The organism is Kitasatospora sp. NPDC008050 (assembly GCF_042957465.1).
Classification (GTDB): Bacteria; Actinomycetota; Actinomycetes; order Streptomycetales; family Streptomycetaceae; genus Kitasatospora.
Genome location: NZ_JBIBIJ010000011.1, coordinates 115344 through 169064, shown reverse-complemented (window position 1 = coordinate 169064; position 53721 = coordinate 115344). Strand labels below are relative to the sequence as shown.

Sequence of the window (53721 nt, the reverse complement as noted above, 5' to 3'; positions counted from 1 at the left end):
CCACGGGTCGTCCGGACCGCGCAGCAGAAGGGACCGCTCCTGCGCGGTCAGGCGGGGCAGGCGCTCGGCGAGAGCGCCGGCGTTCGTCAGGAGCGCCTTCACGAGGTCACCGGGTACCAGCCGCGGCCACAACTCCTCGACCGCTCGGTCGACGCCGGCGTCGTCGAGGAGATCGGCTCGGATGGCGTCCAGGTCCAGCTCGTGGACCGGACCCGAGTCGGCCGCACCTTCGGCACGGCGCTGGGCGGCTCCCGTGAACCGGTCGAGGTCCATGCCCGTCATCCTGGTGGCATCGGCGTCGATCTGCTCCAGGAGGTCGCCCATGTCCCGTTGCATCGCGTCGGTGACGGCGTCGACCAAGAGCTCCCTGAACACCTGGCGCGCGGGGTTGTGCGCCGGTGCGGCTGCCACGGCGGCGGCGCGTGCCGTGGCGACTTCCTCGCCGGACAGGTGAACCAGTTCCCGTCCGACCCGCACGGTGAAGTCACCGGCGGGGGCTTGGTGGACGCGCAGCAGGCCGGCCAGGGCGTCGGCGAGGTCGGAGCTGCCCTTGAGACGCGCCGTATCGAACGGGTCCACCGTGTCCGTGGACACTCCGGCCAGTTCCCGGCAGGTCGCCAGGACGACGTCGTTCTCTCCCAGCGAGGGAAGCACCTGGGAGATGTAGTCGAGGAACCGGGCGTTCGGGCCCACCACCAGGACACCCTCCTCCGCGGCGCGCGGGAACGCGTACAGGACGTAGGCCGCCCGGTGCAGGGCGACCACCGTCTTGCCGGTGCCGGGCCCGCCCTGCACCACGGTCACCCCGCGGTGGGCGGAGCGGACGATCTCGTCCTGCTCGGCCTGCAGCGTCGCGACGGCCGCGTGCATCCTGCCCGTACGCCGTGCCGACAGAGCCTCGGTCAACGGGCCGTCCCCCACGACGTCCTCGTCGGTCGGGGCGGTCCCGTCCAGCAGTTCGTCGCTCACCGCGATGACCGTGCGCTCCTCGAGGCGCAGGTGCCGGCGCCGCCGCAGGTCCATCGGGTGGACCGGTGTCGCCTCGTAGAAGGGCCGCGCCGCGTTCGCGCGCCAGTCCACGAGCAGAGGCAGGTCATCCTCCTCCCTGTGCAGTCCGATCCGCCCGATGCGCAGGGCCGTGCCATCCGTCCAGTCGATGCGCCCGAAGACCAGCCCCTTTTCGGCTCCCTCCAGCCGGCCGATTTCCTTGGCCAGACGCTCGGCGGCGATTTCTCTCTCGTATGCCTCACCGGCGCTTTCCGCCGGGGCCTTCAGCACGCTCGCTCGGAGTACTCGCGCCTCGGAAAGCCGCTCGGTGAGCAACTCGTACAAGGAGGACACATAATCCCGCTCCGATTCAACCGCACGCACAGCGGGATCATTCATTTTCGACAACAGGGGGCTCCTTCGATTCGAGCCACACCATACGGTCAAAGCTCCCTGAAGATAAGTCTTGACTTACTTGGTGAAGCTATGGCCCTACGACTGCATCCATGAAGGCTGACCGTACGGCGCATCATGCATTCCGCCGTTCCGTATATCGCCACTTGCGCTCCCGATGCCTGCCTGCCTGCCTGCCTGCCTCATGGACGATCCCGCCGTTGGATACCTGCGATGTCTTGCCGCGCTCGGGAAAAGGGGGAGGATCCGGCGAGGCGACCGGCGCCATCGAGCTCACTGCCAGGGGGCATCTGGTCGCTTCGTCCGGCGACCCGGCCGAGGAGACGAGCAGAGAGTGGGTTAAGCCCTCGACCGGTCCACCACTGCCCGACCCGTGCCGACGGCCCCGTCTCAGGACCGCAGCCTGGCGATCAACCGGCTCCGCGCGGCCGGCCACACCGACGTGGTCGCCGCCATCCGCGAGATGTCCTACCACTCTTTCACCCGGCCATTGGGCATCCTGCGCATCGGCTGACCAGCAGCGATCCATAGCGACCCTGACCATTGCAACAGCCCTGGATAAAGATCCGGTTCCGACCCGACCTGCTCAACGGCTACCTCACCGAGACCGGGCCGGCGATCAAACCTCCGACTTTACGAGTCCAACCGGTTCCGGTCAGTGAAACTCCCGCGCGAACCCTTGGTCGTACAGGTCTTGACAGTCAACACCTTCTGGCCAAAGCTGGTGTTCTCTTTCGGGGACGGACCGAGTTCCGCATTGGAAGGTGATCCCGGCGACGCGGGCGGAGCGGATCGAACCGTTCACGGGCTTGTCGACGGTCAGGTCACACTAAATGGAGTTGGTCGTGGCTGTCGAGGTGCACCAGGAAGATGTGGTCCGGCCGACTCCGGAAGACAATACCGCGTCCGGTGCGGCGACCACCGAAGGCATGTATTTCAGCACGTCGCTGAAATGCTGGATCGTCGAAGGGTACGCAGAGGCTGTCGCGGCCATGCGAGAGACCGCGTTGGAGATTCCCAGGCTGGCGCTGCCGACCGAGGGGCTCGGTGAGGGAGAACGAACGGCGCTCCAGGGGCTGTGGGAGCAGGCTCAGCACCTGCCGCTGTATTCGACCGGCAGGGCCCATCAGCGGCTTCGTAGGCACTTGCGCGCCCCGTTCACCCGGGATGCGGTAGTGGACTGGCGCGGCCTGACCCGCGAGATCGCACGAGAACTGATGGAGGAGCGCCTTGCGGTTGGGCGCGTGGAAGTGGTCAGCGAGATCGGGAGCCCGCTGGTGCGGTGGGTGATGGCTGATGTGATCGGTATCCCGGTCTCGAAGCGAGCTGATTTTGAGCGCTGGACGGAGGCGACCACCAGGGTCGGATCGCTTGCGACCCCGCATTGGTCCGGGGACGTGGCCGCTGAGGCGGCCGAAGCCGCCGAGTGCATCCATGAGCTGGTCCGCGATGTGTTGGCCAACCCCAACGAGGTCTGTGCTGGAAGCCTGTTGGGCCGTGCCGCGCACGGACCGGGGCCGGGAGAGCACAGTGGCCTGTCAGTAGCGGAGTTGGCTGCCAACGCTCGGTCGCTCTACACAGCGGGCGTGCAGACCACGATCTTCCTGATCGCGTCTGCGGCGTGTCTGATCTTCAACGATGAGGACCTTGTCCGGCGTGTTCGGGAGGACGCGCGGACCGTGAAGGCCATGGTGCAGGAGACGTTGAGGTTCGCCTGCCCTGCGGTGGAGGTCAATGTCCGACGTGCCGGCCGGGATGTGACCATCGGTGCACATCACATTCTGCGTGGGCAGTTCGTGCGTATCGTGGCACTGCGCGCCAATCGGGATTCCCGCCGGTTCCGTGACCCGGATGTCTTCAACTACCGGCGCGGTGACCGGGGTAAGGCCTTGGCGTTCGGAACAGGGCCACACGTATGCCTTGGTAACCACCTGGCGACGGCGGTGACCGAAGAAATATGCGCTGTGCTCGCCGAACCGCGCTACGACGCCCGCACCATATCCCCTTACCCGCAATTCCGGCGTCGCGCTGCGGCGCCCGTGATGTGGGGTCCCGAGTGGGTACATCTGGGACTTGGCACAGCTCACTCGAAGACCGTCGGATGATTGACCGGTGTGACCATCCGATACGAAACCGAGTGCACACATCAGGACCCTCCTTGGGTCAACTCTGAAGAAAGAAGGAGACATGTCCCCCACTGTCAACATTGTCGACCTGCCCACCAGCGAGGAGTTGCTGGCTGAGGACGAGCACACGTCCCCGAACGCTCAGATCTCCCAGGAGCCGCTTCAGGGCGCTGCCTTCCGCCTGATCAACGCTCAGTAGGCGCCATCCGGCCCAGCTCGGCTGAGCCGCCGGAGGGCCGGCACGCTGTGTCGGTCCTCCGGTCCACAGGCATACTGCAAAAGTCCCTGCCACCACCGGATTTGAGCAGGCGAACAAGAGGTGGATCAGTGCCGGTTCTCTACGTGAGCCCCATCAGGTATGGCGATAACACTTCCATGGACGCCATGTGCCATTCCCTCGACCATACGCTTCGACAAGCCGGCACCGAGCTCCGCGTCGCATACGCGGATTTCCGTGACGAAACATGGCTTGAGAAGACCAACGAGATCATACAGCAGGGCATCGCGGCGAACGTGGACGCGATCGTGTTCTACGTGATTGATCCACGTGAACCGGCCGATGCCGTTGCCGACGCCAGGGAACATGGAATACCTGTCGTCAGTATCGAACGGCCACGCTTCGACGTCGACGCCTCGTTGGTGTACCCGAACTTCAACCAAGGCGTGTACATGGCGGAGTATCTTTCTCGGTTACTGCCACCACATGCTCGCGTAGGAATAGTGGGCGGTCCGGGCACCACCGACGACGAAGAGCTGGTGCTCGGCATAGTCCACGGACTGAGGCGATTCGGGCTGGTCGGCATCAACGATCCGCACGACCCTCGATACAGAAACCTTACGGACGTTCGTGCTGGAGGCAAGGAGAAGACGAGCAACCTCCTCGCTGACTTCGCCGAACTCGACGGACTCGTCCCCTACAACGATGAAACAGCTCTCGGTGCGATCGATGCGCTGAAAGAGTCGGGCCGGCTCGGAGAGGCCAAGATGGTCTCCCGCAACGGTACTCCCAAACTTGTACAGCTGGTCAGGGACGGCGTGCATCACGGAACATGGGATCTGGAGACACTCAGCATAGGCCGAATCACCGGTGAGCTGGTGGTCAGACTTGCCGTCAACAAGGAGAAACTGGACGGCCTGTGCGTCGCAAGCCCTATCGGGCACATGATAACCGCCGAGCGGGCACCCACCTGGGTGCCCTGGGAACAACGAATCGAATACCGCCCGCTACAGCTCTGGCACAACACGTGACCGCGGTCGCCCGTCCGGAAGTTGTTGGGCTGCCAATCGTGGGAGCTTGCGCAGCAGGGCCGGGGTGAGGCGGCGGTAGGCTGCCGGGTTGATCGGGTTGAGCCAGTGCGAGGCGCGCACCAGGACGTTGATGTTGAGACCGAGGTCGCCCAGCACCTCGTCGACGTTGTGCATCGAGAACGGGATGATCTTCGTGCCCTTGCAGTGGTGCCCGTCGGTCGCGGTGTCCAGGAACGCCAACTGGTCGATGACCGCCTGGCGCACGTTCTCCGGACTCGGCAGCGGTATCGCTCGCGCGATCGCCGCCGCGATCCACAGGGCCGCCATCTCCGCGTTGAGCGGGCTGAAGAACGAGGAGTTGTAGCCGTTGAAGTACAGCCCGGGGATGTCCGGGGGCATGATCTGGCGGTAGAGCATGAAGTTCCCGCGCTCGTCCAGCAACCGCCCCTGCAACTCCGGGGAGAGGAACGGCACGGCCTGGGTGAAGCCGGTCGCGCACACGACGAGGTCGGCCGGGAGCGTCGTTCCGTCTGCGAGCTGGGCGAACGGCCTGCCGTTGCGGGCGAGCAGCCGGGTGATCGTCTGGTCCCGGCGCACCCCGATGCGGCCGTCGGCGACCGCTTCGAAGAAGCCTTCGGTCGCGAGCCCGATGGCGCCTCGGACGATGCCCTCCATGCTGCCGCGGGGGACCAGAGCCAGTCGCCGGAGGCCGAACTGACGCACCGAGACGGACCCGATCGAGTCGACCATCCTGCGGCGTAGACCGTTGCCCGGGCCGTGCAGGAACTTCTCGAACCCGCGCAGCCGCAGATAGCGGAAGAGTCCCTCCCCCATACGGGTCAGCAGCAGCATCTTGAAGTTGAGGAAGCCGCCGATCCTGCGCGGCACTTTCCACAGCAGTTGCCGCGCGATCACATCGGTACTCTCGGCCACCTCGCTGATCGCCACCGCGACGTCGCACGCGGACTTTCCGTAGCCGACGACCAGGACGTGCCTGCCCCGGGCCTCCTGGGCATCGTGGAAGTCGGTGGCCGCGCACAACCGCCCGCCCGCCGCGGTGAAGTCCGCCACGCCCGGGTACGAGGGGATGGCCGGTTCGCAGAACACGCCGTTCGCCACGACGAGTTGGTCGAAGTCCTCGGTGGAGTGAGTGCCCGCGCTGTCCGTTGTCTCGATCGTCCAACCGCTGCTGCTACCGCTTGCGACGATGTCGGTACCCGCGTCGGCGCGCGGGCGCGCGGCGGTCACCTCGGTGCTCAGCCGCAGCCTGCGGTCGAGGCCGAACGCCGTGGCGTATGCCGCCAGGTACGCCTGCACCTGCTCGCCGCTGGGCCACTCGGGGCATTCCTTGGGCATCGGGAAGTCGGAGAACGAGTACTGGGCCTTCGGGCTCTGCGTCGTCAGTCCTGGGTAGCGTCGTGTCCGGCTCCACACGCCTCCGACGTCGGGCGTCCGGTCGAACACCTGGATCTCGTGTCCGGCTTGGGTGAGCACTTTCGCGGTGACGAGGCCGGCGATGCCGGCGCCGATGATGGCGATGCGCATGGTCAGCTGACCTCGGGCGGGAGTTGGAGCTCGATGCCGAACTCGGCCATGATCTTCTTCATCAGCGAGATGTCCTTCGGCCCCGGGGGCATGTCCGCCAGCGCCTGGTAGTACTTCTCCAGGCCGGCGGGCGAGACGACCGATATGACGCGCGACTCCTCGCCGTACGGGTTGCGGAACGCGTGCACCACGTCGCGGGGCAGGAAGAGGTAGTCGCCGTGCTCCAGCACGAACTCCTCGTCGCCGAGGCGGACATCGAGCCGCCCGGCCAGGCAGATGAAGGATTCGTCCTCGCGGGTGTGCAGGTGCGGAGGTGGGCCGTCGACCCGGGCCGGAATCGTGTACTCGAACATCGAGTAGGCGTCATGGGTGGACGTGCCGTCCGTCTTCATCGTGATGCCGAGCCCGATCGCTGCGATCGCGTGTCCCTCACGCGAGGGCAGCAGGTAGCCACCACCGAGAGTCATCGTCGTCTCCTCAGGTCACCGCACCGACAAGTCGTTGTCGGTATGCCGGAGATCACAGCATTCGGTGTCGCGAGCGCGCGGCGCAAGCAGATGTCCCGCTCAGTGGGACTGTGCGTGTCCGGTGCGCCTTGGAGCGACCGCTCTCAGCGACGCTGCGAGTAGGCCCTGGAGGCGGCCGCTGCGGCGAGCCGGACCGCGGGCCCGATCCGGTCCGCGCGCACCAGGCTGGTGGGGCCGGTCACCGACAGGGCCGCCACCACCTCGCCGAGCGGTCCGAAGACCGGGGCGCCCACGCAGCTCACTCCGATGTTGCCCTCCTCGCGTTCGATCGCCCAGCCCCGGGACGGGATCGCGGTCAGTTCGCGCAGGATCGCGACCGGGCTGGTGAGGGTGCGCGGCGTCCTGGCGGGCAGGTCCGCGGCGAGGACCGCCTCGATGGTCGCGGTGTCGCTGTAGGCGAGGATCGCACGGCCCAGGGCCGAGCAGTAGGCCGGGACCCTGCCGCCGACTTGGGAGAGCATCGGCATGGGCCGGTGCCCGGTGATCTTCTCGACGACCAGGACCTGTGTTCCGTCGAGGACGCCGAGTTGCACCGTCGTCTTTGCCGCGTTGTACAGGTCGTGCAGGAACGGCAGGACGGACTCGCGCAGTTCGTGCCGGATCGGCGCCAGGCCGGAGAGCTCGAACAGGCGGTTGCCGACGCGGTAGCGGCCCTGGGGCTTGTCCAGCCAGCCGAGGCGGATCATCCGCTCGGCGGTGCGGTGCGTGGTCGAGCGCGGCAGGCCGCACCGGGACACCAGGGCCGCGAGGGTCAACTCCCGGTGTTCGGCGTCGAAAGCGCCCAGGATGGCCGCCGCGCGGTCCAGCCCGCCGAGGCTGCCCTTGTCGCGGCTGGTGTCCCGCTCAGCGGGACTCATCGTTGGCTCCGGGGTCCATAGGGGCCAGGCTAGACCCGTCGCGGACCACCACGCGAGGCCCGGAACCATACGGAGGCAGACATCAGCAAGCGAACCGCTCTCGTCGGCGGCGGCAGTGCGGGCATCGGCTACGCCGCGGCCGAGCACCTGGCGCGCTCGGGACACCGGGTGATCGTCACCGGTCGCCGGGCCGAACCGCTCCAAGAAGCCGCGTCCGCACTGCGGGAAAGCACCGGATCCGTGGTCGAGGCGCTGGTCAACGACGTGTCAGATCCGGACGGCGCCGCGGCAGCGGTCACCTGGGTCGAGGAGCGACACGGCGCGCTCGACGTCCTGGTGCTCAATGCGGGCGGACCGCCGCCCGGCCGGATCCTGGACGTCGGCGACGACCAGTGGCAGCAGGCGTACGAACTTCTGCTCCTCGGACCCCTGCGGCTGGCACGACTGGTGCTGCCCCGGATGGCCGCGCAGGGCTTCGGCCGCGTCCTGTTCGTGACCTCCTCGGCCGTGCGCCAGCCACAGCCCGACCTCGCGACCTCCGTCGTCCTCAGATCCGCGGTCACCGCGGCGGCCAAGCTTCTCTCACGGGAGTTCGCGGCCCAGGGCGTGACGGTCAACTGTGTGGCACCCGGTGCGACCGCCACCGAGCGCCGCAGGCAGGTCCTGGACAACCGCGCCCGGCTGGACGGCAGGAGCTACGCCGAGTTGGACGCCGCGGATGCCGCGGCCGTTCCGGCCGGCCGGGCCGGGCGTCCCGAGGAGATCGCGGCCGTGGTGGCGTTCCTGGCCTCCGAAGCCGCAGGCTACGTCAACGGCACAGTGTTCACGGTAGACGGCGGACGAACGGAGACCATCTGATGGCGCAATCCGGACAAGACTTCTCCATGGCCGAGTTCCTCGGCGCGATATCCGAGACCGTGCGGCCGAGCAGCGCACGCCCGATCGTCGTGACAGCCGCAGAGTTGGAGACCCTCCCGGCAGGGCAGGTGCACAACCCGACCACGTTGTCCATCGCGGGCAAACTGCCAACTGCTACGTTCGAGATCTTCCGGCAGACGATCCCGCCGGGCCTCAGCTCCGACATGCAGCGCCACCACCACGAGACCGTCCACTTCGTCATCTCGGGCGAGGGCCACAGCGAGGTCGAGGACGAGACCTGTTCCTGGTCCGCCGGCGACTTCGTCTACACCCCGCCGTGGACCTGGCACCGCCACTACAACGACTCCCCCGAGCACCCGGTGGAGTTCCTGACCATCGAGAACTCGCGCCTGCTCGGCCTGTTGGGGGTCGGCCGTCGCCAGAGCGCCGGCCTGGTGACCATCAAGGAGGCCCGTGACCGCTTCCGTGAGGACACCCGGCAGGACCACCCGCGGCCCCAGGGGCCGACCGCTGAGGAGAACACGCCATGAGCGATCTGCCGGCGCACATCAGCGTCTGGGGCGAGCTCGCGGACGTCGAGCACGAACTGCGCCACGTCGACGTCGGCGGGGTCCGCACCCGCGTCCTGCGGGCCGGGTCGTCCGGCCCGGACCTGGTCCTGCTGCACGGCACCGGCGGGCACCTCGAGGCCTATGCCCGCGATGTCGCCGCTCTGGCCGAGGACTTCCGCGTCACCGCCTACGACATGGTCGGCCACGGCTGGTCCGACCTGCCCGACCGGCCCTACACCACCGACGTGCTGTCCGACCACCTGGTCGGGCTGATGGACGCCCTGGACATCGACGCCGCGCACCTGTCGGGCGAGTCACTCGGCGGCTGGGTGGCCGCCTGGACGGCGGCACACCACCAGGACCGGGTGAACCGGCTGGTGCTCAACACCCCGGGGAACATCGCCAACAAGCCCGAGGTCATGGTGCGGCTGCGTGAGAGCACCATGGCCGCCGTCCTGGACCCCAGCGACGACGTGGTGCGCCGCCGCGTCGAATTCCTGTTCCACCACAAGGAGATGGTGACCGACGAACTGGTCGCCCTGCGCCGCGCGGTCTACAGCCGCCCCGGCTTCGTCCAGGCCATCACCAACACACTCGTCCTGCAGGATCCCGAGGTCCGCAAGGACTTCGCCTGGGATCCGGCCTGGGTCGCCAGGATCGCCGCGCCCACGCTGCTGCTGTGGACCGATCACGACCCGACCGGCGGGCTCGACGAGGCCGCGCTGCTCCTGACCTGGCTGCCCCGTGCCCACCTGCACGTGATCGAGGACGCCGGCCACTGGCCGCAGTGGGAGAAGCCCGAGGAGTACCTGCGCGTCCACCGGGACTTCCTGCTCAGCGAGGCGGGACCGGCATGAGCGAGATCATCGGCCTGGTCGGCATGTCCCACTCCCCGTTCGCCACCATGACGCCGCCACACGGGCCCGAGGAACCGGGCGGCCGGTTCATGGCCGACGCCGCCAAGGTCGCCCGGGCCGTCTCCCGGCTGGCTCCGGACGCCGTCGTCGTCATCGGCCCCGACCACTTCCACGCGAACTTCTACGACGCGATGCCGCCGTTCGTCCTCGGCGTCGAACGGGCGGCCGGCTTCGGTGACTTCGGCAGCAGATCCGGTCCGCTGCCGGTCGCCACGGAGCTGGCCTGGTCGGTCCGCGACGCACTCGCCCAGGCCGGATTCGACCTGTCGCTCTCCTACGCGCTGACCGCCGACCACGGCCTGGTGCAGAGCTACGACATGGTCTGCGGCACGGCGGGTATCCCGCTCGTGCCACTGATCGTCAACACCGCCGCACCGCCACTGCCGAGCATGGAGCGCTGCGTCCACCTGGGCAAGGCCCTCGGCGAAGCCCTGCGCGCCTCGCAGTTCGCCGGGCGGGTCCTGGTCATCGCCAGCGGCGGACTGTCGCACTGGCTGCCCCCGAACGATCCGCGTGACCCCTCGGTGCCCGACGAACGGCGCACCGCGGTGATCCACGGGCGCAAGGACCCACACGCCTACGACGCGGTGCGCGTGCCCAGGATCCGCGCGATGGGCGGCGACCCCAACGCCCACGTCAACCTCCGCTGGGACACCTGGTTCCTCAAGCAGCTCGGCACCGCCGACCCGGGACCGATCGTCGCACTGGGCGACCCCGGTCTCGAAGAACAGGCAGGCAGCGGCGGACACGAGATCAGGACCTGGCTGATCGCACTGGCCGCCGTAGCCCGGCCACTGGTCTGGACCAGCTATGAGCCGGTGCCGGAATGGATCACCGGCATGGGCATCGGCACGACCTTCGAGGTGAACTGACATGTCGCCGGCTTCCAGAACACTCCGCCCGGGCACCGCCGAGGCGCTGCGGCAGCTCACCGAAGCCCGGGCCCGGCACCGACCCCACCCTCCGGTGCGCGACCTGCTGCCCGCCGGCGACATCGACGCGGCCTACGCGGTCCAGGCGGCGTGGGTCGAGCAGTGCGAGGCAGCCGGAGCCCGGGTCGTCGGCCGCAAGATCGGTCTGACCAACCCGGCGGTGCGCGCCCAACTGGGCGTTGACCAGCCCGACTTCGGCGTGCTCCTGGACAGCATGGAAAGCCCGGACGGCGGGTCCGTCGACATCGCCCGCACGCTGCAGCCCAGGATCGAGGCCGAGATCGCCTTCGTCCTGGCGCGGGACCTGTCCGGCGCGACCATCGGGGAGGCCGAGGTCGCCGCCGCCACCGCGTTCGTCGTGGCGGCGCTGGAGATCGTCGACAGCCGGGTCGCCGACTGGGACATCGACATCGTGGACACCGTGGCGGACAACGCCTCCTCGGGGCTGTTCGTCCTCGGCGCGCACGGCCAGGAACTCGGCACCCTCGACCTGGCCGACTGCGCCATGACGATGTGGCACGGGCGACAGGTCGTCTCGAACGGGACAGGCGCGGCCTGCCTGGGCAACCCCCTGACCGCCGTCGCCTGGCTGGCCAGGACCGCACGCCACTACGGCCGGCCGCTGCGAGCTGGGGAGATCGTGCTCTCCGGCGCGCTGGGCCCGATGGTGCCCGTCGCTCCCGGCGACGGCTTCCGCGCCGAGATCAGCGGCATCGGCAAGGTCAGCACGACATTCACGGAGGCACCGCAATGAACCCGACCGCGCAGACCAGGGCCAAGGCCGCCGTGATCGGCTCGGGCAACATCGGCACCGACCTGATGATCAAAATACTGCGGCTGAGCGAGCACCTGGAGGTCGCGGCGCTGGTCGGCATCGACCCCGAGTCCGACGGCCTGGCCCGGGCCGGACGGCTCGGCGTGCCGACGACCGCGGCCGGCGTCGCGGGGCTCATCGCCATGCCAGGCTTCGACGACATCCACGTCGTCTTCGACGCCACCTCGGCCAAGGCCCACCAGGCCAACGCCCGCGCCCTCGCACCGCACGCCAAGCGGCTGATCGACCTCACCCCGGCAGCACTGGGCCCGTTCGTCGTCCCGGCGGTGAACCTGGAAGACCACCTGGACGCTCCGGACGTCAACATGGTCACCTGCGGCGGCCAGGCCACGATCCCGGTGGTTGCGGCGATCGCACAGGTGGCACCCGTGCCGTACGCGGAGATCGTCGCCTCGATCGCCTCACGATCCGCCGGGCCCGGCACCCGCGCCAACATCGACGAGTTCACCCAGACCACGGCCGCCGCGATCGAATCGGTCGGCGGCGCGCGCCGCGGCAAAGCGATCATCGTGCTCAACCCCGCCGAGCCACCGCTGATCATGCGCGACACGGTCCTGTGCCTCGTCGACGCCCCCGATCCGGGCGTCCGCGACCGGATCGCCACGTCGGTCGAGCACATGGTCGCGCAAGTCGCGACCTACGTCCCCGGCTACCGACTCAACCAGCCGGTACAGATCACACCCGTCACCGACCATCCGCACACCCTCATCGGCGGGACCCCGGCAACTCATCAGGTCACCGTCCTGCTCGAAGTGGAAGGCGCAGGCCACTACCTCCCGCCCTACGCGGGCAACCTCGACATCATGACCTCGGCGGCCCTGCGCGTCGGCGAACGGATCGCCGCACGCCTGTTGGAGGCGAAGGAATGACCAGGCGGCTCTTCATCCAGGACGTCACCCTGCGGGACGGCATGCACGCCGTCCGCCACCGCCTGCGGCCCGGGACCGCTGCCCGGATCGCGGCCGCACTCGACGCGGCGGGCGTCGACGCCATCGAGGTCGCGCACGGTGACGGGCTCGCCGGCACAAGCCTCACCTACGGCCCCGGAAGCAACACCGACTGGGAGTGGATCGAGGCCGTCGCCGCGAGCCTCACCCATGCCCGGCTGACCACACTCCTGCTGCCCGGCATCGGCACCGTCAAGGAACTCAGGCACGCGTTCCGGCTGGGCGTGCGCTCGGTGCGAATCGCCACCCACTGCACGGAGGCGGACGTCGCCGCGCAGCACATCGCCACCGCGCGCGAACTGGGCATGGACGTGTCGGGGTTCCTGATGATGAGCCACCTGGCCCCGGCCCCCGAACTCGCGCGACAGGCCGCACTGATGCAGTCCTACGGAGCGCACTGCGTCTACGTCACCGACTCGGCCGGCCACCTCACCATGAACGGAGTGCGTGAGCGGGTCCGCGCCTACCGCGAAGTCCTCGACCCCGCCACCGAGATCGGCATCCACGCACACGAGAACCTGTCCCTGTCGGTCGCCAACTCGCTCACCGCAGCGGAGGCCGGAGCCACGCGCATCGACGCCTCACTGGCCGGACACGGCGCGGGGGCGGGCAACTGCCCCATCGAAGCCTTCGTCGCCGTCGCAACACTCGAAGGCTGGGAACACGGCTGCGACCTGCACGCCCTCCAGGACGCCGCCGACGACCTCGTCCGTCCCCTGCACGACCGGCCGGTCAGGGTCGATCGCGAAACGCTGACACTCGGCTACGCCGGGGTCTACTCCAGCTTCCTGCGGCACGCCGAGACCCTGTCCCGCACCCACGGTGTCAACGCCCGCACCCTCCTGCTGGAAGCCGGCCGGCGCGGCCTCGTGGGGGGCCAGGAGGACATGCTCGTCGACATCGCCCTCGGGCAGCCGCCCCGGCACCCCGACCCCCAGCTCACCGAGTGGCCCTGACCGGGACCATCCAGCGACGAGGTCAGGTGCTGTCGTTGCCTGGATGGTTCGGTTCAGTCGATCGGTGCGCTCGGAAACTGCCGATTGTTCCTCGGCCGGGCCGGCAGGAAGCTCGTGTCGTCCACGTAGTGCCAGAGGAGAGGCCCGACGAGGAGGGACGCCTCGGCCGGATCTTCCGGACGGCGTCGCTGATGGTGAACTGGTTTCCGGTGCACCAGGGGCCGCGTGACACCGAACGGCTCTCGCCGCACTCCCACGAGGACTTCGAGCAGATGTCGGTGACCCTCGTGGGGAACCACGTCCATCACCTCAGGGTCCCGTGGACCCCCCGGATGAGTGAGTGGCGCGACGATGAGCACGTCCGGGTCGGCAGTCCGTCGATGACACTGATCCCGCCGACCGTCGTGCACACCACCCGGGCGGTGGGCGCAGGCCCGCACACGCTCATCGACGTGTTCGCCCCACCGCGCGAGGACTTCCTCGCGAAGGGTTGGGGGCTCGAACCCCTCGGTGACTACCTGCGCTGCGGCAATGACGAGGTTCGTCTCGTGGTCCAGGCGGAGAGCGTCGCAGCTCTCGGGGAGAGGAGATCACGTCCGTAGGCGTTGCCGTTGGGGGCCCGCACGATGGTGTGGACGTGGAAGCACCAACGCGTGTGCACCCTGGCGCAGCATCGTGGTGTCGGCCCCCAGGACGAGGAAGTCGTACCCACGGCGATCCAGCAATTGCGAGGCGTTGCCCGAGGCCGTGGTCCAGCACTACCGGCTCCACCACGGCGGTCACGGAGTCCCGGGGCCGGCTGTGGAGTGAGATCGTCCGGGAGCAGCCCGCCCCGGACGGCACTCAGCCTCCTTCGAGTTCCCGGCGCACGGTGGCGGCGATGCGGGTGAGGGCGGCCTCGAGGTGGCGGCGTTGAGCGGCACTGAGCGGATCGAACACGAGTCGCTTCACCTGCGCGACGTGTTCCGGTGCGCTCTCGACGAGCTTCTGCCGGCCGGCGTCGGTCAGGGTGGCGAGGGTGTACCGACCGTTGGTGGGGTCGGGTCGGCGGGCGACCCAGTCGCGTGATTCGAAGCGGTCCATCACCTTCGACAGGCGGGGCTGGGTGCTGTCGCAGTCCCGGGCCAGGTCGCTGAGCCGCATCGTGGCCTCGTCGGCCATGGACAGCCGGGCCAGCACGCCGTACTCGAAGTTGGAGATGCCTGCGTCTCGCTGCAGTTGGCGGTCGAGGGCCGCCGGGAGGGCGATGACGACCGTGAGGAGCGCCTGCCACAGGTCCTGCTGGTCGTCGTCGAGCCAGGGTGACTGAGTGTCCATGAGCCCCATCATACTTGCCCGGGCAACTCGCATCACTTGCCCAGGCAACTCTCAATGAGCTACTTTTGACTTGCCTGGGCAAGTCAAAATACGTGCCTCGGTAAGTGAAGGAGCTGATTTCGATGACCACCACGAGCAGCCTGACTGCACTGTCGAGGTCGCACACACCAGCCGCGGCCTACGACGACCTTCTTGCCCGGGTCCTGCCACAGGCGCGCGAGCAGCGGGTGTGGAGTCCCTCCGACGGGCCGCTGCCCAGTCTTTTCGTCAGCCACGGGGCCCCGTTCACCCTCGACGATCCGCAGTGGATCGGCGAACTCTTCGACTGGGCCCGGTCGATGCCCAAACCCCGGGCCATCGTCGTCATCTCGGCCCACTGGGAACGGGCACCGGTCGCGATCTCCGCAGCCGCGGCCGGCACCCCGCTCCACTACGACTTCAGCGGCTTCCACCCCCGCTACAAGACCCTTCCCTACGCGACCCCGGACGCGACCGACCTGGCCCGGCGACTCACGGGCCTGCTGGGCCGGACGCCGGTGCACGAGTTCGCCGACCGCGGACTCGACCACGGCGCCTTCATCCCGCTCATGGCCATGTACCCCGCAGCCGACGTCCCGGTCGTGCAGCTGTCGATGCCAAGCCTCGATCCCAGCGCCCTACTTGAGCTCGGGGCACGCCTGCGGCCCCTGCGCGGAGAAGGCATCCTGGTTCTCGGCTCGGGCTTCATGACGCACAGCTTCGCCGTCTTCCACCGGCCGGAACTCGCCGCGCACACCGCGGCGTTCGACGAATGGGCCGTTGACACCCTCGCCCGGGGCGACGCCGACGCCCTCGCCGACTACCGCACCAAGGCACCCGGCGCCGCGGTCGCCCACCCGACGGCCGACCACTTCGTCCCGCTGCTGCTCAGCGTCGGCGCCGCGGATGACCCCGCCAGTGCTGTGAGCGCCATCGACCGCATGGTGCTGGGCAACTCCACCCGCTCGGTGCAGCTGACCTGAGCGCCTCGACGTGCTCCCCCTTCCCGTCCGATCGCCTCATCCCTTGGCGACGACGTCAATACACCCTGGAGGAAAGTGCCATGAAGGCAATGCGTTTCCACGAGTTCGGCAGCAGCGAGGTCCTGCGCTACGAGGACGTCGAGCGTCCGGTCCCCGGTACCGGGCAGGTGTTGGTGCGGGTGGCGGCCACCTCGTTCAACCCGGTCGACGATCACATCCGCGCCGGTGCCCTGGCCCAGCTGCTCCCGATCACTCTCCCGTACGTGCCGGGGATCGACCTGGCCGGCACCGTCGCTGAACTCGGCGCGCAGGTCACGGGCCTGGCGGTCGGTGACCGGGTCGTGGCGATGCTGCCCCTCGACTCCGCCGGCGGCGCCGCCGAGTACGTGCTCGTCCCGGCCGAGTCCCTGGCCTCGGCACCCCGGACGACCGAGCTGGTCGACGCCGCGGCGCTGCCGCTGACCGGCCTGGCGGCCTGGCAGACGGCGTTCGAGCTCGCCGAGCTGAAGCCCGGTCAGACCGTCCTGGTCAACGGGGCGGGGGGCGCGGTGGGCAGCCTCGTGGTGCAGCTCGCAGTCGACGCGGGAGCGCACGTGACCGCGGTGGACGCGCCGCAGCACGCCGACCGCCTTCGGGGCTACGGCGCGGACCGGGTCGTCGGCCCCCTCGACCTCGCCTCGGGCCCGGCCGCCGTGGGCGGTCCGTTCCAGGTCGTGGTGAACCATGTGCGCGTCTCCCCGGAGGAGCTCTCGCAGCTGACGAACTACATCGCCGACGGCGGGGTCGCCGCCAGCACAGCCGGCCCGATTCCCGAGGACCCCGCCCGGGGGGTGCGCAGCGCGAGCCTGTGGGTCCGCAGCGACGGAGCCCAACTGGCCGAGCTGGTCGCCAAGGTGGATGCCGGCAAGCTCCGGGTCCACGTCGCCGCCCACCGCCCGGTGGCCGAGCTGGCCGCCGTGCACGAGGACGCCGGCGCCGGGCGGCTGCCCGGCAAAACGGTCGTGATCGCTCCCTGACCACACCCTGACCGCACCAGGCCGGGCCGCCCACCGTTCGCACTCCCGCCGGTGGGCGGCCCGCAGGCTCGACGGCCGCCGCACCAGCGACCCGCCGGCACCGGCCAGGCCGTGCGGCAGGCCCTGCGGTCGAGCCCCGGCGCTGCCGGTCACACATGTTGCCCGGGACGCCGAAGCGTCCCGGGCAACATCGTCTTCGCCCGGGCTCCGGCCAGGCCCGGCTGCAAGGCCGGTGGCGGACGGCGGGGTTGGGCTCCGCCCGGCCGGCCGTGACGGGAATGTGTGACACGGCCGGGGCGGGTTCAGCTGGACAGCCGGGGAAGCAGGGCCTCGGCGTTGCCGCGGTCGATGGCGGCGTGCCCAGCCGCGTCGATGCCGGGATAAGCGTCGAGCCCGGCGGTGAAGTAGCCGACCCCCGCGGTAGGGGCGAAGGGCCAGTCGGAGCCGAAAACCACGTGCCCGGGCCGGGCGAAGGCCAGCAGACCGGGCAGAGCGGTGGGGCTGCCCGACAGAGCGGTGTCGAACCAGAAACCGCGCAGCCCCTCCAGCACGGTCTCCTGGTTGAGTCCGGGCTCGAGTCCCGCCTGCGGGGTCACCAGATCGTTCGCGCCGATCAGGTTGGCGATGCGGTGCGCGGCATAGGGCAGGAAGCCGCCGGCGTGCGACAGGACCATCCGCACGTTCGGGTAGCGGCTCGGCGCGCCGTGCAGGACCAGGTTGATCGCGGCTCGAGTGGTGTCGAGCAGGAAGTCCGCGATGGCCGCGGCCACGCCGGGTACAGCCGGGCCGGGCAAGTCCGCGGGGTGGACGAGCACGAGCGCGCCGCGGCGGTCGAGTTCGGCCATCACCGGGTCGAAGGCGGGGTCGCCCAGGTAGGTGCCCCGGTGGTTGGCCAGCAGGATCACCCCGTCGGCCCGCAGGTCGTCGTAGGCATGAGCGATGGCGGCGAGGGCGCCGTCCACATCGGGCAGCGGCAGTGTCGCGAACATGCCGAACCGGTCGGGCCGATCCTTGACCAGCTCGGCCTGGATGTCGTTGACCTGTTCGGTGAGCCGCCGCGCGGCGGCGTCGTCGCCGAAGTGTGTGCCCGGTGTCGAGAGCGACAACACCCCCGTCGCAATGGCGTGTTCGTCCATCATCGCCAGCGCACCCGACGGGCTCCAGCCGGGCAGCGCGTGTCCGATTCCGGCTGAGGCGAACGCCTCGGTGTACTCCCGGGGCACGAGATGCTGGTGCAGATCGATCCGGCCTGTCGTCACGAACGGTCGCCTCCTCGGGTAAGCGTCCGGGAAAGGGGCGTACGGGCCGCCTTCCCGGACAGTCGGGTCCTGTTGCCGTCGGCGAGGACTGTCTACACCATCACGGACACCGTGCCCCGGATGCCGAACAGCGACTTGCCGTAGATCTCGGCGGCCACGTCGGGGTTGAGGACGGCGTGCCGGCTCCCGGTCTCGATGTCGCGCCAGATGCGCTGCAGCGGGTTGGACTCGCCGAAGCTCGAAGCCCCCTGGGCCGAGCACACGATGCGGACCGCCTCGCGAGCGTGGACCGCCGCCATTCCCGCGTCCATCCGCATCCGTGCCCGGGCGTCGTAATCGAGGAACACCCCGGCCCGCGCGGCCTCGTCGATGTCAGCGGCCGCGCGGTAGGCGTGCAGCAGGGCGGAGTCGGCGAGCGACGCCGCGTTCGCGGCGGCGAGTTGGATGGTGGGGGCCTCGGCCTGGGAGGCGTAGCCCGTCAGGGTCAACCCCCGCTGCGGGGCCTTCTCGATCAGGAGATCGACAGCAGCCGCGGCCAGCCCGAGCTGGGGCCCGGTCAACACGAGCGCGGCGACCGGCACGAACGGTGCCCGGTAGAGCGCCTCGTCGGTGAAGGGTGTGGCGTAGCGGCCCTCGACGGCGTCGGGGACGGAGTGGAAGCGGTGCGCGGGCACGAAGAGGTCCTCACCGACGAGCGTGTTCGACGCGGTCCCGCGCATGCCCGCCACGAACCAGGTGTCCTCGACGGTCAGTTCCGACATCGGCGCGAGCACCATGCCGACGGCGTCCGACGTGCCCTCGGCGGCCGGCCGGGTGACCCCGAGGACCGCCCAGTCGGCGTGGGCGCACCCGGAGGCGGGGGCCCAGCGCCCGCTCACCCGGTACCCGCCCTCGACCACGCGCGCGGTACCCGAGGGGGTCACGACGCCGGCGACTCGGGCGTGCGGGGTGTGGGCCCAGACGTCGTCCTGGGCCTGGGCGGGGAAGAGCCCGACGAACCACGCATTGGCGTTGAGCAGCGAGGTCAACCAGCCGGTGGAGCCGCAGGCGCGCCCGACCTCGCGGCCGACCTCCAGCAGGGTGCGGAAGTCGCTCTGCCGACCGCCGTAACGGGCGGGCTGCAGCAGCGACAGCAGGCCGGCGTCGGCCAGGGCGTCGATGTTCTTCGCGGGCACAGCGCGCTCGCGGTCGGTCAGCTCGGCGTTGTCGGCGAGCACCGGTCGCAGTGCGGCGGCGCGCTCGACGAGGTCGGCCCGCAGCTCGCGTGCGGCGTCGGTGGTGCGGGGGCCATCCATGATGATGTTCATCGTCGTCACTCCCGTGTCGGGGTTGTCGGGGTACGGGTCAGCTCGCGACGGCGAGCGGGGCGTGCGTGCCGAAGACCCGGAGCGCGTAGGTCAGCGGGGCCGTGCCGGTCGGCTCGGCTTCCTCGACGCCCACGACGAGCAGGACGTGGTCGCCGCCGTCCACGTGGCGCTCCACGCGCCCCGCCATCCAGCCGGCCGACTCGGGCAGGTAGGGAAGTCCGGAACGGACGGTCCAGCTGACGCCGTCGAACTTCAGGCCCGGTCCCCGGCTCGGACGGGCGAACGTCGACGCCAGCTCCCGCTGGTCGGCGCCGAGGATGTTCACCCCCACCCGGTCACCCGGCTGAAGGTGGGTCAGCAGCCCCGAGGCGCGGTCCAGGGCGAAGTTCACCAGCGGAGGGTCCAGCGAGAGCGAGGCGAAACTCGACACGGTGCTGCCGTGCGGTCGCCCGTCGGCGGTCATCGCCGTCACCACGGTGACCGGGGCGCACACCCCGCTCATCAGCTCGACGAAGGTCTCTCGGTCGATCATCGTGTGCCTCCTGGAGTACTCGAGTCCGTGTGTCGGGACGCGTGGCCTGGTGCCTCGTCGCGTCCGACACCACGAAGTAAACTCAAGCTCCCGGGGCGGCCGCTTGCTCTGCGGGCCCAGAATCCCGGTCCCCTGTTGGTCTGTCAGGTCGGTCCGGGTCGGTCCGGGTCACGACCGGCACGGCGGGCTCACCACTCGACGTCGCGCGGCAGGAGGACGGCGTCCCCCAGTTCCTCGGCGAGCGCCAGGGCGGTGTGGAGGGCGAAGCGGCGGTCGTCGAGGTCGTGTCCCAGCACCTCCTGGGCTCGCTTCACGCGGTAGGTCACGGTTCCCCTGGCCACGTGCAGGTTTCGGGCGACTTCCGCCAGGCTGCGCTCGGCGCCGATGTACTGGTACAGCGTGGTCCGCAGTGCCTCCATCGGTGCGGTGCGGGCGGCGAGCCCACCGAGTTCACGTCGCACGAAGTCACCGGCGGCGTCGAGATCGGTGGCCAACAGCGCGATCGCGGCGACGTCGGCGTAGGCGGTCGCGGGCCTCGGAACCCGTCCGGCCTCGCGCCGCAGCCGCTCGACCCGCTCCCCGCGCTCGGCCTCACCGTGCGAGCGGCGGAAGCCCGCGACACCGGCGCCCGGGGTCCCGAAGGCCGCCTGCACCTGCTGCCGGGACAGTGCCTGCGCGACGGTCTGCCACGAACCGGTGCGGCGCGTGCCGTCCGGAGGCACGATGCCCCACGCCCACAACCGCCCCGAGGCCACGGGGACGACCAGCGTCGTGGTGGCATCCCGGGCCCGGAGCGCCTCGATCGCCGCCGCCTGCAGCGTGGAGCTCTTGTTCGGCGAGTCCGACCACACCACCACCGCCTCGTGGGTCCGCCGCAGGTCGTAGCCGAGGGCACGCGACGCCTCGCCGACATCCGCCGTCGTGGCATCACTCAGCAGGGACCGCACGATGTCGGCCCGTGCCGCGGCCGCGCTGGTGCTCCACACTTCGTGCTCCACGAGGTACGTGCGGATCATGACGTCGGACAATTCGTCGACGTAGGAGAACAACTCGCGGGAGACCGCCGTGAGCTCATCGACGGCCGCCTCCGGGGCGACCGACTCGGCGCAGGCCCGCAGGAACGCCTCGGCCGTTGCCGCGTGCCCGATCCGCACGCCGTGCAGCACCTGTTCGAGCGGCACGGCCCGGTGAACGAACTCGCGGATGCCCGCCAAGGTCGCCTCACCGATGGGCGGGGCGACGGCGGGGCCGTCCACCAGGGTGAACAGCGCCCGCAGGGTGGTCGCTTCATTGCCTCGGCGGAGCATCTCGACCCCGGCCGGGCTACCGCCGAGGGCCGGCACCTCGCCGACGATCCGCCGCACGACCAGGGAACTCAGTTCGATCGCCCAGAGCACGGGGTCCGCACCCACGCGCGCGACGGCGTCCTCGACGATCGCGCGAGGAGATGCCGCGCGGGTGATGTCGACCTCACCCCGCGGGCCCAACTGCGCGATCCAGGCCCGCCGCAGCCGCCGGACAGTCTCGGTCATCGTGCCCTCCCTCGGGTTACCATGCCGTGACGCCGAGGGGCTGATCAACCGCAGGTTACCGAACACATCGTTCGGTAAATCCGAACGATGTGACAGAATAGGGCAGTTGCTCGTCGTGGTTCGATCACCACGAGGTGACGGGAGCGCAGCGGTGAACCTGCGTCAGATGGAGTGCTTCCTCGCCGTCGCCCGCACCCCGCAGCTGGGACAGCTGATCCTGCCGAAACCGGTCGACGCCTGGCCCGGTGCCGCCGCGGACGAGGCGGCCGACGCGGTCCGGGGCCGGTGGCGGCCAGCAGTGCCCGTGAGCGGTCATGGTGCGGGAACGGCCTCCAGGACGCAGAAGCCGGTGGGACCGGTGACCGCCCGGGTCAGCACGAACCCGGCGTCCGTCAGCAGGGACGCGTACTCGTCCCGGCTGCGCTCCTGGCTGCCGAACAGCACCAGCATGGTCAGGTCCCGGATCGCGGCGTTGAGCAGGTCGGTGGTGTCCGTGACACGTTCGATGACGAGCAGCCGGCCCGTCGTGCCGAGTAGTTCTGACGCCACGTCACGATCGCCGCGCGCAGGCGGACGGCCGTCGGCTCCTGGACGCCCACGGCCGGCGAGTCGAACTGGTAGACGATGTCCTGGAGTTCGACCTCGGGCAGGTCGTACACATGGCCGTACAGGGCGGCCGGGCGGCGCTCCGGGAACCCGAGTTCCGGGCGCTCGAAGTAGGGGCTGTAGCGCTCCAGCAGGATGCGGACGCGGCCCGCCGGCGGCTGGAGGTGCGACAGGGCGGGCAACTGGTCGAGGACCGCCGCGTAGTCGCCCTCCCGCTCGCCGGGGAAGCCGTACAGGTAGTTCCAGTCGACGGTCACGTCGTGCTCCTCGCAGCTGCGGAGGAGTCGGATGTTCTGGGTGGCGTGCACCCCCTTGTCCATGATCTTCAGCACGTCCGAGCTGAGGTTCTCGATGCCCGGCTGGATGTGGACCAGGCCCGCGGCGCGGAGCTTGGCGACATCCTCCTCCCCGAGATTCGACTTGACTTCGTAGTAGAAGTTCACGTCGATGTCCGCTGCGGCCAGTTCGGGCAGGAGCGTCCGCAGGTACGCCATGTCGAGGATGTTGTCGACCGCCACGATGTCGAGGATGCGATGGCGTTCCACGAGATCCTGCAGATGGCGGCGAGCCTGCTCCGGTGGACGGGAGCGGAATTTCATCGTCAGTCCGTTGAGCCCGCAGAAGGTGCAGGTGTGCTTCTCCCCCCACCAGCAGCCCCGCGCCGCCTCGTACAGCAGGGTCGGCTTGATGAACGATCTGACCGGGCTCTTCTCCAGTTCGCTGAAGTAGTCACCGAATTCAGGACAGGGCACGTCGCGCATCGCGAGCAGCGGACCGGGCGGGTTCGTCACCGTGGCCCCGTCCTTCGAGGTCCAGGACAGGCCGTGGACCTCCTGCGCCGGGAGTTCGCCGTCGAGATGGTCGATGAAATCCACGTAGGACTGCTCGGCCTCACCGCTGATGACGTAATCCACGAAAGGGAAGTTCCGCTGCAGCGCCGGCCCCATCGGTGCATCGCAGTTCCCGCCGCCGAGCAGGATCGGGATGTGCGGGGCAATTTCCTTGATGGCCTTGGCCATGGCGAGCGAAGGAACATTCTGCTGGAAGGTGCTGCTGAACCCGATGACGTCCGGCTCCTCGGCGACGAGCTCCCGCGCCAGTGCGGTGACGAAATCCGCGGCATGCCGGGCCATCGCCTCGGACTTTCCCGGATTCACGCCGTGCTCCGCCAGATAGGCGCGAAAACGATCCCGCCGCCAGTGCGGCGTCCCGTACAGCGCGGAGGTGAATACCCAGTCGCCCATGCCGTGCCAGACGCCTATGTTCGCGACGTAGTCGTAGTCGTCCGGCGTGATGGCGCCATCGCTGACTTCATAGAGGTGTTCGGCCCAGCGCAGGTTCAAGAAGTGCGAGCGCACGTCGTGCCGACTGCGGCATTTGTCCGTCTGGACCTGGAGGATGCCGAGCGGCAGGGAAGGTGTCGCCAGAAGGTGCCACGGCATGGAGACGAGCGCAATCCGCATTTTCTCGATTTCTTTCAAGAAAGGATCGGCAGGTGTCGGTGGATATGGCCGGCTATCATGCGTTGCCGCACTGCGGATCCCGGCAGGTTCGTGGCCCGCCGGGCTCGTAGGCGGCTTCGCCAGACTTTGGTTCACGACCGGGGGTGTGCGCAAGGGGTCGTACCGGAAAACATAGGATTTCCACGAGAAGGAAAACGGAACAGGTCCGTGCAATACAGGAATTCATGGTATTGCATACGCAGCAGGGCAATTGAGCCGGCCTGACGGTCACTCACGGCAGCGAGCCGGTCATCGCCCTGGTGGAAGCGCCGGGCGAACTGGACATGTACCGGCACAGCTGGGAACCCCTGCAAGAACTGATGCGCGGCTGTGGACTGGATTTTCGTCTGGTCGAGCTCCCCGACGTCCGCGTCCGCGACGGCGGCCTGTTCCTCACCTGCGAGCCGGACACGCCGCGCGTCGACGTACGCGCGGTCCCATCGGGACGAGCTGCTCCTCAAACCCAACGGCGGCAACGGCGGAACCGGTGTCGTGGCCGGCTGGCAGGTGTCGGACGAGGTCTGGACCACCGCACTGGCCTCGGGGCGCCGGGCCGGGGCCGTCATCCAGCGCCGGGTGGTCCCGCGCACCGAACCGGTCGTCGATCCCCTCAGTGGAAAGGTCACCGACTGGCACGCGGTGTGGGGGATGTTCATCACTCCGACCGGCCGAGCAGGCTGCTACGGACGGGCACTGCCCGCCGAGGCGGCCGCGGTCATCGGCATCGGCGCCAGCCCCGAAACACGCACCGCGGCGGTCTTCACCGTTGCGGACTGACGTCGGCGCCCCGGCGGCCAGGGCGGTGCTCCCCCATCCCGCTCGCATCGCGTACCTCGAACGAGCCACCCCTCCAACGGATCGGCTGCGGGACGAAGCCGCGGTCGACCGGGTTGCGCTCGACAGTCTCCACCGCGATGCCCAGGCCGGCGCCATGATCGACCACGGTCTTCTCGAACCCCTGGTCCGTGTTCGAACGGGCGCCTGACGCCGCGCAGGACATCCTGCGGCCGGCCATCGAGCGCGTTCCGCCGGACATCCGGCGGGTCATGCCGTCCGTCGCCGCCGCCGCGCCTTGGGAGTACGCGCAGATCGCGGCAGGCCACCGGGTTCCCGTCCACGTCGACGGGATCCCGTTCGCCACGACACCGCCACGGCGGATCGCCCGTGTCGGGGTTGTCATCACCGCCGCCGACGAAGGCGGTCAACCGAGCCAGGCCGGCCAGCGGTGGCGCATCGAGCGCACCCACGCCTGGCAGAACGCCTTCCACCGGCTCGCCCGCTGCTACGAGCGCCGCGCCACCGTCATCGACGCCTTCTTCGACCTCGCGGACACGATCATCACCGTCCGAATCCTGATCGCCGGGCGTGGACGACCACCGCTGGGACAACCGACCGAACCGCCGCCCGTGAGCACACGCCTATCTGTGCGAGCTCTCAATGGCGGTGGGGCAGATGATCGTGGCGCGGGCGATGGTGTGGCTGTCGATCTCGAAGTTGAACAGGGCACCGCTGGTGGTTGCGCCGAGTCCGGTGCTGGACTCGTCCAGGGCGGTGACGGTGATGTAGTAGTCGTGGATGCCGGAGCCGGCGGGCGGGGCGCCGCCGATGTAGCGGGCCGTGCCCGCGTCCCCGTCGAGCTGGATCGCTCCGGCTGGCAGGGTGGTGGAGCCCGGTGCGCCCGCATTCTCCGGCAGGGAGGTGGCGGTGGCCGGGATGTCCGCCACGATCCAGTGCCAGAAGCCGCTCCCGGTCGGCGCCTCCGGGTCGTACATCGAGACCACGAAGCTCTTGGTCGTCTTGGGGAAGCCGGACCACGACAGTTCCGGGGAGATGTCGCGGCCGCCGGGCACCCCGAAGACCCCCGAGAGCTGCGCGAGCGGGAGCGGATGCCCGTTGCGCACAGTGGTGCTGACCGCCTTGAAGGAAGGCACCTTCGGCAGGAACTCGTAGGGGTTCGGGACGCTGTGGTGGTGCGACTGCTCCTGAGTCTGGGCCGAGGTGGAGGCGGCGGTACTGCTGGCCGCGGCGCTGCCCACACTGGCGCAGTAGGCGGTGCCCGCACCGATCCCGAGTGCCGCGGTGACCAGGGCCACCCTCAGCTTGCTGACCTTCATCGGCGTGTTCCTTCCCGAGGATGCGCAAGGCCGTCAGCCGACGGCCCAACGCCGTCAACTTGGTCGGCTTTGCCCGCGTCTGCGGCTTGAGAAGGATCGTTCCTGACTCCATGTCATATGTCCAACAAGTGGATTGAATCCTCTCCATAACCTGAATGCATGGACAGGTCGGCGCCCCCGAGTGCGCTGGTCGGCTGGTCAGCTGGTGCAGCACCCGCTACGCCGGCAGCGCTCCGAGCCGTTCGGTGATGTGGGTCGGGGTGACCAGGGTCTCGACGGAGATCGCGGAGACGAACGCCGCGGTGATCGGGTCCGGGCGTACCCGGGTGTAGACCGCGAGCGGGCGCAGCACGGGCGGGTCGGGGCGCAGGAGGATGCCGTCGAAGTGCGGGGGGACGATGTTGCCGGGCAGCAGGGCGAGGCCGATCCCGGCGCGGGCCAGGCTGAGTGCGGACGGGCTCTGTTCGGTGCGCACGGAGAGCTTGGGGATGAAGCCGGCCTGTTCGCAGGTCCGGTTGAGGATGTCGGACAGGCCACTGCGCGCGGTGTAGTGCACCCATTCCTGCTCGGCGAGGTCGGAGAACGGGACGCGCGCGCCGTCGGGGTAGGGCAGCTGGTCGGGGGCCGCGGCGATGACGAACTCCTCGTCGCCGATTATCCGGCAGGGGCCCTCCCAGGCGGGCGGGGTGGGGCCGACCGCGACATCGGCCCGGCCCGCTTCCATGGCCGCGACCAGTTCGTCAGCGTGGGGGAACTCGACGAGGTGGACCTGGAGTTCGGGGTAGCTGCGCCGCCAGGTGCGCAGTGCTCCGGGCAGGACTCCGGTGCTGATCGAGTAGAGGGTGCCCACGTGCAGTTCGCCGGTCTCCACTCCGGAGGCCCGGCGCGCCGCGCTGGAGGCGCGCTGTGCGTGGGCCAGGCTGGCCCGGGCGTGCGGCAGGGCGGTGCGGCCGGCCGGGGTGAGGCGGACTTTGCGAGGCAGGCGTTCGAGCAGCGGGCCGCCGAGTTCACGCTCCAGGGCTTGGATCTGGTGGGACAGGCCCGGCTGGCTCACGCAGAGCAGTTCGGCCGCGCGGGTGAAGGAGCCCTCGTCGACGACGGTGATGAAGTACTCGAGTTGGCGCAAGGAAATTGCCATGCACAAAATCTATCACTCTGAGAACTTCTATTTGTTGGACATATGGTTTGGGGTCGCAGGAGGATAAAAGCCACGCCACCAGAGCGGTGGCGGTCGAGCAGGAGGTGCAGCCATGTCCGACCCACGCGTCCTGTGCCTGCACGGCTACCACGGCAGCGGAGCGATCCTGCGCGACCAGATGAAATCGCTCACCGGCTCCCTGCCCGCCGACATCGAGTTCGTCTACGTGAACGCACCCTCCCTGGCCACCGGAGACTTCGGCTGGTGGCATGAGGGCTTCGACGGCTGGGAACACACCCGCGACTGGGCGATCGACCTGGTGTGCGCCGGACCCCGGTTCGACGGGATCTTCGGCTTCAGCCAAGGCGCGGCCCTGGCCGGACTACTCACCGCGATCCAGGAGAGCGGGAGCGCCCCACCCGAATTCCACTTCGATTTCGCCGTCATGGTCGGCGGATTCACCAGCGACCTGCCGCAACACACGGACCTGCTACGGCACAAGCTCACCACCCCCTCCGCCCACGTGATCGGCCGCGGTGACGTGATCGTGCCCCGCAAGGACTCGCTGCGCCTGGCCGACCGGTTCGCCAACCCGCTGATCATCGAACACCCCGGCGGCCACATCGTCCCCGACCACCGCGCGGCGGCCGGACCCATCGCCGACTTCATCGCCGCGCAGAAGGAGGCAGCGCCATGAGCAACCCAGCGAACCGCCGGGCCCCAGCCGGCCCGGCGATGGACCTCGTGCCCACACCTGTCGGCACCGCGGGAATCACCTGGCACCGCGCGCCCGGCCCAGTGCGCGCCGTGGCGCTGCTCGGTCACGGTACGGCCACCGGAGTGGAGGCCGCGGACCTGCAAGCACTCGCCGCCACCTTGCCCGGCCACGGGATCAGCGTCGCCCTGGTCACCCAGCCGTACCGCATGAACCGCACGCGCACCGGTTCCGACGAGGCCTCGCTCGACGCCGCGTGGAGGGCCGTGTGGCCATACGCGGCAGATCTGGGCGTCCCGGTGTTCTCCGGCGGCCGCAGCGCCGGGTCACAAGTGGCGTGCCGCACCGACCCGAGACACTGAGCGAGGCCGAACAGCTCCAACTCAAGAACGCTCTGGCCCGGTGCCCCGAACTGGAAGCCCTCACCCAGCACGTCCGATCCTTCGCCGTCATGCTCACCGAACGTCAGGGCGAGCGCCTGCCCGAGTGGCTCGCCGCTGTCCGAAAGGACGACCTGGTTTCACCGGGACGAGACCGGCGCCGCCTACCTCACCCTCGACCGCAGCCCCGTCCTGCTGCCTCCCAGCCCACCGCACGACGTATGGGATCACCTGCCCGACCGCGACGAAGACCCCGCCCATCAGGAACCAGCCGGGCGCGCCCCAGGTGATGCAGAGGAAGCCCAACAGGGAGGGTGCGGCGACGCCTGCCACGCCGCGGCCGAACCCGAAGACACCCGAATACTGCCCCTGTGCGTGGGCCGGCGCGAGGTTGTAGCGCAGTTCGAACGAGCCTACCGACTGCAGGATTTCGCCGATCGTGTGCACGCCGACCCCGAGCAGGATCATCAGCGCCGCCAGCCACCCGGGCACCCCGGCCGCCAGGCCGATCAGGGTCATCCCGGCCAGGAACGCCCAGCCCGAGCGGCGCCAGGCCTGCGCGGCGGAGGCGTTGCTGTCGACCCCGCGACTCGCCCTGACCTGCAGGGCCACCACCATAAAGGTGCTGGCCAGCGCGCTCGTCCCGACGAACCAGCGCGGCGCGTTGGTGTGCTGGACGATCCACAGCGGCAGCGCGAAGAGCTGCACGTCGCCCTGGAGCGACATGACGCCGTCGAGCGCGGTGACCACGACGTAGGAGTAGTCCTTGAGCGCGATCCACCGACCGGTCCCCGGCGGCGGCGGGACGGGCGGCAGCGAGGGTAGCCGGCTGACGATGACCGCAGTCGCCACAAAGCTGAGTGCATTGCCCAGTACCAGGCACAAGTAGGCTGCGTGTGTGTCCAGTTGGACGACCAGTGCGGCAAGCCCAGCCCCGATGCTGGCGGCCAGGTTGACGGCCGCACGCAGATAGGCCCGGAACTTGGCGGGCTTCTCGCCCGCAAGCGCACGCACCAGCGGTCCCCGGGCCGCCGAACTGGCCGAACCCGCCAGTTCGGTGAGGCAGACCACCACCACGAAGAGCCAGAACGAGTGCACCAGCACCATCGCCGCCATCGCCGCGGCCTGGACGATCAGCGTCAGCCGGTACACCTCGCGCGGCCCGCGCCGGTCGGCCAACCGCCCGACCGGAATCCCGGAGAGCAGCCCGACCAACCCGCCAATCCCCAGCCCGAGCCCGACCTGCGCCACCGGCAGCCCGACCGACCGGGTGTAGAACAGCGCGGCACTCAGCATGAAGACGCCGCTGCCCACCATGTTGACGAAACTCGCGGCCGCGAGCGTCCGCCTCGGCCCCCGTTCGAGCACTATCCCCCGCGAGACCAGCCAGGACTCCGCGCGGAACGTTGTTGTCGCCATTTCCAAGGCCTCAGACCGCCATTCCCACTCAAGGTTTCCGCAGCTCACCACCACTGCCGACCTCGGAGTATGGGGTCGCGATCAACACCTGGAAAAGGCCCCGACGGCGGGGGGAAAGTCACAAGCCGAACGGGAACGAAGGCGCCACCGTGCCCCGTTGGACACTATGTAACGTCGCCTCAGAAGAGGCGGTGATTCCGGGATTTACCGGGTGATATCCACCCCGAGTTGCTCCCTGTCGCGACCTTGGGGCGCGGGTGTCGGCCTTCGGCCTTGGGCGTGAACGAGCACAGGGCCGCCGACATCCTTCGACAGACTGGTGCTCCAGCGCAGCCCCTGCAAGGCCGTGGCAAGGCAACTCCTGCATCCGGGGCGCTGCCTCCCGACCGGGGAATAGCGCACGCTTGGAACACCGTCCCTTCCCCAGTCCGCTACGACGTCCACGCGATCGGCGAGATGAACCGCCGGATCGACCTCGTCCGTTATCAGCGTTTCGAGGGGGACATGCTGGCCCTGGAACTGCACGCCGCGGTGTCCAGCGGTCCAACTACGCTGGCAAGGAGCGATGTTGACGGGGCCAGCCGTGCCGTCAGCGGCCCTGGGCGCAAGACTGCCCGTGAGGCGATCGAGCGTGCTTCGCTGGCCCTGCAGGAGTTGTACGCCGATCTCGACGCTCGCCTGCTCGCCCTGGGCGATGGCCACGGTGTCGAGCTCCGGCAGTACATCGCCTACCGGCACAGGTCCAACCGCGCTTGCCGGGCGATCGGCTGCCGCAGCGGCCCGCTGGGCCATCTCGCGGGCGGGCTCGATGCGCTGGGCCCGGGTCAGCAGGGTCGGCCACTGCTCGACGGGGACGGTGCCGCCGATCAGCTCCAGCATCATCACCCGGTGGGTCGGCAGCAGCTGGTAGTACAGCTCGGCCGCCGGGATCTGCAGAGCGAAACCACCCTGGACCATCGACGCCGCGAACAAGCTGTTCGGGCTGTGATCGCCGGCCGGATCCCAGCTCGGCGCGTACGACCCGAATCGCCGGTTCCGCCAGACCCTCTTACCGACCGCAGAAGCTCGGATACTGGCTCTGAACTGCGACGACACATAGGCTACAGGTCCGTGACATTGGATCACCACAGTCCTTCGTCCCTTGCGCCAGAAAATCTTCGAGAAGGCGGCGAGACGAGCGTCGCTCGACAACTGCTGATGGCCCGTCACTAGCCCTCGACCAACTTGAGGGTCCTATGGTCAGCGGCCATGGCATCACTTGGCACCACGGAGTCCGTTGTTACTCCTCCCTCGCGACCAGTTCTCCCCCGGTCGTATCTGTTTTGGCTCGCGGGGACCCGAGCGTCTCAGGTCGGTGACGCAGCCCTCTACTTCGCTCTCGGCTGGGCGGCCAGTGCCCACGGCGGTCAGATGGCCGCGATGGTGCTGACCGCGATCACGCTGCCGCGGACCATGCTCCTGTTGCTCGGCGGGGCAGTAGGTGACCGCTTCGGTGCCCGCCGCGTGATGATCACCGGCGATGTGGCGATGCTTGCAGCTGTACTCGCCCTGGCCGTGGCGGCCCGGACCTGGGGAACGCCGCCATGGATGCTGCTCGGGTTCGCTGCTGTGGTCGGGACCGTCGATGCGTTCTATCTTCCGGCGACGGGATCCATGCCGCGCCGCCTGGTGAGCAAGGAACAACTGCCCCGGGCGATGGCCCTGCGACAGGCCGGTGGCCAGGTGGCCTCACTGCTCGGCGCCCCGCTGGGGGCGGTGCTGGTGGCGATGGCGGGCCTGAGCTGGACGGCCCTGGTCGACGCGGGAAGCTTCGCTGCCGTCCTGGCCGTCATGGTGTGGGTGCGCCCGGCGGCCGAGACGGAGCGGCCCCCTCGCGCGGAGCGCCTGCTTGCGGGGATCGCCGACGGGGTGAAGCTCGCGGCGACGGATCCCGTCCTTCGACCCGCACTGCTGCTGACGGCAGCGGCTGCGGCGGGACTGCTGCCGGCAGTTGCCCTGCTCAGCCCGTTGCTGGCCCGTTCCAACGGCTGGGGGCCCGGATCGGCGGGCCTGGTCGCCGCGGGGCAGGGTGCCGGGATACTCCTGGCCGCGCTGCTGGCTGCTCGCCTGGGTCCTATGCGCCGGATCGGCATGGGCACGAGCCTGGGCCTGGCGGTCGCCGCGGTGGGACTCGCCGGACTCGCGGCGGCTCCAGCCCCTGCCGCAGCCATTGCCGCGGCAGTGGTCATTGGTGCGGGATCGGGCATGTTCGCGTGTCACGTTGGCCCGCTGGTCCTGGCCGGCGCCCCGGACACACACTTGTCCCGGGTCCAGTCCCTGCTGACGCTCGTGCAGAGCTTGGCGCTGGTGGTGGCAAACAACGTGCTGGGCTGGCTCGCGAACACGGACGGTGCCAGGAGCGCGATCGTTCTGTGCGCTGTCCTCGGCAGCGTGGCCGGAGTCACCGGTTTGGCCTCGACGCCACTGCGGGGTCTGCGTCAGGGCGGGTCATAGAACGGGCGTCGGCGACCGGGCCGGTGTTTCCCTCCCCGGTGCCGGGGAGGGAAACACCGGGACTCGCCGCTGGTGGCTCCGGCGCGGGGCTGTGTGTCGGCGGGACCGCTTCACTGCTCGGCAGGGTGGCCCTCATCCCCCGCCCCACAGCGGGACGGTCGCCGCTTCGCGCCAACCAGCGCAACCAGGCTGCTGCGCTGCGCGGCCCCGGTTGAAGGAACAGAGACCTGCGGCTTGGGCAAGGCCTGACGGCCTTGCTGCGGAGGCGGGGGCGCGACGCCGCGCGCCGCGCGCGATCAGGCCGCCGGCCGCATCGCCCGGATCGGCCGGATTGACCGCATCGGCCGAGGAGTCTGCGACTCGGGTCACTATGCGACGCTGGGCCACACGGTCCCGGCGGCGTTGGCCGGGCTGACCCCGGCGCTCACGTGCACCGCGTGGATGAAGGGGTGCGGGCCCGCCTCGGCGTGCCGGGACCCGTGGCCGGCATTCGCTGCGCCCACTGCGAGGACTGCCGCCGCCGCGAGGCAGGCAGCGGCGATGGCGTTGGTGAACCCACCAGCCCGTCCAGATTCCATGATCATTCCTGTCGTGTTCATGACTTGCCGCTGTGGCAAGCACAACTGACGCGAATTCAAACATCCGCGCCCTGCCCCGGCCAAGCCTCCTGGGCTCATGACGGGGTCTACCGTTGTGAGTTCTCGATGTGACGGGGCCGGTGGCGTCGGCCAGGTCGGCGAGCAGGCGCGAGCAGGCGTGACCGACCACCCCGCGGCCGTGGGAGGCGACGACGCGCTTGGGACGTGCCCCGGCCGTGAGCACGCAGAAAGAGCCTTCCCGCTGGTACGACGCGGACCTTGGGCGAGCCTCACCGTTCCAGCCCGGCTGGGGTGCCGTGGAGTCGTTGATGGTGATTCACGGTCCCGCCGGGGAAGGGTAGAAGCCATGAGCGATGCATCGGAGCTGGTCCCGGTCACGCCGGACGGCAGGCTCGGCCCTGTCGCTCTGCACCCCGGTCGGCGTGACCCCCGCTATCTGGCGCGGCGAGGCGCGCTCGTCGCGTTGGCGCGCGGCCACTGGGTCGGCGACCCCTCGCCGTCGGTCGCGTACCGCGCTGCGGAGCACGCGACGTGGCGCACGGTCCACGCGGCACTGGAGCCCGCCCTGCGGGCCCACGCGTGCCGGGCGGTGCTGGCCGCCCGCGAGGACGCGTGCATCCCCGCGGACCGCATCCCGCAGCACGGCGAGGTCGGGGCGCACCTGCGGGCCCGGACCGGATTCGACTTCACCCTGGCCGGTGGCTTCGTGCCGAACCGGCGGTTCCTGGGGGCGCTGCGGCACGGCTACTTCCACGCGGTGCAGTTCGTCCGGCACCCCGCAGCTCCGCTGTACACGCCCGAACCCGACGTGATCCACGACGTGTTCGGCCACGGCGTCCACCTGGCCTCGGCCCGGTTCGCCGAGCTGTACCGCCTGGTCGGCCGGGCAGCCGCACACGTGCGGACCGAGAAAGCCCTCAGCCTGCTCAGCCGGGTGTACTGGTACACCCTCGAATGCGGCGTGGTCGCCGAGGCCGGGGCGGTCAAGGCGTACGGCGCGGCGCTGCTCTCCTCGCCCGGCGAGCTGCGCCGACTGCCCCGGTGCGAGATCCGCGACTGGGACCTGCGCGCGATGGCAGGCACCGCGTACCGGGTCGAGGGGTACCAGCCCGTCCTGTTCGCCGCACGCTCGATGGATCACCTCACCGATGCCCTCGCCGCGTTCTGCGAGGACTTCGACGACGACACCGGGGCCCGGCTGAGGACCGCTGGAAGTGTCCGCCGGTAGGGGCTTCCACCGGGCTCAGCGCGCCCGACTCCGCCTTCCGCCGGCGGGCCCCGGAGCCGGCCGACCGGGCCCCACGGCGTCTTCTCGGGTGCGCCGGGGACCGCGTCGAAGGCGTGATCATGCGGGGCGGCGGGTCCGGTGGCCGCTTGGACGGGGATCTGGTGTCGTGGCTGGTGTCGATTTCGCCGGGGGCTGTTCGTGTAGAGGGTGAGTCGAGCCGCGCAAGAGCGGTCCGCGGAGTAAAGGAGCAGGTCATGCGGTCTATCACGGCCACGATGTCGGTCACCCTCGATGGAGTGGTCCAGGGCCTCGGCCGCGCGGATGAGGACACCCGCGGCGGATTCGCCCACGGAGGCTGGGGCGGGCAGTACAACGACCAGGTCATGGGCCGGGAGATGGGCAAGAGCATGGCCAAGCCCGGCGACATGCTCTTCGGCCACCGGACCTGGCAGGACTTCATCGGCGTGTGGGCGGGCGCGATGGACGGCAACCCGTTCACCACGCACATGAACGCGGCCACGAAGTACGTCGTGTCCAGGACCCTGAAGGACGCCGACGCCTGGCAGAACTCGATCCTGCTGAGCGGGGAGGCCGCCCGGACGGTGGCCGACCTCAAGGCCACCCCCGGCAACGACCTGTCGATCATCGGCAGCGCCTCGTTGGTCCACGCCCTGCACGCCGCCGGCCTGATCGACCACTACCAGCTGCTGATCCACCCGCTGACCCTGGGCGGCGGCACGCGCCTGTTCGAGGGCCCCGCGCCGCTGACCGAGTTCGAGCTCACCGACTCCGTCACCACCACCAAGGGCGTCATCATCGCCCGCTACACCCGCCGATAAGGGAGGGACCATGCCGCAGTACCTGCTCTCGATCTACCAGCCGGACGGCCCGTCGCCCGACGCCGAGACCCTGGCCCGGATCGCCGCCGACCTGCACCAACTGAACGAGGAGTTGCGCGAGAGCGGCTCGTGGGTGTTCACCGGCGGCCTGCACGCGCCCAGCACCGCCACGGTGGTACGGGCCGACGGCATGATCACCGATGGCCCGTACGTCGAGGGCAAGGAGTGCATCGGCGGCATCTGGGTGATCACCGCGCCCGATCTGGACGCGGCGCTCTCCTGGGGCCGCAAGGCGGCGGCCGCCACGACGCTGCCGATCGAGGTCCGCCCGTTCCAGGACGTCGAACCCTTTTGAGTCCCACCCCGATGACGCCCCAGGAGATCGCGGCCGTCTTCCGCGCCGAGTACGGCCGAGCAGTCTCCGTACTCGTGCGCGGGCTCGGCGACATCGACCTGGCCGAGGACGCGGTCGCCGACGCCTTCGCGACCGCACTGGTCAAGTGGCCGGTCGACGGCGCCCCGCCCAGTCCGGCCGGCTGGATCATCACCACCGCCCGCAACCGGGCCATCGACCACCTGCGCCGCGAAACCGTTCGCGCGCACAAGCACGCCGAGGCCGCACTCGTCAGCGCCCCGGCGGCCGAACCCGTCGAGGGAGGCGCCGTGCCGGACGACCGGCTGCGGCTCGTGTTCACCTGCTGCCACCCGGCCCTGGCCCGCCCCGCCCAAGTGGCTCTCACCCTGCGCCTGCTCGGCGGGCTCACCACGGCCGAGACCGCCCGTGCCTTCTTGGTGTCCGAAGCCACGATGGCGCAGCGGCTCGTGCGGGCGAAGGCGAAGATCCGCGATGCGCACATCCCCTACCGGGTGCCGTACGAGGCCGACCTGCCCGAACGCCTCGACGCGGTGCTCGCCGTGCTCTACCTGATCTTCAACGAGGGCTATGTCGCCACCTCCGGCGCGGAGCTCGCCCGCGGCGAACTGTGCATCGAAGCGATCCGGCTCGCCCGTCTGCTGGTCCAGCTGATGCCGGACGAGCCGGAGGCCGCGGGACTGCTCGGGCTGATGCTGCTGACCGAGGCGCGTCGCCCCGCGCGTACCGACGCCGACGGCGCTCTGGTGCGGCTCGCCGACCAGGACCGCTCCCGGTGGGACGCCGACCTGATCGCCCAGGGCAGGGCGGTCGTCCGCACCTGCCTGCGCCGAAACCGGCCCGGCCGCTACCAGTTGCTCGCCGCGATCAACGCCGTGCACACCGACCCGGTCACCGACTGGACGCAGATCCTCGCGCTCTACGACCACCTCGCACAACTCGACCCCAGTCCGATGGTCACACTCAACCGCGCGGTCGCCCTCGCCGAGATCGAGGGTCCCGCGGCGGCACTGCGGCTGGTGGACGGCCTGGACCACGGAACCTTCCACCTGTTCCACGCAATCCGCGGCGACCTCCTCGCCCGCCTCGGGCGGACCGGCGAGGCCCGGCAAGCCTTCGACACCGCAGCCCGGCTCACCGACAACCAGGCGGAACACGCCTACCTGATCGCCCGGCGCAACCAGTTCGGCGAAGCACCCGACTAACGCGCCCCGGATCGGCGAAGCACCCGAGTGATCGTTCCCGACGGGGTGTGACCGGCGGGCACGGTGATCTCCGTGGGCGGCTTCGGGGTTTTGGGAGCGGTCGCCGGGGCGGGGCGCGGTCTCGTAGTCGCCGAAGCCAACCGGCTCTGGACGCAGCTCCGTGACGTAGACAAGCGCCAAGCTCAGTCGTCAGGCGACTTTGGTGTCCCGTTCGGTGGCCGTGAGGCGGTTCTTCAGTTGGTAGCCGGGGCCGTCTTCGGAGAAGCCGGCCCGGTTGGAAGCGTGCCGAGCAGTGCGGTGGCGCACTCCTCGGCGAGCTCCTCGGCGTGGGCTGGAAGGGGTGCGCCGGCCCGCAGATGGCGGCGGACCAGCGAGAGGGGTAGGTCGACCAGGGCGACAGTGACGCATTCGCTGGCCTGGGGGCCCTCGGCGCCCAGCGCCTCGGCGAGGGCTGCGAGGGCGGTGCGCACGCGCTGCTGGCCGTGCTCGGCGCGGTGCAGGTGTTCCTCGGACCAGTCGGCGCGCCCGAACTCCTCGGCGCCGTAGAGGAGGAGAGCGGCGTCCTGCGGGTGGGCGCGGCTCCAGGCGACGACGTGGCGTGCCGCCGCGCGCCCGGCCCGCCGCGCGTCGATGTCCGCTTCGAGGGCTTCGAAGTAGCCTTCCTGGAAGCTCTCGACCGTCCGCAGCCACACCTCGGCGAGCAGTGCGGACCGTCCGGCGAAGCGGTGGTACACCGAACCGCTCGGGGCTCCCACCTCCTTGGCGACCGCGGACATGGTCACCCCGGCCGGGCCCGATACGGCGGCCCGCCGCACGGCGGCGTCCAGGAGCTGGTTCGTGTCGAAGCGGGGTGGTCTGGCCATGAGTTGGAGAGTACTCTCCAGAGTATTAGAGATACACCTCTAAAACGAGTACTGGGAGGACGCATGGGCGTCTACAACGTGCACGAGCGCTTGCTGGCCGCGAAGGAGAGCGAGGTGGGAGCGCTGATAGACACCCTGTCGAGCAGCGACGACAAACTCTGGGCGCAACTGGGCTGGCCTCAGATGGAGTTCGACCGCCCCCTGGCGACCGGAGCGGTCGGCGGGCACGGCCCGGTCCGCTACACCGTTGCCGCGTACGTCCCCTCGAAGTGGGTGCGCTTCGCTTTCACCGGGCCACGCGGCTTCCACGGGTTCCACGAATACGCCGCCCTGGCCGTCGACGAGGAGCACACGCTCCTGCGCCACACCCTCGCCATGGACGCCCGTGGGCCGGCCCGTCTCGGCTGGCCGCTCGTCTGGCGGCCGCTCCACGACGCGTGCCTGGAGGACAGCCTGGACCGCGCCGAACTCGCCTGCGCGGGTGCGGTGGCCCGCCCGGCGCGCTGGAGCCTGTACGTACGGCTGCTGCGCGGCCTCAAGCACTGACCACCGAGCACACGCGCTCACGCCCGGGCAACATCACCGAGAGGTTCGGCACACGGGCGTGAGAACGCTTCACGGGACCGCTGGAGCGTGTTCACCCGACTGCAGCCCCGCGACAACCAAAGGCCTCGACCCGGCACGCCACCAACACCAGAGCGTGCAGCGCGCGCCCGGCCCGCCAGCTGATCTGCTGCTCGCGCCAGTGGACGAATCCCGGCGAAGGAACACCCCGGAGAGCGGGTGCGGGCCGGGAGGCGGGGCTCAGCCTCCCGCCGGTGCGCAGCGCAGCGAACGGACCGCCACCCCCACCACCCGGTCCTGCGCCACGTAGCCGAAGTGGCGGGAGTCGAGACTGAGAGCCGGGTTGTCGCCCAGGACCAGGAAGCGGCCCGGTGGCACGGTCGAACCCGGCGGGCAGCCGAGCCGGACGGCCAGGGGCGGCGGGACCAGGTCACCCGGAGCGGCCGCTATCCGCTTGATGAGCAGGCCGCGCGGCCCCGCGCCCGGGACGCGCCTGTCACCGTCCGGTCCGAGCACCACGATGTGGCCGCGGGCCAGGCGGCGCGGGTGCCGGCGCATCACCAGGACGCGGTCCCCGTCGCGCAGGGAGGGCTCCATGCTGGGGCCGGTCACGGTGACGGCGAGCAGGCGGGCGCGCAGCAGGCGGCGGACGAGCCGTGCGATCACGACGCCGTCCCGTGCTCGCCGAGGACGATCCGTACGGCCGGCGCGTCGGGTGACCGCGGTCCGTCGCCGTCGGCGGGTGCGTATCCGCTGGCCTGGAGGCGGAAGAGCCGGGCATAGGAGCCGTCGCGACGGATCAGCTCCTGGTGCGGTCCCGCCTCGGTGATCCGACCGTCCTCCAGGACGGCGACGGTGTCCGCGTCGCGCAGGGTGCTGAGGCGGTGTGAGATGAGCAGCCCGGCGCGGCCTGCGCGGTGCCGGCGCAGGCGCTGGTGGACGGCGTACTCGGCTTCCGGGTCCAGGCCGGAGCTGGGTTCGTCGAGGATGAGCAGGTCCGCGTCGGCGCGCACGAGCGAGCGGGCCAGGGCCAGCCGTTGCCACTGACCGCCGGAGAGCACCAGGCCGGTGTCGGCGTCCTGCTTGTCCTGCTCGCTGAAGAAGATGCGGCTGAGCAGGGTGTCGTAGCCGTTCGGCAGGCGCGCGAGCTGGCGGTGCACACCGGCGAGTTCGGCGGCCCGTTCGACCCGGGGATCGTCCGCCAGCGCCGTGAGGTCGCCGAGAGCGATGTTCTCGCGTGCCGTGAGGTCGTACTCCATGTAGTCCTGGAAGGTCGCTCCGATCCGTCGGCGTAGCTCGCGCGGGCACAGTTCGCGCAGGTCCGTGCCGTCCCAGAGGATCTGGCCGCGGGTGGGGTCGTAGAACCGGCAGAGCAGCTTCACCAGGGTGGACTTGCCGGCGCCGTTGAGGCCGGCCAGACCCACCGACTGCCCCGCGGGGATCACCAGGTCGACGCCCTTGAGCACCCAGGGCTGCTGGTCGCCGTAGCGGAACCACACGTCGCGGAACTCCACCGCCTGGCGCAGCGGCGGCACGCAGGCGGGCCGCGCGGGCAGCGGAAGGTCGGGCGGTGCGCCGGTGACGGCGATGAAGTGACGGAACATCAGCACGGCCTGGTGGGTGCGGGCCAGTTCGAGCGCGAGGTTGGCGAGTGCCGCCTGTACGGCGGGCAGGGCGGCGACCAGCAGCGTGACGTCCCCGATGGTGATGCGGCCGGAGCGGGCCGCCGTCACGGCCCACAGCAGGCCGGCGCCGGCCACCACGGCCGACAGCAGGGCGAGTGCGGCCTGAACGGTGAGCTCCTGACGGTCCATCCGCGCCTTGGCGGTGTCGGAGGTACGGCGCTCCACCAGCATCCGCTCGCGCAGGAACCGCCCCACGCCGAAGAGCCGGATCTCCTTCGCGGCCCGTAGGTTCGTCAGCAGGGCGCTGTAGAACAGCTCCCTGCGTTCCACCGGGCCGACGGCCCAGGCCACCGCCGCCCGGCGGCGGCTGAGCGCGATCTCGGCGCACAGGACCGGTATGCCGGAGGCCAGGACCGCCGCCGCCATCCAGGGCCCGAGCAGGGTGAGTGTCCCGAGGAACCCGGTGAGGGTCACCAGCGCTCCGACGAGCCCGATCCCGCTGCCGGCCGCGTCCACGGGGGCGGAGCCGCCGAACTGCTGGGCCAGCCGCAGCCGGTCCAGGAAGCGCGGGTCCTCGAAGCGGCGCAGTCCCACGAACCGGTCGACCGCTGTGTGCAGTTCCAGCTGGGCCCGCAGCCCCACCGCCCGGCGCAGCCGCGCCTGGACGTACTGCAGCAGTTGGGGGACGACCGCTGCGGCGACGCCGCAGGCGACCAGCGGCAGGGCCAGGGCGGTGAGCCCCGCGGAGCCGAGGCCGGCCCCGCTTGCGACTCCGGCTCCGGCTCCGGCAACGAGGCGGTCGAGTAGGGTCCGCAGAATCCAGGCCGCGGCCACCGGTACCGCCGAGGCGGCGACGGTGAGCAGCAGCCAGGTGGCCAGGCCGACGGGCGCGGCCCGGTGCACCAGGCGGATCGCGGCGGCCAGGACGCGCGGCGCTCCGCGGGGGTCTCGCGCATCGCCGTGCGGCACCGGCGCGCTCACCGCGCGGCGAGGACGGCCGCCTGCGGCCAGACGTCGGCCTCGGTCACCACGAGCCGCCCGTCCGCCGCGCGTCCCACCCGCGCACAGGTGGGGAAGGCGCGGACGGCGAACGCCGTGGACACGGGCCCGTCCTGGTCCTCCCGGACGGCGGGCACCGCGGCGGCCAGCGAGGCGAGCATCGGTGCGCAGGCCTCGGCCTCCCCGACGACGACGGCAAGGACGCGGTCACGCTCCTGCGGCCGGTCCGCGAACCGTGCGACGAACCCGGGCAGCTTGTCCCGGCAGGGCTTGCAGGTGGGCGAGAAGAACGCGACCAGGGTCCCGTCCGCCAGGTCCTCGTGGCCGAGCGCCGCGCCGGCCGTCCCGGTGTGGAAGGTTCCGACCGGGGTCCCGACCGGGGCAACGGCCTGCCCGGGTGCCCCGGCCACGGGTCTGGCGACGTTCGCCAGCTGTTCGGAGTGCTCGCGCAGCCGCCTGACGATACCGAGGGCGAAGACGAGGTTGAGCAGGGACAGGGCGCCGACTGCGGCAACGGCGACGGTGAGCGGGCTCACGGTGGAATCCTTTCAGGGCAGCGGCCGGAAGAGTGCGACGAGGTCGTCGAGCACCGTGGCGAGCAGGCCGAGGACACCGCCCGCCAGGAACGCCGTCGCCACCGTCGCCGAGGTGGCGTGTCCCGGTCCGGACAGGGCCGTGGCGGCGAGGCCGGCCCCGGCCAGGGTGAGCAGTGCGGCGTTGCGTACCGCGTGGACGGTGCCCAGCGGAGTCGACGACTGCCCGAAGCAGCGGCACGGGGTGCTGCTCCCGGCACGTGCCGCGGTGACGGCGAGCACGGTGAAGGCGGCCAGCAGGATGGTGCAGAGGGCGAGCCCGGCCACGACGGAGCCCGGCACCGCAAGCGTCACCACGACTGCGGCCTCCGCGGCCGCGACCAGGGCGGCGAGCGGGCGGGCCCGGCCGGCGAAGGCCGGCACCAGGGCGCGCACGGACCCGGCGAACTCCTCGAAGGCGCGCAGGCCGCGCACCTTCCCGTGGACGGACAGGGCGAACACCACCAGCAGGCAGCCCCGGCTGGCCCAGGTGACAACGTCCATGGCGTGGAATCCTCTTGGTGCTCGGAGATCCGGCGGGAGGCGGCGCACCACCTCCCGCCGGGCTTCTCGCCGGCTCGGCGGCTCTGTCAGCGGGCGCTGCCGTCAGCAGTTGGCACAGCGGGAACCAACGAAACTCGTGGAGCCGTCGGCGCAGTGCAGGTAGGTGAACAGCATCTTGCGGTTGGTGCTGCTGCACGCCTCCGGAGGACCGAAGCTGCACCGCTCCTCGGTCCAGCAGTTGGTGGCGGCGGCGGCCTCCGCCTTCGGGACCAGGCGGTCGACCAGGGAGTCGGACAGGTTCTGGAGCCACTTGCGCATGGGTCGTCCATTCATCTCGTTGCGGTACGGGCCGCGCCCGGGGCGTGCCCCATGGGGAACGGCACCGCCAGCATGTGGGAACGACCTTGCAGGATTCGTGATCAAACCTAGAATCGGCCGACAGGGCGGCCTGAATGGGGACGCGGCATGCACGGGGACTCAGCGCGAGACGGGCGGGACACATTGACGATCGGGTTCGCGATGCTCGGAGAGATCCAGGCACACCGGGACGGCATCACCGTGGGCCTGGGGCCGACCCGGCAGCGCACCGTGCTCGCGGCCCTGCTGATGGACGTCAACCGTGTGGTCCCGATGGAGGGGCTGGCCGACCGGGTGTGGGGTGCCCAGGTGCCGGAGCGCGTCGGGCCGGCGCTGTACAGCTACCTGTCCCGGCTGCGGCAGGTGCTGGACACCGCGCCGGCTGACGCTTCGAGAGGCGCGGCCGCCACGGAGCAGCCGTCCATCGCCCGGCGCCCTGGCGGGTACGCGCTGCTCGCCGACCCGGGCGCCGTGGACGTGCACGTCTTCCACGACCTGGTCACCCGGGCACGGGCGGCGGACGACGACCACGCCATCGCCCTGTTCGACCGGGCACTGGGGCTGTGGCGGGGCGAACCGTTCGCCGGAGTGGACAAGCCGTGGTTCAACTCGGCGAGGGGACTGCTGTCCGAGATGCGCCACGCGTGCCGACTCGACCGCAACGACCTCGAGTTGCGCCGCGGTCGCCATGCCGTGCTGCTGGCCGAACTGGCCAACTGCCACGAAGCGCACCCCCTGGACGAGCGCCTGGCCGCTCAGTTCGTGCTGGCGCTCTACCGCAGCGGCCGCACGGCCGACGCCCTGCGCTGTTTCGAGCGGGTCCGGTGCGCACTCGCGGAGGAACTGGGAAGTGATCCGGGCCCCGAGCTACGGCAGTTGCACCAGCGCGTACTGGCCGGCGATCCGCTGCTCGACGTGTCGGGCGTGCCGGGCGCGGCGGACGGCGCGACTGCGGTCTGCCTGATGGCCGCCGCGGGTGGTGCGGCGGCAGGTGGTGCGGCGGGTGCGGTGCCCGCTGCCGGTGGTGCTCCGAGTGCGGTGCCCGCCGCCGGTGGTACGACGGGTGCGGTGCCCGCCGCCCGCGTCGCCATGCTGCGGGAGAGCACCGTTCCTCGCCAACTACCCGCCACACCAAGATGGTTCACCGGGCGGTGGCGTGAACTCACGATACTCGACCAGGCCCTGGAGCAAGCCGGCCGAGGCGGCGGGGCGGTGACGGTGTGTGTGGTCAGCGGCGGTGGCGGCATCGGGAAGACCTCGCTCGCCCTGCACTGGGCGCACCGGAACACCGACCGCTTCCCCCAGGGGCAGCTCTATGTGGACCTTCGCGGCTTCGACCTCCGGGGAGAGCCGCTGGCGCCCGCCGCCGCGATCCGGGGCTTCCTCGACGCTCTCGGAGTGGACCCGGGCTCGGCACCGGTGGACCCGCAGGCGCTGACCGGGCTGTACCGCAGCCTGGTCGCGGACCGGCGCATGCTGATCGTGCTGGACAACGCCGCGAACGCCGAGCAGGTGGCCGCGCTGCTGCCGGGCGGCGCCGGATCCGCGGTCCTGGTCACCAGCCGCCGCCGGCTGACCGGGCTCGCCGTCACCCACGGGGCACACCTGCTGCCACTGGACGTGTTCTCCGCCTCCGAGTCCCGGGATCTGCTCGGCCGTCACCTGGGCGAGGACCGGGTCTGCGCCGATCCCGAGGCCGTGGCCGCCATGCTGGAACACTGCGCGGGCCTGCCGCTGGCGATCAGCATCGCAGCAGCCCGCGCGACAGCCAGGACGGGCTTCCCGCTGGCGGCCTTCGCCGCGGAACTCCAGGACGAGTCGGCGCGGCTGGACGCGTTGGACGCGGGCAGCCCGTCGGCCGACGTACGGGCGGCCTGCCTGCTGTCGTACCGGACCCTCAGCGCGGTGGCCGCCGAGGCGTTGCGGTTCCTCGCAGTGGCCCCGGGCCCGGAGATCGGGCTCGCCGCGGCCGCGAGCCTGCTCGGCCGTTCACCGGCCGCGACCCGGGCGGCGCTGCGGGAGCTGGAGGCGGTCCACCTGCTGGAGCAGCACGCGCCCGGCCGGTACCGCATGAACGACCTGATCCGCCTGTACGCGGCCGAGTACCGCACGACGGAGTCGTGCGAGCGCGCGCTGCGGCGGGTCCTGGACTTCTACCTGCAGACCGCGGCCACCGGTGACCGCGCGCTCGGCCCGCACCGGCGCCAGCAGCTGGAACTCGAACCGCCGCTGGCCGGTGTGACCCCGCAGCCGCTGGCCGACCGCAGGGCCGCCAGGTCGTGGTTCCGCGCCGAGCGCACCTGCCTGCTCGCCGCCCAGCACCTGGCCGACCGGCAGGGGTGGGACACCCTGGTGTGGCAGCTGGCCCGGGCACTGGACGGCTTTCTCGAATGGCAGGAGCAGCCGCACGACCAGGTGGCCGTGTGGCATCGGGGTCTCGCCGCGGCCGAACGCCTCGGCGCCGTCGCCGACCGCGCCTTGGCACACCGCCGCCTGGCCGATGCCTGCACCCGCACCGGCGACCGAACCGGTGCCCGCCGCCACGCCCGGCTGGCTCGCATCGCGGCGGCGGAGAGTGGTGGCCTCGCCCGGGATGAGCGGATCCACGACGTCCTCGCCTGGCCGCCGACCGGACGGGGGCGCTCCGCCCCGCCCCGGCACCTGCCGTGTCTGGCCTGAGCTTGGCGTTCGTCGAGTGACCAGCGACGATGAACGCCAAGCGCAGAGCCTCGCCCAGGCCGTGGCTCGACTCTGTCGGGGCTCTTGGTTGCGCCGTGAGGCGCTGTGGTTCGAGTGGAGGTGAAAGACCGTCACCTCTGGCCTGTCGCAGCAGGTCAGCGTAGCTGAGAGCAGCCTGATCCGGGTGGTGCCGGGGAGGCCGGGAGCGGCCCTGACAAAGCCGGCTCAGGCGTTGAGGACGTGGCCAGTCGTCGAGTCCACGTGGGCGGGGATCTCCTCGTGGCGGTCGCCCACGGTCGGCGTCCCGGTCGGCTCGAACATGAGGATCGCGGCACCGGACGGCGCGGACGGCTTGTGCTCCGTACCTGCGGGAACGGTGAAGACCGCGCCCTGCGGCAGCAGGACCGTGCGCTCACCCTCGGGCTCGCGCAAGGAGATGTGCAGCTCCCCGTCGAGCACCAGGAAGAACTCGTCGGTGTCGTCGTGGGCGTGCCAGATGTGTTCGCCCTCGACTTTGGCGACCCGGACGTCGTAGTCGTTGACGCGCGTGACGATGCGCGGACTCCACAGCGCGTCGAAGGAGGCCAGGGCCTGGGGAAGGGAGATCGGCTGGTTGCTCATGGCCTCATCCTCGGCCGTCTCGGATGCGCAGGGTGAGTGCTAGGAATTGCACATGTCGAAAGAATCCTCGCAGCAAGCTCAAGCGCCCGGCGCACACCGAGTGGTCGTGATCGTGGACGAGAACTCGAACCCGTTCGAGCTCGGCTGCGCGACCGAGATCTTCGGCCTGCGCAGGCCGGAGATCGGCCGCGATCTCTACGATTTCCGGCTCTGCTCCCCAGAGCCTTCCACCACGATGCGAGACGGATTCTTCACCCTCACCGGGGTCGCCGGCCTGGAGGCGGCCGATGCGGCAGACACCTTGATCGTCCCCAATCGCCCCGACGTCGAGGTTCCCCGCCGGTCCGCGGTGCTGGACACCATCCGACGGGCGCACGCACGCGGCGCTCGCCTGATCGGGTTCTGCAGCGGCGCCTTCACCCTGGCCGAGGCCGGCGTCCTCGACGGGCGCCGGGCCACGGCCCATTGGCAGTGGGCTGATTCCTTCCGCTCCCGCTTCCCCACCGTCCACCTCGAATCAGACGTGCTGTTCGTTGACGACGGTGACATCCTCACCGCCGCGGGAAGCGCGGCCGCACTCGACCTCGGGCTGCACGTGGTCCGCCGCGACCACGGTGCCGAGGTCGCCAACTCCGTGAGCAGACGCCTGGTCTTCGCGGCACACCGCGACGGCGGGCAGCGGCAGTTCGTCGAGCGGCCCATGCCCGACCTCCCCGACGAATCCCTGGCACCGATCCTGGCCTGGGCGCAGGAACGGCTCGACTCGCCGCTCACGATTGCGGACCTTGCGGCGCGGGCGTCGGTCAGTCCGGCGACGCTGCACCGCCGCTTCCGGACGCAACTGGGAACGACCCCGCTGATGTGGCTCACGGGGGAACGGCTCGCCCTGGCCTGCCGGCTGATCGAGCGAGGCGAGTCACGCTTCGAGGTAGTCGCACGACTGAGCGGGCTGGGCACCGCTACCAATCTGCGCGCGCTGATGCGTCGCGAGACGGGCATCACTCCGTCGGCGTACAGGCGACGGTTCGGGCCCGAGGCAAACTGACGACATCCATGCCAACCAGCCGAGAGATCACGCGATCGAGTCCGTCGAGTCGAACCACCGGTCAGCTGACCGAGGACGAAGACGCCCTTCGCGAACAGTCCGGGCTCCGCAGCCTCGCGGTCGCGGTCGCGGTCGCGGTCCAGGCCTCCCCCGGAACGGCCCGGCCCATCCCCCGCCCGCGCCTCCTCGGTCGGATCGAGGTTGACTACGCGAGCCCACCGGTTTCAACGGGGTACGCGCGGGCCACGGAACGGCTGCATCTGGCTGAGCACCAGGTTGGTGGTCGTGCTGCCGAACTGGGCCAGCGAGTCGACCAGTTCTTCCAGCTGGGCCATCGAGGTTGCTGCCACCTTCAGGACGTAGCAGTCGTCCCCGGTGGTGCGCAGGCACTCCAGGATCTCCGGCCGCTGCGCGATCAGCCGGCGCAGCGGCTCGTGCCGGGTCCCCGGGTACTTCAGCCGGACCACCGCCAGCGCCAGGTACCCGGTCCGTTCCAGGTTCACCTCCGCCCGGTAGCCCGTGATCACCCCCGCCCCCTCCAGCCGTCGCACCCGCTCCGTCGTCGCCGAGGCGCTCAGGTTCACCCGGCGTGCCAGCTCGGTGAACGCGATCCGGCCGTCCCGCTGGAGCTCATCGAGGATCGCCCAATCCGTGTGGTCGAGCGCCGGATTCAGCGTTGGCTTCAGCGTTGGATTCAGCGTCGGTTCAAGCGTGCGGTCAGGATTCGCGGTCATCGGCCCAGATTACCGGCGGATCCACGGCCAAAGCCCCTCTGAACAGGGCGGAATCCCTTCTGGCGGCCCGGTCCGGCTGGCTAGGCTCGGCGTCGTGAAGCTTGGAGTCAACGTCCTCAATTTCGGCCCCGGTACCGACGCCGGGGTCCTGCGCAGCTGGGCCCAGACCGTCGAGGGCCTCGGGTTCGACCTGCTGATGGTCTCGGACCACGTCGCCATCACGCCCGACCTCGCCACGCGCTATCCGGCCCCCTTCTACGAGCCGTTCACCACGCTGTCCTGGCTCGCCGGCATCACCACCCGGGTCCGGCTCGGCACCACCGTCCTCATCGCCCCCTACCGGCACCCACTGCTGACCGCCCGGATGGCGGCCAACCTGGATGCGCTCAGCGGCGGCCGACTCGTCCTGGGCGTCGGGGTCGGCTGGGCCCGGCAGGAGTTCGCCGCCCTCGGGGTCCCGTTCGAACGGCGCGGACAGCTGACGACCGATCACCTGCGCGACATCCGGGCGGCCTGGTCGGACACCGCCGACTACGGCACCCGCGCGATCCCGATCTGGGTCGGCGGCCACAGCGACGCCGGGCTGCGCCGGGCCGTGCGGCTCGGGGACGCCTGGCATCCGCTGCGCCTGACCATGCCGCAGCTGCGCGAAGGGATGCAGAGACTGCGGGCCTACGCGCAGGAGTTCCAACTCCCCGTGCCCGCCCTGGCCCCCCGGATCGCGCTCAAGCCCAGCGCGAGCCCGGTCGACGGGCCGGACCGGCTCGCCGGCGAAGGCACGACCGACCAGATCACCGATGACCTCGATCAACTGCGGCAGCTGGGCGCCGAGACCGTCGTCCTCGACCCCTACAACGGCGACCCGCGCCAGACCTGCCACCCGCAGGCGATCTGGAAGGCACTCGCCGAGGTGGCCACGCTTATTCACCCCCTGGAGCAACGATGACGATCACCCCCGACGACCACACCCTCCTGCGCCACGCCATCGCCCTCGCCGCCAAGGCCCGTGCGGCCGGCAACCCGCCGTTCGGCTCGCTGCTGGCCGGCCCCGACGGCACGGTCCTGGCGGAGGAGTACAACACGACCCTCACCGACGACGACATCACCGCGCACCCGGAACTCAAACTGGCCAGGTGGGCCGCGAGCCGGCTGGACCCGGCCACCGCCGCGCAGACCACGATGTACACCAGCTGCCAGCCGTGCGGCATGTGCGAGCCGGTCATCCAGCGGGCCGGGCTGCGGCGCGTGGTGTTCGCCCTCTCCAACGAGCAGCTCCTCGACATCCGCCCCGGCAGCGGCCAGCCGCCCGTGCCGCAGGACGGGCCGGCGCTGCTGGCCGAGGTGCGCGCGGTGGTGGCGGGGTACTACGGCTGAGGGGGACTACGGCCGAGGGGGACTACGGCCGTCGGGGGCGCTGGACCTTTCCGGGGCGGTTCGGCGCCATGCCGCCCGCGGCCCGGAGCCCGGAGCCCAGAGCCCGGGTGTAGCGGATCGGCGGAATCTGCATTAGATTACGTGCCGGAACGTAAAGGAGATGGCGATGCGCCACACCGCGCTCGAATCACTCCACGTCTCGGCGCAGGGAGTGGGCTGTATGAGCATGAGCGAGTACTACGGCCGGTCCGACTGGGATCGGGCCCTCTCGGCCGTCCGACCCCGGACTCAGCCGACCCCGGACTCAGCCGTGACCGGCGCGCAGACCCGCGGCCGGGGACGGCCTCGCGAGCCCGTGCACGAGGAGCTCGTGCTCACCGCCGCCACGCAACTGCTCCTGGAAGGCGGCGTCGCCGCATGCACGGTCGAGGCGGTGAGCCGCCGCAGCGGTGTGAGCAAGCCCACGATCTACCGGCGCTGGCCGCACCGCACCGCACTGGCGATCGAGGCCTTCGCCGCGCACATCGGCCGCCTGGTGCCGCTGGTCGAGACCGGGGACAGCGCGCACGACCTGGTCCAGGCCGTCGCCAGCTTGGCCGAGTACTACCAAGGTCGCGACGGCATCGTCTTCGCTCAGCTGGTCGCCGCCGCGGTGCTGGAACCCGGTACCGCCGACCTGCTCAACTCCCGGTTCTTCGCGCCGCGCCGCGCGGCGCTGCGCGAGTTGTGGGAACGCGGGGTCGCGCGCGGCGAGCTCGACCCGCACGTCGAGCCCGATGCGGCGATCGATCTGCTGTTCGGCCCGGCGGCGTTCCGCTTGCTGCTGGGCCACCAGCCCGTCGACGTGGACTCCTGCGTGCACCTGGCCCGCACCGCCGTGCAGGGCTTGATCCTCACCCGGCCGACCACCCCGTCCCTCGCACCGCAAGCAACCGGAGGTTAGATCGTGCTTCCCATCACCCACACTCCTCAGCAGCCCCGTGCGAAGCGCCCCGGGCGCACCCTCGTGGCCTCGCACTCGTTCAGTTTCGCCCGCCGCGAATGGATCGAGGCCAGCGCTCCGCTGTCGGAGCAGTTCCGGGTCGTCGCCGTGGACGCGCCCGGCCACGGCGAGGCACGCGAGATCCCCGGCTACACGATGGCCGAGATGGCCGCCGCGTTCGCCGCCACGATCAACGAGCTCGGCCTGACCGACTACGTGCTGGTCGGCCACTCGATGACCGGCAAGGTCATGCAGATCCTCGCCAGCCGGGCCGGCACCGGGTTGGGGCTCAAGCATCCGCCGACGAAGCTCGTGCTGATCACCCCCACCCCGCTCGGGCAGGAGGTCGGCGGCGAGGACCTGCCGCGCGAACTGTTCGAGAGCCGCAGGGACCACGCTGACGCGGAGAAGTTCGTGCTGGACCGCACCGCGGTGCCGCTGACGCCGGAGGTGTTCGACCGCACCTGCGAGGACTACGCGCGGATGAACCGCAAGGCCTGGGACGCATGGCTGAACAAGGGGATCTACGAGGACTGGACCGAGCGCGCCGCGCCGATCGACGTCGAGACCCTGCTGATCGTGGCGGACCACGACCCGGTCTGGGGCCTGGAGATGCAGAAGAAACTGACGGTGCCCCACCTGTCCAACGTCACGATCGCATCGGTCGACTCCGGCCACCAGGTGCCGCTGGAGGCGCCACAGGCCCTGTCCGACCTCATCACCGCCTTCGCCGCGTCATGACCGGCGCCGCTCAGCCATCGACCGCAGACCGGGATTGGGGCGGGCGACTGCCCCTGGCCTCCCGCGGTCCGCTCACCGAGGACCAGCTCGCCGCGCAGCGACGCATCCGGGCCGAGGTGGTGCCGTGGGCCCGGGAGGCGGGGGCCGCCGCCGCCACGGCCGAAGGAGATCTGATCGGCCCGTTCAACGCGTTCGTGCACCGTCCCGCCGTCGGCACGGCCTTCCTGGCCTGGGTCCTCGCCGACCAGGCCCAGTCGTCCCTGGCCGCGCCCCTGCGTGAGATCGTCATCCTCACCGTCGGGGCGGTGTGGAACTGCGAGTACGAGCTCTACGTCCACACCGCGATGGCCCGGCACACCGGCGTCGCGGAGCCGGTGATCGAGGCCGTCCTCGCCGGGCGCTCGAGTGCCGACTTCTCGTCCACCGAGGCAGCCGTCCACCGCTTCACCGACGAACTGGCACGCACGCGGTCCGTCTGCGACGACACGTACCGCCTCGCGGTCGAGGCGGTGGGGCAGACCGGCGTCCTGGACATGGTCAACCTGATCGGCGCGTACCTCGCGACTTCGGCCCTGCTCAACGCCTTCCGGGTGCCCGCACCACCTCCGGCCGAGCCCGGTTAGTGGCTCATCTCAGATAGTTGGCCGTGTATGTGATCCGGCCGATGACGGTACAGCCCCCGAACCGAACGGCGTTGGCCCTGGCTCAGCCCCGCCAGGTTCTTGAGGCGCGTCGGGCAGCCGGTGCAGGCCGGCCTGCCGGGCGGTGCCGGGCGCCCCGCGACCGGAGGCGAAGAACGTCAGCAGCGTGATGCCGTACTGCTGCTCGAACCGCCGGGCCACCTCGAAGGCCACCATCGCGCCCATGCTGTGGCCGAAGAGCGCCAGCGGCCGGTCGGTGAACTGCAGCAGCTCCTTGACGGCCAGGTCGGCCAGCGTCTGCAGGTCGTCGACACAGGGCTCCGGCCGGCGCTCCTGCCGGCCGGGGTACTGCACCGACAGGATGTCCAGCTCCAGCGGGCGCGCCGCCCGGCGCAGCGCCTCGGCCATCGGGAAGAAATAGGTGGCCGACCCACCGGCGTGCGGAAACGCAATCTGAACACCACCGGCTTCAGCTTCTCGCTCGGCGGCGGCTCGACCTCGCCCGCGCCGGGCGGGGTCGCGCACAGCCTCGTGATCGGCAAGCACCCGGACGGGCACGGCGGTTCCTACGAACTCGCGATCTGGCGCCAGGACGCCGGAACCGTGAACGACGCGAGCCTGTACCGGATCGCCGAAGCGGTACTGCCGACCCTGCCGGGATGGGTCGCGGGCACCGCGGCCCCGAGCGTCCCGCCCGCCACCCCGTCACTGGCGACGGAGACCCTCCAGTAGCCGGCCTGGCGTAGCGGCCCTGCGCCGGGTTGCCGCGTGTGACGACGAGGGTGAGCTCGGCGTCGCACCGCTGTGCTCGTCCGTGCCGGTCGCCGCGGTGGGCCGTCCGTCACGGCGAGGAGAGTGACCTGCCGGGAACGCCGACGCCGCCCGCGTACACCGCCCGGTTGCCGCTCGCCTGCCCAAGGAGCGCGAGGGCCTCCTCCGACGGGGAGTCGGCGGTGGTCGTGCACACGATGAGCAGCTGATCCGGTGAGCGGGCGATCGACAGCGTCTGCTGCGTCACCGTCACCGTGCCGACGACGGGATGGTGCAGCTCGTAGGAGGCGGCCTCGCACGCTGCCACGCGGTGATCCCTCCACAGCGCGACGAACTCCGGGCTGCTCATCGTCAGCTCGCCGATCAGCTCCGCGAGCAGCGAATCCTGCGGGTGCCTGCCGACGGCGATGCGCAGGTTGCCGACCACCGCGCGCACCTTGCGCCTCCAGTCCGCGTACAGCTCCCGACAGTGCGGGTCCAGGAACAGCATCCGGCTCATGTTCGGGCGCCGCGCCGGGTCGTTCGGGCCGAGGAAGTCCAGGTGACCGGCCAGCAGGGCATGCCCGAGGGGGTTCCAGGCCAGCACGTCGGTGCGCCGGCCGAGCACGACCGCCGGGACGCCGTCCACGGCGCGCAGCAGGTCGCGTGTCTCGTCGGCGAGCTTCTCGGGCCGCGGGCGGCGCACCCGGGGCGCGTGGCGGGCGGCGACGGCGAGCCGCTCCAGGTGCTCGCGCTCGTGTTCGTCGAGCAGCAGGGCACGGGCGATCGCGTCGAGCACCTCGGCCGACGCCCCACGGGACAGGCCCTGTTCGAGACGGGCGTAGTAGGAGACGCTGACGCCCGCCAATTGGGCCAGTTCCTCGCGCCGCAGCCCGGCCACCCGTCTGCGGGGCCCCAGGTCGCGCAGGCCGACGTCCTCGGGTCGCAGCCGGGTTCGTCGGGCTCGGAGGAAGGCGCCGAGCGGGCCGGGTCCGTTCATCACCCCAGTATTCGTGCGCGGCGCGATCCCAGCCACACCCTGCGAGGGGTAGGACAACCCGGGCGTGGTCCATGTCCGTCCGCGGGTCCAGACTCGGTCCCCTTGCGACACCTACCCCGGACCCGAGGACGGACCCCATGGATCGCACCCCGGAGCAACTCACCATCGGCGAGGTCACCGTCACCCGCATCAAGGAGTTCTACGGCTCGGCCGAGATGCCGCCGCACCGGTTCTTCCCGGACAGCCCCGACGGCGCGTGGCAGGAGCAACGCCACTGGCTGGCACCCGACTTCTGGAACCCGCAGACGAACGAGTGCCGCACGGCGGTCCAGTCCTGGCTGCTGCGCAGCCAGGGACGCACGATCCTCGTCGACACCGGCGTGGGCAACCACAAGGACCGGCCCTACGCACCGGTGTGGAACCGCCTGAACACGGACTACCTCGACAACCTCGCGGCCGCCGGGGTGCGGCCCGAGGACGTCGACATCGTGGTCAACACCCACCTGCACATCGACCACGTCGGCTGGAACACCCGCTTGGAGGGCCGGACCTGGGTGCCGACCTTCCCGAACGCCACCTACCTGATGACCCGGCGGGACTTCGAGTTCTGGGACCCGGCCAACGAGAACAGGACCGTGCTCGGCCGCGGGAACCAGAACGTCTTCGAGGACAGCGTCACACCCGTCCACCAGGCAGGACTGACGCACCTGTGGGAGGGGACGTACCGGATCGACAGGAACCTGCGTCTGGATCTCGCGCCCGGACACACCCCCGGCTCGTCCGTGCTCACCCTCGAATCCGGCGGCGATCAGGCGCTGTTCGTCGGGGACCTGGTGCACACCGCCCTGCAGATCACACATCCGCAGACCAACTCCTGCTTCTGCGAGGACCCGGCGGCCTCCCGCGCCACCCGGCACAGACTGCTCGGCCGCGCCGCCGAGACCAACGCGCTCCTCTTCCCGGCGCACTTCGGCGGCCAGGGCGCCGCGCAGGTCGCGCGCAGCGGGTCGACGTTCACGATCAAGGAGTGGGCGGGCTTCTCCCGCCTCTCCTGACCCCCCACCAGAAAAGGAGTCACCTCCCGTGCCCCGACAGGCAGATCCGGTCGTCGAAACCCCGGCGGGCGCCGTGCGCGGCCTGCTCGACGGATCCGGCGAGCGCTACCGCGCCCTCCCCTACGCGGCGCCGCCCACCGGCGCCGGCCGCTTCGCCCCGCCCGCACCGCACCCGGGCTGGTCCGGCATCCGCGACGGCAGGCGGCCCTCGCCCACCGCTCCCCAGCCGGCCCGCGACTTCGGCCGGCTCGACATGACCCCCTACTTCGGGCCGGGCTGGGTGCCCGGCGAGGAGTACCTGAGCGTCGACGTCCACACG

The 53721-nt window shown here is 70.6% G+C and carries 60 protein-coding genes and 1 pseudogene (2 of these 61 running past the window's edge); 34 read left to right on the top strand and 27 right to left on the bottom strand.

Features of this window, described 5'->3' with window-relative positions:
* On the bottom strand, positions 1–1341 hold the 5' portion of the coding sequence (locus ACFZB9_RS22670) for a HelD family protein (protein ID WP_391449968.1). 687 nt of this gene lie to the left of the window's left edge; 1341 of the gene's 2028 nt are visible here — the first part of the coding sequence; it begins with the start codon at positions 1339–1341; the stop codon falls past the left edge of the window.
* Between the two features lie 433 nt (positions 1342–1774).
* On the opposite strand from ACFZB9_RS22670, the gene ACFZB9_RS22665 reads away from it, so the two are divergent.
* From ACFZB9_RS22665 to ACFZB9_RS22650, 4 genes are all read left to right on the top strand, one after another.
* Positions 1775–1915: a hypothetical protein gene (locus tag ACFZB9_RS22665; protein ID WP_391449780.1), complete on the top strand. Its 141-nt coding sequence runs from the start codon at positions 1775–1777 to the stop codon at positions 1913–1915.
* Positions 1916–2246: 331 nt separating this feature from the next.
* Complete coding sequence (locus ACFZB9_RS22660; protein ID WP_391449778.1) at positions 2247–3506, top strand: cytochrome P450; 1260 nt, start codon at positions 2247–2249, stop codon at positions 3504–3506.
* A gap of 82 nt (positions 3507–3588) precedes the next feature.
* Positions 3589–3726, top strand: coding sequence for a hypothetical protein (locus ACFZB9_RS22655; RefSeq protein ID WP_391449776.1), 138 nt, complete (start codon positions 3589–3591; stop codon positions 3724–3726).
* 128 nt (positions 3727–3854) lie between these two features.
* Positions 3855–4775 (top strand): sugar ABC transporter substrate-binding protein, encoded by a 921-nt coding sequence (locus ACFZB9_RS22650; protein WP_391449774.1) that lies wholly within the window; start codon positions 3855–3857, stop codon positions 4773–4775.
* Here the strand turns inward: ACFZB9_RS22650 and ACFZB9_RS22645 are convergent.
* The 3 genes from ACFZB9_RS22645 to ACFZB9_RS22635 form a co-directional block, all read right to left on the bottom strand.
* Positions 4752–6320, bottom strand: a complete 1569-nt coding sequence (locus ACFZB9_RS22645) for a flavin-containing monooxygenase (protein ID WP_391449772.1) — start codon at positions 6318–6320, stop codon at positions 4752–4754. The two genes, ACFZB9_RS22650 and ACFZB9_RS22645, sit on opposite strands and share 24 nt — an antisense overlap.
* Before the next feature lie 2 nt (positions 6321–6322).
* A complete protein-coding gene (locus tag ACFZB9_RS22640; protein ID WP_391449770.1) occupies positions 6323–6787 on the bottom strand; it encodes a cupin domain-containing protein in 465 nt (154 codons plus the stop codon).
* 143 nt (positions 6788–6930) lie between these two features.
* Complete coding sequence (locus ACFZB9_RS22635; protein WP_391449768.1) at positions 6931–7704, bottom strand: IclR family transcriptional regulator; 774 nt, start codon at positions 7702–7704, stop codon at positions 6931–6933.
* An 81-nt stretch (positions 7705–7785) separates the two neighbouring features.
* Between ACFZB9_RS22635 and ACFZB9_RS22630 the strand changes: the two genes are divergently transcribed.
* From ACFZB9_RS22630 to ACFZB9_RS22595, 8 genes are all read left to right on the top strand, one after another.
* On the top strand, positions 7786–8562 hold the full coding sequence (locus ACFZB9_RS22630) for an SDR family oxidoreductase (protein WP_391449966.1): 777 nt from the start codon (positions 7786–7788) through the stop codon (positions 8560–8562).
* Entirely contained in the window at positions 8562–9113 is a 552-nt protein-coding gene (locus ACFZB9_RS22625; protein WP_391449766.1) for a cupin domain-containing protein, read from the top strand. Before ACFZB9_RS22630 ends, ACFZB9_RS22625 begins: the two co-directional genes overlap by 1 nt.
* Positions 9110–9991: an alpha/beta fold hydrolase gene (locus tag ACFZB9_RS22620; RefSeq protein WP_391449764.1), complete on the top strand. Its 882-nt coding sequence runs from the start codon at positions 9110–9112 to the stop codon at positions 9989–9991. Before ACFZB9_RS22625 ends, ACFZB9_RS22620 begins: the two co-directional genes overlap by 4 nt.
* Positions 9988–10923, top strand: coding sequence for a 2,3-dihydroxyphenylpropionate 1,2-dioxygenase (locus ACFZB9_RS22615; RefSeq protein WP_391449762.1), 936 nt, complete (start codon positions 9988–9990; stop codon positions 10921–10923). Before ACFZB9_RS22620 ends, ACFZB9_RS22615 begins: the two co-directional genes overlap by 4 nt.
* 1 nt (position 10924) lies before the next feature.
* On the top strand, positions 10925–11737 hold the full coding sequence (locus ACFZB9_RS22610; protein WP_391449760.1) for a 2-keto-4-pentenoate hydratase: 813 nt from the start codon (positions 10925–10927) through the stop codon (positions 11735–11737).
* A complete protein-coding gene (locus ACFZB9_RS22605) occupies positions 11734–12687 on the top strand; it encodes an acetaldehyde dehydrogenase (acetylating) (RefSeq protein WP_391449758.1) in 954 nt (317 codons plus the stop codon). The genes ACFZB9_RS22610 and ACFZB9_RS22605 overlap by 4 nt, the downstream gene beginning before the upstream one ends.
* The gene (gene dmpG, locus ACFZB9_RS22600; RefSeq protein ID WP_391449756.1) at positions 12684–13721 is read left to right on the top strand and encodes a 4-hydroxy-2-oxovalerate aldolase; all 1038 of its coding nucleotides are present in this window, start codon (positions 12684–12686) and stop codon (positions 13719–13721) included. The genes ACFZB9_RS22605 and dmpG overlap by 4 nt, the downstream gene beginning before the upstream one ends.
* A 128-nt stretch (positions 13722–13849) precedes the next feature.
* Positions 13850–14323, top strand: coding sequence for a hypothetical protein (locus ACFZB9_RS22595; protein ID WP_391449754.1), 474 nt, complete (start codon positions 13850–13852; stop codon positions 14321–14323).
* Between the two features lie 241 nt (positions 14324–14564).
* Here the strand turns inward: ACFZB9_RS22595 and ACFZB9_RS22590 are convergent, their stop codons facing one another.
* Positions 14565–15038, bottom strand: coding sequence for a MarR family winged helix-turn-helix transcriptional regulator (locus tag ACFZB9_RS22590; protein WP_391449752.1), 474 nt, complete (start codon positions 15036–15038; stop codon positions 14565–14567).
* A gap of 122 nt (positions 15039–15160) precedes the next feature.
* On the opposite strand from ACFZB9_RS22590, the gene ACFZB9_RS22585 reads away from it, so the two are divergent.
* Entirely contained in the window at positions 15161–16039 is an 879-nt protein-coding gene (locus tag ACFZB9_RS22585) for a dioxygenase (RefSeq protein ID WP_391449751.1), read from the top strand.
* An 80-nt stretch (positions 16040–16119) separates the two neighbouring features.
* Complete coding sequence (locus tag ACFZB9_RS22580) at positions 16120–17055, top strand: NADP-dependent oxidoreductase (protein WP_391449749.1); 936 nt, start codon at positions 16120–16122, stop codon at positions 17053–17055.
* A 302-nt stretch (positions 17056–17357) separates the two neighbouring features.
* Here the strand turns inward: ACFZB9_RS22580 and ACFZB9_RS22575 are convergent, their stop codons facing one another.
* From ACFZB9_RS22575 to ACFZB9_RS22550, 6 genes are all read right to left on the bottom strand, one after another.
* Positions 17358–18314 (bottom strand): amidohydrolase family protein, encoded by a 957-nt coding sequence (locus tag ACFZB9_RS22575; RefSeq protein WP_391449746.1) that lies wholly within the window; start codon positions 18312–18314, stop codon positions 17358–17360.
* A 92-nt stretch (positions 18315–18406) separates the two neighbouring features.
* Positions 18407–19621: an acyl-CoA dehydrogenase family protein gene (locus ACFZB9_RS22570; protein ID WP_391449744.1), complete on the bottom strand. Its 1215-nt coding sequence runs from the start codon at positions 19619–19621 to the stop codon at positions 18407–18409.
* 37 nt (positions 19622–19658) lie between these two features.
* Positions 19659–20153, bottom strand: coding sequence for a flavin reductase family protein (locus ACFZB9_RS22565; RefSeq protein ID WP_391449743.1), 495 nt, complete (start codon positions 20151–20153; stop codon positions 19659–19661).
* 188 nt (positions 20154–20341) lie between these two features.
* Positions 20342–21685 (bottom strand): PucR family transcriptional regulator, encoded by a 1344-nt coding sequence (locus ACFZB9_RS22560; RefSeq protein ID WP_391449741.1) that lies wholly within the window; start codon positions 21683–21685, stop codon positions 20342–20344.
* Between the two features lie 312 nt (positions 21686–21997).
* Positions 21998–22135, bottom strand: a complete 138-nt coding sequence (locus ACFZB9_RS22555) for a hypothetical protein (protein ID WP_391449739.1) — start codon at positions 22133–22135, stop codon at positions 21998–22000.
* 2 nt (positions 22136–22137) lie between these two features.
* A complete protein-coding gene (locus ACFZB9_RS22550) occupies positions 22138–23772 on the bottom strand; it encodes a RiPP maturation radical SAM C-methyltransferase (RefSeq protein WP_391449737.1) in 1635 nt (544 codons plus the stop codon).
* Between the two features lie 513 nt (positions 23773–24285).
* Between ACFZB9_RS22550 and ACFZB9_RS22545 the strand changes: the two genes are divergently transcribed.
* Positions 24286–24570, top strand: coding sequence for a hypothetical protein (locus tag ACFZB9_RS22545; protein ID WP_391449735.1), 285 nt, complete (start codon positions 24286–24288; stop codon positions 24568–24570).
* Here ACFZB9_RS22545 and ACFZB9_RS22540 read toward each other — a convergent pair.
* Positions 24554–24829: a hypothetical protein gene (locus ACFZB9_RS22540; protein WP_391449977.1), complete on the bottom strand. Its 276-nt coding sequence runs from the start codon at positions 24827–24829 to the stop codon at positions 24554–24556. The genes ACFZB9_RS22545 and ACFZB9_RS22540 overlap by 17 nt on opposite strands.
* A gap of 169 nt (positions 24830–24998) precedes the next feature.
* On the opposite strand from ACFZB9_RS22540, the pseudogene ACFZB9_RS22535 reads away from it, so the two are divergent.
* A pseudogene (locus ACFZB9_RS22535) lies at positions 24999–25203 on the top strand (IS5/IS1182 family transposase); the annotation flags it as partial.
* An 8-nt stretch (positions 25204–25211) separates the two neighbouring features.
* Here ACFZB9_RS22535 and ACFZB9_RS22530 read toward each other — a convergent pair.
* Positions 25212–25907 (bottom strand): YbhB/YbcL family Raf kinase inhibitor-like protein, encoded by a 696-nt coding sequence (locus ACFZB9_RS22530; RefSeq protein WP_391449734.1) that lies wholly within the window; start codon positions 25905–25907, stop codon positions 25212–25214.
* A gap of 217 nt (positions 25908–26124) precedes the next feature.
* A complete protein-coding gene (locus tag ACFZB9_RS22525; RefSeq protein ID WP_391449732.1) occupies positions 26125–27045 on the bottom strand; it encodes a LysR family transcriptional regulator in 921 nt (306 codons plus the stop codon).
* 112 nt (positions 27046–27157) lie between these two features.
* Between ACFZB9_RS22525 and ACFZB9_RS22520 the strand changes: the two genes are divergently transcribed.
* Positions 27158–27742, top strand: coding sequence for a hypothetical protein (locus ACFZB9_RS22520; protein WP_391449730.1), 585 nt, complete (start codon positions 27158–27160; stop codon positions 27740–27742).
* Positions 27739–28122 (top strand): hypothetical protein, encoded by a 384-nt coding sequence (locus tag ACFZB9_RS22515; protein WP_391449728.1) that lies wholly within the window; start codon positions 27739–27741, stop codon positions 28120–28122. The genes ACFZB9_RS22520 and ACFZB9_RS22515 overlap by 4 nt, the downstream gene beginning before the upstream one ends.
* 93 nt (positions 28123–28215) lie before the next feature.
* Here the strand turns inward: ACFZB9_RS22515 and ACFZB9_RS22510 are convergent, their stop codons facing one another.
* Both ACFZB9_RS22510 and ACFZB9_RS22505 read right to left on the bottom strand, forming a co-directional pair.
* On the bottom strand, positions 28216–29607 hold the full coding sequence (locus tag ACFZB9_RS22510; RefSeq protein WP_391449727.1) for an MFS transporter: 1392 nt from the start codon (positions 29605–29607) through the stop codon (positions 28216–28218).
* Between the two features lie 156 nt (positions 29608–29763).
* Positions 29764–30768, bottom strand: coding sequence for a hypothetical protein (locus ACFZB9_RS22505; RefSeq protein ID WP_391449725.1), 1005 nt, complete (start codon positions 30766–30768; stop codon positions 29764–29766).
* Between the two features lie 39 nt (positions 30769–30807).
* On the opposite strand from ACFZB9_RS22505, the gene ACFZB9_RS22500 reads away from it, so the two are divergent.
* A complete protein-coding gene (locus ACFZB9_RS22500) occupies positions 30808–32052 on the top strand; it encodes an MFS transporter (protein ID WP_391449723.1) in 1245 nt (414 codons plus the stop codon).
* A gap of 368 nt (positions 32053–32420) precedes the next feature.
* Here ACFZB9_RS22500 and ACFZB9_RS22495 read toward each other — a convergent pair whose 3' ends face one another.
* Positions 32421–32630 (bottom strand): hypothetical protein, encoded by a 210-nt coding sequence (locus tag ACFZB9_RS22495; RefSeq protein WP_391449975.1) that lies wholly within the window; start codon positions 32628–32630, stop codon positions 32421–32423.
* A gap of 367 nt (positions 32631–32997) precedes the next feature.
* On the opposite strand from ACFZB9_RS22495, the gene ACFZB9_RS22490 reads away from it, so the two are divergent.
* The 4 genes from ACFZB9_RS22490 (at position 32998) to ACFZB9_RS22475 (ending at position 36296) form a co-directional block, all read left to right on the top strand.
* Entirely contained in the window at positions 32998–33879 is an 882-nt protein-coding gene (locus ACFZB9_RS22490) for a phenylalanine 4-monooxygenase (RefSeq protein WP_391449721.1), read from the top strand.
* 254 nt (positions 33880–34133) lie between these two features.
* Positions 34134–34718 carry a dihydrofolate reductase family protein gene (locus ACFZB9_RS22485; RefSeq protein ID WP_391449719.1) on the top strand — a complete coding sequence of 195 codons (585 nt, stop codon included), beginning with the start codon at positions 34134–34136 and terminating at the stop codon, positions 34716–34718.
* Positions 34719–34728: 10 nt separating this feature from the next.
* Positions 34729–35073: a YciI family protein gene (locus tag ACFZB9_RS22480; protein WP_391449717.1), complete on the top strand. Its 345-nt coding sequence runs from the start codon at positions 34729–34731 to the stop codon at positions 35071–35073.
* An 11-nt stretch (positions 35074–35084) separates the two neighbouring features.
* Positions 35085–36296 carry an RNA polymerase sigma factor gene (locus tag ACFZB9_RS22475; protein ID WP_391449715.1) on the top strand — a complete coding sequence of 404 codons (1212 nt, stop codon included), beginning with the start codon at positions 35085–35087 and terminating at the stop codon, positions 36294–36296.
* Positions 36297–36529: 233 nt separating this feature from the next.
* On the opposite strand, the gene ACFZB9_RS22470 is transcribed toward ACFZB9_RS22475, so the two are convergent.
* Positions 36530–37159: a TetR/AcrR family transcriptional regulator gene (locus ACFZB9_RS22470; protein WP_391449713.1), complete on the bottom strand. Its 630-nt coding sequence runs from the start codon at positions 37157–37159 to the stop codon at positions 36530–36532.
* A 63-nt stretch (positions 37160–37222) separates the two neighbouring features.
* Between ACFZB9_RS22470 and ACFZB9_RS22465 the strand changes: the two genes are divergently transcribed.
* The gene (locus ACFZB9_RS22465) at positions 37223–37705 is read left to right on the top strand and encodes an SRPBCC family protein (RefSeq protein WP_391449712.1); all 483 of its coding nucleotides are present in this window, start codon (positions 37223–37225) and stop codon (positions 37703–37705) included.
* Positions 37706–37963: 258 nt separating this feature from the next.
* Here ACFZB9_RS22465 and ACFZB9_RS22460 read toward each other — a convergent pair whose 3' ends face one another.
* The 5 genes from ACFZB9_RS22460 to ACFZB9_RS22440 all read right to left on the bottom strand — a co-directional run bounded on the left by ACFZB9_RS22460 (position 37964) and on the right by ACFZB9_RS22440 (position 41741).
* On the bottom strand, positions 37964–38389 hold the full coding sequence (locus tag ACFZB9_RS22460; protein WP_391449710.1) for a S26 family signal peptidase: 426 nt from the start codon (positions 38387–38389) through the stop codon (positions 37964–37966).
* On the bottom strand, positions 38386–40317 hold the full coding sequence (locus ACFZB9_RS22455) for an ABC transporter ATP-binding protein (RefSeq protein WP_391449708.1): 1932 nt from the start codon (positions 40315–40317) through the stop codon (positions 38386–38388). Before ACFZB9_RS22455 ends, ACFZB9_RS22460 begins: the two co-directional genes overlap by 4 nt.
* Positions 40318–40325: 8 nt before the next feature.
* Positions 40326–40883, bottom strand: coding sequence for a hypothetical protein (locus ACFZB9_RS22450; RefSeq protein ID WP_391449706.1), 558 nt, complete (start codon positions 40881–40883; stop codon positions 40326–40328).
* A gap of 12 nt (positions 40884–40895) precedes the next feature.
* Positions 40896–41423 carry a MauE/DoxX family redox-associated membrane protein gene (locus ACFZB9_RS22445; protein WP_391449704.1) on the bottom strand — a complete coding sequence of 176 codons (528 nt, stop codon included), beginning with the start codon at positions 41421–41423 and terminating at the stop codon, positions 40896–40898.
* 102 nt (positions 41424–41525) lie between these two features.
* Complete coding sequence (locus ACFZB9_RS22440) at positions 41526–41741, bottom strand: hypothetical protein (RefSeq protein ID WP_184944984.1); 216 nt, start codon at positions 41739–41741, stop codon at positions 41526–41528.
* 201 nt (positions 41742–41942) lie between these two features.
* On the opposite strand from ACFZB9_RS22440, the gene ACFZB9_RS22435 reads away from it, so the two are divergent.
* Positions 41943–44459, top strand: coding sequence for a BTAD domain-containing putative transcriptional regulator (locus ACFZB9_RS22435; RefSeq protein ID WP_391449702.1), 2517 nt, complete (start codon positions 41943–41945; stop codon positions 44457–44459).
* 225 nt (positions 44460–44684) lie between these two features.
* Here the strand turns inward: ACFZB9_RS22435 and ACFZB9_RS22430 are convergent, their stop codons facing one another.
* Positions 44685–45080: a cupin domain-containing protein gene (locus ACFZB9_RS22430; protein WP_391449700.1), complete on the bottom strand. Its 396-nt coding sequence runs from the start codon at positions 45078–45080 to the stop codon at positions 44685–44687.
* A 52-nt stretch (positions 45081–45132) separates the two neighbouring features.
* On the opposite strand from ACFZB9_RS22430, the gene ACFZB9_RS22425 reads away from it, so the two are divergent.
* Positions 45133–46125, top strand: coding sequence for a GlxA family transcriptional regulator (locus tag ACFZB9_RS22425; RefSeq protein WP_391449698.1), 993 nt, complete (start codon positions 45133–45135; stop codon positions 46123–46125).
* 224 nt (positions 46126–46349) lie between these two features.
* Here ACFZB9_RS22425 and ACFZB9_RS22420 read toward each other — a convergent pair whose 3' ends face one another.
* Positions 46350–46859: an Lrp/AsnC family transcriptional regulator gene (locus ACFZB9_RS22420; protein ID WP_391449695.1), complete on the bottom strand. Its 510-nt coding sequence runs from the start codon at positions 46857–46859 to the stop codon at positions 46350–46352.
* A 94-nt stretch (positions 46860–46953) separates the two neighbouring features.
* Here ACFZB9_RS22420 and ACFZB9_RS22415 point away from each other — a divergent pair, with 94 nt between their 5' ends.
* The 5 genes from ACFZB9_RS22415 to ACFZB9_RS22395 all read left to right on the top strand — a co-directional run bounded on the left by ACFZB9_RS22415 (position 46954) and on the right by ACFZB9_RS22395 (position 50579).
* Positions 46954–47805, top strand: coding sequence for a TIGR03619 family F420-dependent LLM class oxidoreductase (locus ACFZB9_RS22415; RefSeq protein ID WP_391449693.1), 852 nt, complete (start codon positions 46954–46956; stop codon positions 47803–47805).
* Positions 47802–48233, top strand: coding sequence for a nucleoside deaminase (locus ACFZB9_RS22410; RefSeq protein WP_391449691.1), 432 nt, complete (start codon positions 47802–47804; stop codon positions 48231–48233). Before ACFZB9_RS22415 ends, ACFZB9_RS22410 begins: the two co-directional genes overlap by 4 nt.
* Before the next feature lie 355 nt (positions 48234–48588).
* Entirely contained in the window at positions 48589–49176 is a 588-nt protein-coding gene (locus ACFZB9_RS22405; RefSeq protein WP_391449689.1) for a TetR/AcrR family transcriptional regulator, read from the top strand.
* 3 nt (positions 49177–49179) lie between these two features.
* On the top strand, positions 49180–49956 hold the full coding sequence (locus ACFZB9_RS22400) for an alpha/beta fold hydrolase (protein ID WP_391449687.1): 777 nt from the start codon (positions 49180–49182) through the stop codon (positions 49954–49956).
* Positions 49953–50579 carry a carboxymuconolactone decarboxylase family protein gene (locus ACFZB9_RS22395; RefSeq protein WP_391449685.1) on the top strand — a complete coding sequence of 209 codons (627 nt, stop codon included), beginning with the start codon at positions 49953–49955 and terminating at the stop codon, positions 50577–50579. The genes ACFZB9_RS22400 and ACFZB9_RS22395 overlap by 4 nt, the downstream gene beginning before the upstream one ends.
* 9 nt (positions 50580–50588) lie before the next feature.
* On the opposite strand, the gene ACFZB9_RS22390 is transcribed toward ACFZB9_RS22395, so the two are convergent.
* Positions 50589–51122, bottom strand: coding sequence for a thioesterase II family protein (locus ACFZB9_RS22390; RefSeq protein WP_391449683.1), 534 nt, complete (start codon positions 51120–51122; stop codon positions 50589–50591).
* Here ACFZB9_RS22390 and ACFZB9_RS22385 point away from each other — a divergent pair.
* Entirely contained in the window at positions 51036–51329 is a 294-nt protein-coding gene (locus ACFZB9_RS22385; RefSeq protein ID WP_391449974.1) for a hypothetical protein, read from the top strand. The two genes, ACFZB9_RS22390 and ACFZB9_RS22385, sit on opposite strands and share 87 nt — an antisense overlap.
* 109 nt (positions 51330–51438) lie before the next feature.
* Here the strand turns inward: ACFZB9_RS22385 and ACFZB9_RS22380 are convergent, their stop codons facing one another.
* Positions 51439–52347 carry a helix-turn-helix domain-containing protein gene (locus tag ACFZB9_RS22380; RefSeq protein ID WP_391449682.1) on the bottom strand — a complete coding sequence of 303 codons (909 nt, stop codon included), beginning with the start codon at positions 52345–52347 and terminating at the stop codon, positions 51439–51441.
* A gap of 137 nt (positions 52348–52484) precedes the next feature.
* On the opposite strand from ACFZB9_RS22380, the gene ACFZB9_RS22375 reads away from it, so the two are divergent.
* Positions 52485–53402 (top strand): MBL fold metallo-hydrolase, encoded by a 918-nt coding sequence (locus ACFZB9_RS22375; RefSeq protein ID WP_391449680.1) that lies wholly within the window; start codon positions 52485–52487, stop codon positions 53400–53402.
* A 28-nt stretch (positions 53403–53430) separates the two neighbouring features.
* Positions 53431–53721, top strand: partial view of a carboxylesterase/lipase family protein gene (locus ACFZB9_RS22370; protein WP_391449678.1) — the start only. 1149 nt of this gene lie beyond the right edge of the window; the window shows 291 of its 1440 coding nt (coding positions 1–291); it begins with the start codon at positions 53431–53433; its stop codon lies beyond the right edge, outside the window.

Bases quoted from the DNA above. Each gene is read 5' to 3' on its own strand.
- ACFZB9_RS22655 (WP_391449776.1), top strand. From the start codon at position 3,589: ATGTCCCCCACTGTCAACATTGTCGACCTGCCCACCAGCGAGGAGTTG.
- ACFZB9_RS22645 (WP_391449772.1), bottom strand. From the start codon at position 6,320: ATGCGCATCGCCATCATCGGCGCCGGCATCGCCGGCCTCGTCACCGCG.
- ACFZB9_RS22640 (WP_391449770.1), bottom strand. From the start codon at position 6,787: ATGACTCTCGGTGGTGGCTACCTGCTGCCCTCGCGTGAGGGACACGCG.
- ACFZB9_RS22635 (WP_391449768.1), bottom strand. From the start codon at position 7,704: ATGAGTCCCGCTGAGCGGGACACCAGCCGCGACAAGGGCAGCCTCGGC.
- ACFZB9_RS22625 (WP_391449766.1), top strand. From the start codon at position 8,562: ATGGCGCAATCCGGACAAGACTTCTCCATGGCCGAGTTCCTCGGCGCG.
- ACFZB9_RS22620 (WP_391449764.1), top strand. From the start codon at position 9,110: ATGAGCGATCTGCCGGCGCACATCAGCGTCTGGGGCGAGCTCGCGGAC.
- ACFZB9_RS22615 (WP_391449762.1), top strand. From the start codon at position 9,988: ATGAGCGAGATCATCGGCCTGGTCGGCATGTCCCACTCCCCGTTCGCC.
- ACFZB9_RS22610 (WP_391449760.1), top strand. From the start codon at position 10,925: ATGTCGCCGGCTTCCAGAACACTCCGCCCGGGCACCGCCGAGGCGCTG.
- ACFZB9_RS22605 (WP_391449758.1), top strand. From the start codon at position 11,734: ATGAACCCGACCGCGCAGACCAGGGCCAAGGCCGCCGTGATCGGCTCG.
- dmpG (WP_391449756.1), top strand. From the start codon at position 12,684: ATGACCAGGCGGCTCTTCATCCAGGACGTCACCCTGCGGGACGGCATG.
- ACFZB9_RS22590 (WP_391449752.1), bottom strand. From the start codon at position 15,038: ATGGACACTCAGTCACCCTGGCTCGACGACGACCAGCAGGACCTGTGG.
- ACFZB9_RS22585 (WP_391449751.1), top strand. From the start codon at position 15,161: ATGACCACCACGAGCAGCCTGACTGCACTGTCGAGGTCGCACACACCA.
- ACFZB9_RS22580 (WP_391449749.1), top strand. From the start codon at position 16,120: ATGAAGGCAATGCGTTTCCACGAGTTCGGCAGCAGCGAGGTCCTGCGC.
- ACFZB9_RS22570 (WP_391449744.1), bottom strand. From the start codon at position 19,621: ATGAACATCATCATGGATGGCCCCCGCACCACCGACGCCGCACGCGAG.
- ACFZB9_RS22565 (WP_391449743.1), bottom strand. From the start codon at position 20,153: ATGATCGACCGAGAGACCTTCGTCGAGCTGATGAGCGGGGTGTGCGCC.
- ACFZB9_RS22560 (WP_391449741.1), bottom strand. From the start codon at position 21,685: ATGACCGAGACTGTCCGGCGGCTGCGGCGGGCCTGGATCGCGCAGTTG.
- ACFZB9_RS22555 (WP_391449739.1), bottom strand. From the start codon at position 22,135: ATGCTGGTGCTGTTCGGCAGCCAGGAGCGCAGCCGGGACGAGTACGCG.
- ACFZB9_RS22540 (WP_391449977.1), bottom strand. From the start codon at position 24,829: ATGTCCGGCGGAACGCGCTCGATGGCCGGCCGCAGGATGTCCTGCGCG.
- ACFZB9_RS22530 (WP_391449734.1), bottom strand. From the start codon at position 25,907: ATGAAGGTCAGCAAGCTGAGGGTGGCCCTGGTCACCGCGGCACTCGGG.
- ACFZB9_RS22525 (WP_391449732.1), bottom strand. From the start codon at position 27,045: ATGGCAATTTCCTTGCGCCAACTCGAGTACTTCATCACCGTCGTCGAC.
- ACFZB9_RS22520 (WP_391449730.1), top strand. From the start codon at position 27,158: ATGTCCGACCCACGCGTCCTGTGCCTGCACGGCTACCACGGCAGCGGA.
- ACFZB9_RS22515 (WP_391449728.1), top strand. From the start codon at position 27,739: ATGAGCAACCCAGCGAACCGCCGGGCCCCAGCCGGCCCGGCGATGGAC.
- ACFZB9_RS22500 (WP_391449723.1), top strand. From the start codon at position 30,808: ATGGCATCACTTGGCACCACGGAGTCCGTTGTTACTCCTCCCTCGCGA.
- ACFZB9_RS22495 (WP_391449975.1), bottom strand. From the start codon at position 32,630: ATGGAATCTGGACGGGCTGGTGGGTTCACCAACGCCATCGCCGCTGCC.
- ACFZB9_RS22490 (WP_391449721.1), top strand. From the start codon at position 32,998: ATGAGCGATGCATCGGAGCTGGTCCCGGTCACGCCGGACGGCAGGCTC.
- ACFZB9_RS22485 (WP_391449719.1), top strand. From the start codon at position 34,134: ATGCGGTCTATCACGGCCACGATGTCGGTCACCCTCGATGGAGTGGTC.
- ACFZB9_RS22480 (WP_391449717.1), top strand. From the start codon at position 34,729: ATGCCGCAGTACCTGCTCTCGATCTACCAGCCGGACGGCCCGTCGCCC.
- ACFZB9_RS22475 (WP_391449715.1), top strand. From the start codon at position 35,085: ATGACGCCCCAGGAGATCGCGGCCGTCTTCCGCGCCGAGTACGGCCGA.
- ACFZB9_RS22470 (WP_391449713.1), bottom strand. From the start codon at position 37,159: ATGGCCAGACCACCCCGCTTCGACACGAACCAGCTCCTGGACGCCGCC.
- ACFZB9_RS22465 (WP_391449712.1), top strand. From the start codon at position 37,223: ATGGGCGTCTACAACGTGCACGAGCGCTTGCTGGCCGCGAAGGAGAGC.
- ACFZB9_RS22445 (WP_391449704.1), bottom strand. From the start codon at position 41,423: ATGGACGTTGTCACCTGGGCCAGCCGGGGCTGCCTGCTGGTGGTGTTC.
- ACFZB9_RS22440 (WP_184944984.1), bottom strand. From the start codon at position 41,741: ATGCGCAAGTGGCTCCAGAACCTGTCCGACTCCCTGGTCGACCGCCTG.
- ACFZB9_RS22435 (WP_391449702.1), top strand. From the start codon at position 41,943: ATGCTCGGAGAGATCCAGGCACACCGGGACGGCATCACCGTGGGCCTG.
- ACFZB9_RS22430 (WP_391449700.1), bottom strand. From the start codon at position 45,080: ATGAGCAACCAGCCGATCTCCCTTCCCCAGGCCCTGGCCTCCTTCGAC.
- ACFZB9_RS22425 (WP_391449698.1), top strand. From the start codon at position 45,133: ATGTCGAAAGAATCCTCGCAGCAAGCTCAAGCGCCCGGCGCACACCGA.
- ACFZB9_RS22420 (WP_391449695.1), bottom strand. From the start codon at position 46,859: ATGACCGCGAATCCTGACCGCACGCTTGAACCGACGCTGAATCCAACG.
- ACFZB9_RS22410 (WP_391449691.1), top strand. From the start codon at position 47,802: ATGACGATCACCCCCGACGACCACACCCTCCTGCGCCACGCCATCGCC.
- ACFZB9_RS22395 (WP_391449685.1), top strand. From the start codon at position 49,953: ATGACCGGCGCCGCTCAGCCATCGACCGCAGACCGGGATTGGGGCGGG.
- ACFZB9_RS22380 (WP_391449682.1), bottom strand. From the start codon at position 52,347: ATGAACGGACCCGGCCCGCTCGGCGCCTTCCTCCGAGCCCGACGAACC.
- ACFZB9_RS22375 (WP_391449680.1), top strand. From the start codon at position 52,485: ATGGATCGCACCCCGGAGCAACTCACCATCGGCGAGGTCACCGTCACC.